General features: G+C 58.0%; 53 protein-coding genes (1 of these 53 only partly in view). 31 read left to right on the top strand and 22 right to left on the bottom strand.

Going from position 1 to position 56853, the window contains the following annotated elements; genetic code table 11:
• From HBA26_RS00265 to HBA26_RS00255, 3 genes are all read left to right on the top strand, one after another.
• Positions 1–1552 carry the 3' portion of a glycoside hydrolase family 2 TIM barrel-domain containing protein gene (locus HBA26_RS00265; RefSeq protein ID WP_126345525.1) on the top strand. The gene continues 623 nt to the left of window position 1, outside the view, so 1552 of the gene's 2175 nt are visible here — the last part of the coding sequence; its start codon lies beyond the left edge, outside the window; its stop codon occupies positions 1550–1552.
• 94 nt (positions 1553–1646) lie between these two features.
• Positions 1647–1934 (top strand): VF530 family protein, encoded by a 288-nt coding sequence (locus HBA26_RS00260; RefSeq protein WP_041909918.1) that lies wholly within the window; start codon positions 1647–1649, stop codon positions 1932–1934.
• Between the two features lie 7 nt (positions 1935–1941).
• Entirely contained in the window at positions 1942–3234 is a 1293-nt protein-coding gene (locus HBA26_RS00255; RefSeq protein ID WP_126345524.1) for a glycoside hydrolase family 10 protein, read from the top strand.
• Between the two features lie 39 nt (positions 3235–3273).
• Here the strand turns inward: HBA26_RS00255 and dsbG are convergent, their stop codons facing one another.
• The 14 genes from dsbG to HBA26_RS00185 form a co-directional block, all read right to left on the bottom strand.
• Positions 3274–4032: a thiol:disulfide interchange protein DsbG gene (gene dsbG, locus HBA26_RS00250; RefSeq protein WP_126345523.1), complete on the bottom strand. Its 759-nt coding sequence runs from the start codon at positions 4030–4032 to the stop codon at positions 3274–3276.
• A 41-nt stretch (positions 4033–4073) separates the two neighbouring features.
• Entirely contained in the window at positions 4074–4685 is a 612-nt protein-coding gene (locus HBA26_RS00245) for a DsbA family protein (RefSeq protein WP_126345522.1), read from the bottom strand.
• Positions 4686–4691: 6 nt separating this feature from the next.
• Complete coding sequence (locus tag HBA26_RS00240; RefSeq protein WP_126345521.1) at positions 4692–6716, bottom strand: protein-disulfide reductase DsbD domain-containing protein; 2025 nt, start codon at positions 6714–6716, stop codon at positions 4692–4694.
• Between the two features lie 48 nt (positions 6717–6764).
• Positions 6765–7133, bottom strand: a complete 369-nt coding sequence (locus tag HBA26_RS00235; protein ID WP_028013210.1) for a hypothetical protein — start codon at positions 7131–7133, stop codon at positions 6765–6767.
• Positions 7134–7220: 87 nt separating this feature from the next.
• The gene (locus tag HBA26_RS00230; protein WP_083264082.1) at positions 7221–7781 is read right to left on the bottom strand and encodes an RNA polymerase sigma factor; all 561 of its coding nucleotides are present in this window, start codon (positions 7779–7781) and stop codon (positions 7221–7223) included.
• Positions 7782–7786: 5 nt separating this feature from the next.
• The gene (locus HBA26_RS00225; protein ID WP_126345520.1) at positions 7787–8206 is read right to left on the bottom strand and encodes a hypothetical protein; all 420 of its coding nucleotides are present in this window, start codon (positions 8204–8206) and stop codon (positions 7787–7789) included.
• Positions 8207–8408: 202 nt separating this feature from the next.
• A complete protein-coding gene (locus HBA26_RS00220) occupies positions 8409–9959 on the bottom strand; it encodes a methyl-accepting chemotaxis protein (protein WP_126345519.1) in 1551 nt (516 codons plus the stop codon).
• An 89-nt stretch (positions 9960–10048) separates the two neighbouring features.
• Positions 10049–11065, bottom strand: coding sequence for a LacI family DNA-binding transcriptional regulator (locus HBA26_RS00215; protein WP_126345518.1), 1017 nt, complete (start codon positions 11063–11065; stop codon positions 10049–10051).
• Positions 11066–11093: 28 nt separating this feature from the next.
• A complete protein-coding gene (locus HBA26_RS00210; RefSeq protein ID WP_126345517.1) occupies positions 11094–12500 on the bottom strand; it encodes a sucrose-6-phosphate hydrolase in 1407 nt (468 codons plus the stop codon).
• Positions 12500–13870, bottom strand: coding sequence for a sucrose-specific PTS transporter subunit IIBC (locus tag HBA26_RS00205; protein ID WP_028013216.1), 1371 nt, complete (start codon positions 13868–13870; stop codon positions 12500–12502). Before HBA26_RS00205 ends, HBA26_RS00210 begins: the two co-directional genes overlap by 1 nt.
• 66 nt (positions 13871–13936) lie before the next feature.
• On the bottom strand, positions 13937–15454 hold the full coding sequence (locus tag HBA26_RS00200) for a carbohydrate porin (RefSeq protein ID WP_028013217.1): 1518 nt from the start codon (positions 15452–15454) through the stop codon (positions 13937–13939).
• A 172-nt stretch (positions 15455–15626) separates the two neighbouring features.
• On the bottom strand, positions 15627–16517 hold the full coding sequence (locus HBA26_RS00195) for an aminoimidazole riboside kinase (protein ID WP_126345516.1): 891 nt from the start codon (positions 16515–16517) through the stop codon (positions 15627–15629).
• Positions 16518–16605: 88 nt separating this feature from the next.
• Positions 16606–17817: a diguanylate phosphodiesterase gene (locus tag HBA26_RS00190; RefSeq protein WP_126345515.1), complete on the bottom strand. Its 1212-nt coding sequence runs from the start codon at positions 17815–17817 to the stop codon at positions 16606–16608.
• A gap of 95 nt (positions 17818–17912) precedes the next feature.
• The gene (locus HBA26_RS00185) at positions 17913–19394 is read right to left on the bottom strand and encodes an alpha/beta hydrolase (protein WP_126345514.1); all 1482 of its coding nucleotides are present in this window, start codon (positions 19392–19394) and stop codon (positions 17913–17915) included.
• Between the two features lie 266 nt (positions 19395–19660).
• On the opposite strand from HBA26_RS00185, the gene HBA26_RS00180 reads away from it, so the two are divergent.
• From HBA26_RS00180 to HBA26_RS00150, 7 genes are read left to right on the top strand one after another with little or no spacing between them, the layout of a single operon-like run.
• Positions 19661–20515: a MurR/RpiR family transcriptional regulator gene (locus tag HBA26_RS00180; protein WP_126345513.1), complete on the top strand. Its 855-nt coding sequence runs from the start codon at positions 19661–19663 to the stop codon at positions 20513–20515.
• 12 nt (positions 20516–20527) lie between these two features.
• Positions 20528–21103 (top strand): D-alanyl-D-alanine dipeptidase, encoded by a 576-nt coding sequence (gene ddpX / locus HBA26_RS00175; RefSeq protein ID WP_126345512.1) that lies wholly within the window; start codon positions 20528–20530, stop codon positions 21101–21103.
• Positions 21104–21117: 14 nt separating this feature from the next.
• Positions 21118–22650 (top strand): ABC transporter substrate-binding protein, encoded by a 1533-nt coding sequence (locus HBA26_RS00170; RefSeq protein WP_041909887.1) that lies wholly within the window; start codon positions 21118–21120, stop codon positions 22648–22650.
• Positions 22651–22673: 23 nt separating this feature from the next.
• Positions 22674–23696 (top strand): ABC transporter permease, encoded by a 1023-nt coding sequence (locus tag HBA26_RS00165; protein ID WP_041909885.1) that lies wholly within the window; start codon positions 22674–22676, stop codon positions 23694–23696.
• Positions 23693–24586, top strand: coding sequence for a D,D-dipeptide ABC transporter permease (gene ddpC / locus HBA26_RS00160; RefSeq protein ID WP_041909883.1), 894 nt, complete (start codon positions 23693–23695; stop codon positions 24584–24586). The genes HBA26_RS00165 and ddpC overlap by 4 nt, the downstream gene beginning before the upstream one ends.
• On the top strand, positions 24586–25572 hold the full coding sequence (locus HBA26_RS00155; protein ID WP_041909881.1) for an ABC transporter ATP-binding protein: 987 nt from the start codon (positions 24586–24588) through the stop codon (positions 25570–25572). The genes ddpC and HBA26_RS00155 overlap by 1 nt, the downstream gene beginning before the upstream one ends.
• Positions 25565–26494: an ABC transporter ATP-binding protein gene (locus HBA26_RS00150; protein ID WP_047368600.1), complete on the top strand. Its 930-nt coding sequence runs from the start codon at positions 25565–25567 to the stop codon at positions 26492–26494. Before HBA26_RS00155 ends, HBA26_RS00150 begins: the two co-directional genes overlap by 8 nt.
• Here HBA26_RS00150 and HBA26_RS00145 read toward each other — a convergent pair.
• Positions 26491–27240: an SDR family oxidoreductase gene (locus HBA26_RS00145; protein ID WP_063154160.1), complete on the bottom strand. Its 750-nt coding sequence runs from the start codon at positions 27238–27240 to the stop codon at positions 26491–26493. The genes HBA26_RS00150 and HBA26_RS00145 overlap by 4 nt on opposite strands.
• A gap of 112 nt (positions 27241–27352) precedes the next feature.
• Between HBA26_RS00145 and HBA26_RS00140 the strand changes: the two genes are divergently transcribed.
• The gene (locus tag HBA26_RS00140; protein ID WP_063154162.1) at positions 27353–28258 is read left to right on the top strand and encodes a LysR family transcriptional regulator; all 906 of its coding nucleotides are present in this window, start codon (positions 27353–27355) and stop codon (positions 28256–28258) included.
• Positions 28259–28281: 23 nt separating this feature from the next.
• Here HBA26_RS00140 and HBA26_RS00135 read toward each other — a convergent pair whose 3' ends face one another.
• Complete coding sequence (locus tag HBA26_RS00135) at positions 28282–28710, bottom strand: OsmC family protein (RefSeq protein WP_028013230.1); 429 nt, start codon at positions 28708–28710, stop codon at positions 28282–28284.
• 115 nt (positions 28711–28825) lie between these two features.
• On the opposite strand from HBA26_RS00135, the gene HBA26_RS00130 reads away from it, so the two are divergent.
• Positions 28826–29785, top strand: coding sequence for a hypothetical protein (locus HBA26_RS00130; RefSeq protein WP_048958278.1), 960 nt, complete (start codon positions 28826–28828; stop codon positions 29783–29785).
• Between the two features lie 7 nt (positions 29786–29792).
• Here HBA26_RS00130 and HBA26_RS00125 read toward each other — a convergent pair whose 3' ends face one another.
• Positions 29793–30668, bottom strand: a complete 876-nt coding sequence (locus tag HBA26_RS00125) for a LysR family transcriptional regulator (protein WP_047365094.1) — start codon at positions 30666–30668, stop codon at positions 29793–29795.
• Positions 30669–30778: 110 nt separating this feature from the next.
• Between HBA26_RS00125 and HBA26_RS00120 the strand changes: the two genes are divergently transcribed.
• The 8 genes from HBA26_RS00120 to adhP all read left to right on the top strand — a co-directional run bounded on the left by HBA26_RS00120 (position 30779) and on the right by adhP (position 38841).
• Positions 30779–31630 (top strand): Vmh family MBL fold metallo-hydrolase, encoded by an 852-nt coding sequence (locus HBA26_RS00120; RefSeq protein ID WP_063154164.1) that lies wholly within the window; start codon positions 30779–30781, stop codon positions 31628–31630.
• 232 nt (positions 31631–31862) lie between these two features.
• Positions 31863–32078, top strand: coding sequence for a biofilm-dependent modulation protein (gene bdm / locus HBA26_RS00115; protein WP_023335793.1), 216 nt, complete (start codon positions 31863–31865; stop codon positions 32076–32078).
• A 95-nt stretch (positions 32079–32173) separates the two neighbouring features.
• Positions 32174–32311: a stationary-phase-induced ribosome-associated protein gene (gene sra / locus HBA26_RS00110; protein WP_008501714.1), complete on the top strand. Its 138-nt coding sequence runs from the start codon at positions 32174–32176 to the stop codon at positions 32309–32311.
• A gap of 176 nt (positions 32312–32487) precedes the next feature.
• Positions 32488–34185: an NAD-dependent malic enzyme gene (locus HBA26_RS00105; protein WP_028013235.1), complete on the top strand. Its 1698-nt coding sequence runs from the start codon at positions 32488–32490 to the stop codon at positions 34183–34185.
• Positions 34186–34433: 248 nt separating this feature from the next.
• Positions 34434–34919, top strand: coding sequence for an Hcp family type VI secretion system effector (locus HBA26_RS00100; protein ID WP_041909869.1), 486 nt, complete (start codon positions 34434–34436; stop codon positions 34917–34919).
• Positions 34916–35398 (top strand): DUF2778 domain-containing protein, encoded by a 483-nt coding sequence (locus HBA26_RS00095; RefSeq protein WP_071993720.1) that lies wholly within the window; start codon positions 34916–34918, stop codon positions 35396–35398. The genes HBA26_RS00100 and HBA26_RS00095 overlap by 4 nt, the downstream gene beginning before the upstream one ends.
• A 523-nt stretch (positions 35399–35921) precedes the next feature.
• Entirely contained in the window at positions 35922–37634 is a 1713-nt protein-coding gene (locus HBA26_RS00090; RefSeq protein WP_126345511.1) for an ABC-F family ATP-binding cassette domain-containing protein, read from the top strand.
• A 196-nt stretch (positions 37635–37830) separates the two neighbouring features.
• Positions 37831–38841 (top strand): alcohol dehydrogenase AdhP, encoded by a 1011-nt coding sequence (adhP, locus tag HBA26_RS00085; protein ID WP_063154169.1) that lies wholly within the window; start codon positions 37831–37833, stop codon positions 38839–38841.
• 43 nt (positions 38842–38884) lie between these two features.
• Here adhP and HBA26_RS00080 read toward each other — a convergent pair whose 3' ends face one another.
• Complete coding sequence (locus HBA26_RS00080) at positions 38885–39391, bottom strand: Rrf2 family transcriptional regulator (RefSeq protein WP_028013240.1); 507 nt, start codon at positions 39389–39391, stop codon at positions 38885–38887.
• Between the two features lie 130 nt (positions 39392–39521).
• On the opposite strand from HBA26_RS00080, the gene HBA26_RS00075 reads away from it, so the two are divergent.
• From HBA26_RS00075 to HBA26_RS00045, 7 genes are all read left to right on the top strand, one after another.
• Positions 39522–40724: an NAD(P)/FAD-dependent oxidoreductase gene (locus HBA26_RS00075; RefSeq protein ID WP_166720721.1), complete on the top strand. Its 1203-nt coding sequence runs from the start codon at positions 39522–39524 to the stop codon at positions 40722–40724.
• Between the two features lie 140 nt (positions 40725–40864).
• Positions 40865–42484, top strand: coding sequence for a TIGR04028 family ABC transporter substrate-binding protein (locus HBA26_RS00070; RefSeq protein ID WP_041909862.1), 1620 nt, complete (start codon positions 40865–40867; stop codon positions 42482–42484).
• A gap of 10 nt (positions 42485–42494) precedes the next feature.
• Positions 42495–43439 (top strand): ABC transporter permease, encoded by a 945-nt coding sequence (locus HBA26_RS00065; RefSeq protein WP_045260582.1) that lies wholly within the window; start codon positions 42495–42497, stop codon positions 43437–43439.
• Complete coding sequence (locus HBA26_RS00060; RefSeq protein ID WP_126345509.1) at positions 43436–44287, top strand: ABC transporter permease; 852 nt, start codon at positions 43436–43438, stop codon at positions 44285–44287. The genes HBA26_RS00065 and HBA26_RS00060 overlap by 4 nt, the downstream gene beginning before the upstream one ends.
• Positions 44284–45891 (top strand): ABC transporter ATP-binding protein, encoded by a 1608-nt coding sequence (locus HBA26_RS00055; protein WP_126345508.1) that lies wholly within the window; start codon positions 44284–44286, stop codon positions 45889–45891. Before HBA26_RS00060 ends, HBA26_RS00055 begins: the two co-directional genes overlap by 4 nt.
• Complete coding sequence (locus HBA26_RS00050) at positions 45888–46877, top strand: putative FMN-dependent luciferase-like monooxygenase (RefSeq protein ID WP_126345507.1); 990 nt, start codon at positions 45888–45890, stop codon at positions 46875–46877. The genes HBA26_RS00055 and HBA26_RS00050 overlap by 4 nt, the downstream gene beginning before the upstream one ends.
• Before the next feature lie 10 nt (positions 46878–46887).
• Positions 46888–47979, top strand: a complete 1092-nt coding sequence (locus HBA26_RS00045; protein WP_126345506.1) for an alkylhydroperoxidase domain protein — start codon at positions 46888–46890, stop codon at positions 47977–47979.
• Positions 47980–47985: 6 nt separating this feature from the next.
• Here the strand turns inward: HBA26_RS00045 and araJ are convergent, their stop codons facing one another.
• Positions 47986–49161, bottom strand: a complete 1176-nt coding sequence (gene araJ / locus HBA26_RS00040) for an MFS transporter AraJ (RefSeq protein ID WP_126345505.1) — start codon at positions 49159–49161, stop codon at positions 47986–47988.
• Between the two features lie 164 nt (positions 49162–49325).
• Between araJ and ppk2 the strand changes: the two genes are divergently transcribed.
• The 3 genes from ppk2 to HBA26_RS00025 all read left to right on the top strand — a co-directional run bounded on the left by ppk2 (position 49326) and on the right by HBA26_RS00025 (position 50758).
• Entirely contained in the window at positions 49326–50144 is an 819-nt protein-coding gene (gene ppk2 / locus HBA26_RS00035; protein WP_088205485.1) for a polyphosphate kinase 2, read from the top strand.
• Positions 50145–50246: 102 nt separating this feature from the next.
• The gene (locus HBA26_RS00030; RefSeq protein ID WP_045260590.1) at positions 50247–50435 is read left to right on the top strand and encodes a type II toxin-antitoxin system CcdA family antitoxin; all 189 of its coding nucleotides are present in this window, start codon (positions 50247–50249) and stop codon (positions 50433–50435) included.
• The gene (locus HBA26_RS00025; protein ID WP_047368614.1) at positions 50435–50758 is read left to right on the top strand and encodes a CcdB family protein; all 324 of its coding nucleotides are present in this window, start codon (positions 50435–50437) and stop codon (positions 50756–50758) included. Before HBA26_RS00030 ends, HBA26_RS00025 begins: the two co-directional genes overlap by 1 nt.
• 48 nt (positions 50759–50806) lie before the next feature.
• On the opposite strand, the gene fdnI is transcribed toward HBA26_RS00025, so the two are convergent.
• The 3 genes from fdnI to fdnG are packed head-to-tail and all read right to left on the bottom strand — an operon-like array spanning position 50807 to position 55399.
• Positions 50807–51463, bottom strand: a complete 657-nt coding sequence (gene fdnI / locus HBA26_RS00020; protein ID WP_028013252.1) for a formate dehydrogenase-N subunit gamma — start codon at positions 51461–51463, stop codon at positions 50807–50809.
• Positions 51456–52340 carry a formate dehydrogenase subunit beta gene (gene fdxH, locus HBA26_RS00015; protein ID WP_126345503.1) on the bottom strand — a complete coding sequence of 295 codons (885 nt, stop codon included), beginning with the start codon at positions 52338–52340 and terminating at the stop codon, positions 51456–51458. The genes fdnI and fdxH overlap by 8 nt, the downstream gene beginning before the upstream one ends.
• A gap of 11 nt (positions 52341–52351) precedes the next feature.
• Positions 52352–55399: a formate dehydrogenase-N subunit alpha gene (gene fdnG, locus HBA26_RS00010; RefSeq protein WP_164558227.1), complete on the bottom strand. Its 3048-nt coding sequence runs from the start codon at positions 55397–55399 to the stop codon at positions 52352–52354.
• A 221-nt stretch (positions 55400–55620) separates the two neighbouring features.
• Here fdnG and yddG point away from each other — a divergent pair, with 221 nt between their 5' ends.
• Positions 55621–56499 (top strand): aromatic amino acid DMT transporter YddG, encoded by an 879-nt coding sequence (gene yddG, locus HBA26_RS00005; RefSeq protein ID WP_126345501.1) that lies wholly within the window; start codon positions 55621–55623, stop codon positions 56497–56499.
• Positions 56500–56853: the final 354 nt, after the last annotated feature.

Here is a 56853-nt window from a genome sequence, read left to right as displayed (position 1 = left end):
GACGCTAAAAGCGGAGATTCGCTATCGCGCGCTCGATCAGGGCCCGGCGACCGTGCGGCTCACCGCCACACCCGCCAACTTCAGCGGCAGGCTCTATCAGGCTGACTTTCCGGTTACTCTCGAAAGCGGTGCCCATTCCGTGCAGGTGACGCTGCCCATGCCGAAGGCAAAGCTGTGGTGGCCGATCGGCACGGGGAAACCCCACCTGTATACCGTTCGCGTGGCGTTGCGAGATGCAAACGGCTTAATGGACACGGCGGTAACCCGCACCGGGCTGCGCAAAATCGTCGAGCAGCCCGACAATAAGGGCTGGCTCATAAACGACAGGCGTCTTTTTATTAAGGGCAGTAATTACATCGGTTCCCCCTGGCTCGGCACCATGACGCGGAAAAAATACCGACGCGACCTTCGTCTGGTGGAAGCCATGAACGCCAACGCCATACGCGTGCACGGACACGTTGCCGGACGTGCGTTGTATGACGTGGCCGATGAGATGGGCATGATGATCTGGCAGGATGTTCCGCTGCAGTGGGGCTACAACAACAGTGCGGCTTTCACGGAAAATGCGGTTCGACAGACGCGGGAGATGATCGAACAGTTTGGCAATTCGCCTGCCATCATCGTCTGGGGCGGGCATAACGAACCGCCGTGGAATTCGCCGTGGATGGAAAAACGCTTCCCGGACTGGAATAAAGATCTGAATCGCGAGCTCACGCAAAAGGTGGCGGATACGCTTGCCGAAGATACCTCCCGCATCGTGCACCGCTTCTCCGCCGTTGAGGAGCATTACTGGGCGGGCTGGTACTTCGGCACCGTGCGCGACCTGCTTGCCCCAGCCAAAACGGGGATCATTACCGAGTTCGGCGCGCAGGCGCTTCCCCGCCTGTCAACGCTAAAAACCATCATCCCGGCGGCGTCACTCTGGCCAAAAACGACCGCCGCCGACGATCCCGGCTGGACCGTCTGGAAATACCATAATTTTCAGCCCTTCCAGACCTTTAAGTTCGCCGGTATTTCGCGCGGGAAGAATATTCAGGCGATGATTCGCAATACCCAGGCGTACCAGTCTCAGCTGGTGGCCACGGCGGCCGAAAGCTATCGCCGACAGCGATACCAGCCGGTGACGGCCCTGTTCCACTTTATGTTTGTGGAAACCTGGCCCTCCATCAACTGGGGCGTAGTGGACTATCTGCGTAAACCTAAAGCCGGGTTTTACGCGCTCCAGCGCGCGTACCAGCCTGTTTTGCCGTCCATCGAACCGGTCACCGCGCAGTGGCAATCCGGCGCGGCGGCGACCGTGCGCCTCTGGGCCATCAACGACACCTGGAAACCGTGCAGCGAATGCCGCCTGACCTGGCGTATCACGCAGCGCGACAAGGTGCTGGCTAAAGGCACAACGACGATGACGATCGCAGCAGACTCGGGAACGATGGTCAAAACGCTGACGGCTACGCCCGTGGGCCAGGACGACGTGTCGATTCGGTTTACGATTGAAAACAGCGCGGGAAAAATTGTCGGTGAAAATCAGCGCACGGAGTCCGTCATAAAGTGAGCGAGGGGAAAAGGAAAATTGCCGCTTCCCCTGCTTTCTTGTACCCTTTCAGCGTTTAACCCAATCCCCAAAAAATCGAGACATCCGGACGCCTATGACTGCACACATTTCCAAAGATCCTTTACATGGCGTAACGCTGGAGATGATGGTCAACGCCCTGGTGGCGAAGTATGGCTGGAGCGAATTGGGCGACCGCATCAAAATTAACTGTTTCAGAAAAGATCCCAGCGTTAAATCGAGCCTGAAATTCCTGCGCCGCACCCCGTGGGCGCGCGCGGAAGTTGAAGCCCTGTATCTGGATTCCCTCAACGATGAGGAAAGCGCAGAACAGGCGGCGCCCGCCTTTAATCCCTGGGCTAACAGTCGGATTATCAAGAGCTAATACGCAAATGACGCGACACGTAAAACGGATCGGTGCGCTGGCTGCCTGCGCGCTTTTACTTGTAAGCTGCTCCTCAAAACCACCTAAATCACTGGTTACCCCTCTTCCCACCGCCAGCAAACCGACGCAGCAGGCAAACGAGCCGATGCGCGGGGTCTGGCTGGCGACCGTCTCTCGTCTCGACTGGCCGCCGGTGGCCTCGGTGAATGGCCGCAGCGCCGACCAGCGCATCACCATGCAAAAGCAGGCGCTGATCGGCAAGCTCGACAACCTTAAGCGCCTCGGCATCAATACGGTATTTTTCCAGGTGAAGCCGGACAGCACCGCGCTCTGGTCATCAAAAATTCTACCGTGGTCAGATATGCTGACAGGCAACATCGGCGAATATCCGGGTTACGACCCGCTGCAGTTTATGCTGGATGAAGCGCACAAGCGCGGCATGAAGGTTCATGCCTGGTTCAACCCTTACCGCGTGTCGACCAATACTAAGCCCTCAACCATCGCCGCCCTGAACCGGACTTCATATCTGACCCCGTCCAGCGTCTATGTTCAGCACCCGGAATGGGTACGCATCTCCGGCGATCGTTTTGTTCTCGACCCGGGCATTCCCGAAGTGCGTGACTGGATAACCAAAGTGGTGACCGAAGTGGTGGCGAACTACCCGGTAGACGGCGTGCAGTTTGATGATTACTTTTACGCCGAGTCGCCGGGATCCGCGCTCAACGACGCGCAAACCTGGCGGCAGTACGGCCAGGGATTTACCTCAAAAGCCGACTGGCGCAGACACAATACGCAGCAGCTGATCGTACAGGTCTCCCGCGTGATAAAGCAGACCAGGCCCAACGTGGAGTTTGGCGTCAGCCCGGCGGGCGTGTGGCGAAACCGCTCCTTTGACCCGGCGGGTTCGGACACGCGCGGCGCCGCGGCCTACGATGAATCCTACGCCGATACGCGTCAGTGGGTGCAGCAGGGCCTGCTGGACTACATTGCCCCGCAGATATACTGGCCCTTCGCCCGTGATGCCGCGCGCTACGACGTGCTGACCAAATGGTGGGCCGACGTCGTCAAGCCGACCCACACCCGCCTGTATATCGGCATTGCGTTCTACAAGGTGGGCGAACCGTCGAAGAATGAGCCGGACTGGACGGTACAGGGCGGCGTGCCGGAGCTGAAAAAGCAGCTCGATCTCAACGATTCGCTGCCCAACGTCAACGGCACTATCCTGTTCCGCGAAGATTACCTGAACCAGCCGCAGACGCAGCAGGCGGTAAACTACCTCCGTGGACGCTGGGGTAGCTGAGTGACGACCAGGCAGAAACGGCCGTTTCTGCCTGTGTTTTTACGGCTTCGGCCCGAACATCGCCTCAAGCTGCCGCGCATCCGGCATCCCCACTACCTGCTGCAGCTCATTTTCCGCATTCAGATAGTAAATGGCCGGCGTGGCGTTTGCGCCCAGGCTGTCCATCAGCGCCTGGTGTTTCTGCAGGATCGCTACCGTTTCGCGGGAAGCGTCCCCTTCAGGTTTTGGCAATTTTTTCCCACCGGAAAGCTCGTATTCGCGCCAGGCCGAAACCGGATCTTTCGCATTCAGGATCGCAGAGGCGTTACGCCCGCTGTTGGGGTTAAGAAACGCCACCAGCAGCGTGTTGAGCTGAACCTTGCCTGCCTTCACCCACGGCTGCGCTTCGGCCCAGAACTGCTTGCAGTATGGGCAGAACGGATCGGCGAAGACGAAGACCTTACGCGGGGCGTTATCTGCCCCTTCCTTCAGGGGATGCGCCGCGTTGAGGTTCTTCCACATCTCGCGCCCCATCGGAGCGTAGATCTCTTTCTGGAAATAGCCTTCGCTGAGGTTTTTTCCTTTGTCATCGTACAGATAGCCCGAAATAACGTGCTTGCCGTCCGGCGTTAAAAACAGCGTCACGCCCATGTCCTGATATTGCCCCAGCCAGGCCGGTGCGCCGCCGGGGGCATCCAGTTTCTTAATGATTTTGATCTGCTGCTGCTCGCTGAACTGCTTCACCACATCCGGTATGGCATCAGCGGCCTGGGCCAGCCCTGAGGTCACCAGCGCCGAAAGTAACAGTAATTTTTTCATTTCCCTCTCCGGTTTGTCGGGGGCATTCCGCCCCCTTCAGGTTAGCGGTTTTTCAGTGCGTCACTGACCATTTCGTCGAACTGTTCAAAAGGAACCCAGCCGGGCAGCAGCCCTTCGCCGATAAGCGTGGCGGGCGTGCCCTGAATTCCCATTTTTTCCGCGACGATCAGGCTGCGTTTAATCGACACCATGCTCTCATCATCCGGCGCGGTGACGCTCACCCCCGCGCGCTTTTGCGCCTCCTGAATGCTGGCGTCATCGTGGTATCCCTTTTTGGCCATCAGGGTATGGTTAAATTTCATAAACTGCTCGGGATGCGCGCGCCAGACGGTTAACGCGTCGCGCGCGGCTGTCAGCGAACTTTCCGAGCGGAAAGGTAAAAACTTAAAGACCACCGCCACATCAGGGTGTTTTTCGACGATCTTCTCCAGGTAAGGATCGAATTTCTTACAGTACGGGCAGTTATAGTCGGTAAACACCACCAGGGTGAGCTTTGGATTTTTCGCGCCGATGCGCGGGGAGTTCGGATCGTTAAACAGGAAATCAGCGATCATCTTCTGCGCGCGCTGCTCCTGGTCCGGCGTCAGCGGCTGGGCTGCCATGACCTGAGCCGAGGTCAGCAGGAGCATAAGCGTAATAAAGAATTTTTTCATAATGCATTAGCCTTTTGCGTTGTTCAGGGTGGTGACCAGGGTGCGCTTGTCCAGCAGCGGCGAGAGGATGTCCCCCTCAGGCGTGCCGGGGCCATAGACCTCATTAAACGGAATGGCGTAGCGGTTTCGCTTCGCGAGAAACTCCGCGATAAGCGCGGAGGGCTGGCTCCAGTCTCCGCGCAGGGCCACCACGTCCGGCTGACTCAGCGCGGCAATAACGTCCGGCTGACGCAGTACCCGGTGCTCGTTAACTTTGCAGGTCACGCACCAGTCCGCCGAGATATCCACAAACACCCGTTTCCCCTGCGTCAGCGCCTGCTCAATGGCCTCCTCGCTGAGCGGCTGCCACGGGATGGTCTGTGCGACGCTTTGCGTGGTGGCGTCAGACGGTGAGTTGAGCAACCCGCGCAGCTGATACCCGCCGAACACCGACAGCGCGATGATCACGACCCAGAACAACGGCGAGGAGGTTTGCCCCTTCTTCGCGAACAGCGCCAGCGCGATAACGATCAGCACCAACATCACGACCTGGCTGACCGCCTCGCCCAGATGCAGGTTCAGCAGCGTAACCAGCCAGAGGCTGGAGGCCAGCATCATCAGGCCCAGGATCGTTTTGAGCGTGTTCATCCAGCGGCCGGGTTTTGGCAGCAGCATGGCCGTTTTCGGCACCAGGGCCACAAACAGCCACGGCAGGCTCATGCCCACGCCCAGCATCAGGAAGATAAGCCACAGGGCGTACAGCGGCGCGCCAAGGGCAAAGGCAACCGCCGTGCCGAGGAACGGCGCGGAGCACGGCGTGGCAAGCAGCGTGGCGAACATCCCTTCGCAGAAACTGCCGCCAAGCCCTCTGCCCCCTGCCGTTGCCAGCCGCCCGGCGGCGGCAGAAGGGAGCAGCATCTCAAACGCCTCAAACAGGTTCAGCGCAAACAGGAAGGTGACGGCGACCATCAGGCCGATAAACCACGGGTTCTGGAACTGAATGCCCCACCCCAGCGACGCCCCGGTCAGCTTAAGCGCGGTCACCATCGCGGCCAGCAGCGCAAAGGAGGTGAGGATCCCGGCGCTGGTGGCCAGGAAGCGTAGCCTGATGGCGCGCCTGTCCGATCCCGCCTGCAGGATGCTGTTAAGCTTCATGCCCATTACCGGCAGCACGCAGGGCATCAGGTTCAGGATCAATCCGCCCAGCAGGGCAAAAAGCACCATTTTACCCGTTCCTTCAGGCGCGGAAGACTCTGCGGGAGTTGCCCCAACGGTCATGGTGGTTTGCTGCGCGTTACCGCCATTGGTCAGCACAAATGACAGCCTCTTGCCTTCCAGCGAGGCGGGTTTATCGCCCCATTCGTCGGTCACGGGTACCGTCACCCGAAGCGTGTTGCCGTCGTGCTTAATGGCCGGCTCGCCTGGCAGAATGTCACCCTCCAGCGGGTCAAAGTAGATCCCCGGATTGTCCCACTTCCCGTCCGTCGTGCCGGTAATCACCAGCTTGTCACCAGAGAGCCATGCGGAAAGATCTGCGGATACGCCTGACGTACCGGGCACGGCGCGCATCGCTTGTTCGAACTCGCTACGGAAGCCCTCATCCACCGGCTGGGTAAAATCGAGATGCAGCGGGTAGTCCGTCAGCAGGCAGACGTTGCTGCAGGTGGAGAGCGTGAGCGTTCCGTCGAGCGCTGCGCCCTTCACCCCGTCGAGCGTAATCGGGATCGTCACCTTATCGTGATATCCCTGCGTGGTCATGCCGGAGATATCGAAACGCGACGGTGCCGGCCAAGACCAACTGTCCGTTACGCCGTCCGGCCAGCTGATTTTTGGCGCGACGCCGCCCTCGCCCGGCGATCGCCAGTAGGTTTTCCAGCCGGGCTTTAGCTCAACGGTGAGCAGGCCTTTAACGTGCGTTTGTTCCCTCTCCGCCTGAAAGCGGATGCGGGCGTGATCGTTTTGTGGGGAGACCAGCCAGCCGGTGTCTGCCGCATGGGCAACGCCGATGCAGGACAGCCACAGGAGGACGAATCCCCTGAAGAGGTTAACCATGTATTACTCCGTGAACAGTGAAAAATTATCGTGTGGTGACGATGATTTTCATTCACGGAAAACGCAGTTTTTAAGGTGTATTCGGGGAGGCGGTGCCTGAACCGGCTGTTCCGCGGGAGCGAATGCCCGCCCTTGCGTCAGCAGCTGTAACAGCGCGAAGAAGATAATGATAGCCGGCAGCGCGCCGTCGAAGAACAGCGGCTGGGCACAAAGAAGCGACTGGGCGCCCAGCTGGCAGGGCGATGGCCCGGACTGCTCGGTGCTGCTTTGCGTTGGGGCATCTGCACTCAGTGAAATCTGCGGATCCAGTCCCTGTAAAAAATGGTTGAGCATCACCGCACGCTGCACGAGGCAAATCGCCATCGCGAGACAGGTGATGATCAAAAGCCATTTTCCGAGGAGCTGACGGTTGCGCATAATATTCCAGAGTAACAAGACGCCCCGATCATAAACGATAGTGATGAATCTACAAGTGCCGGAAGTGTAAGGTTTTGTCTGTCGCCGCTATTCCCCCGTCAGCGCGTCGTAGATATCCCGCAGACGCGTGCGCAGAAACAGCACCGCCTTGTGCTTGCGGGATAACAGCGCCTGCTCGCTGGCCCCCGTCTCCTCTGCCAGCATTTTAATGCTGTAGCCGTGCAGCTCGGTCTTTTCAAACACCTCCCGCTGCGGTGGCGGGAGTTCAGACAGCGCCTGCCCCAGCTCTTCCCACAGCAGCGTTTTGAGATACTCCTCCTCCGGCGTTTGCGGTACGCCGAACAAGGTTTCGGCCAGCTCGTCTTCCGGAAAACCCTCGTCATCTTCGCCCGTAAAATAGCCGGAGAGCGACACCTCGCGCTTTTTGCGCGCCCGGTCTGTCATCTCGTTACGCGCCGCGCGGAACAGCCAGGCGGCGACGTTTTCGACCGGTTGCTCCACTTTCATCAGCTGATACGTGACTTCCTGCAAAATGTCGTCGGCATCATCGCGAACGGACGTCCGTCCGCGAATGAAGGCTTTCAGCCGGGCGCGGCAGGCGTTGAGCGCCGACATCAGCATGGATCCGCCCGCCTCCCCGGCTTTCATTTCGCTCACTCTGCTTCCGGGGTTTTGGGCGCGGCGTCATCGCGCTTATCGTCACGATGGCCGTGCCAGCCGCAGTGACCGCGACCGTGACGACCAAAACCTTCGCGACGCTGCTGAATAAACGCCTCGCGCTGCTCGGGCGTCATGTTCATCCAGCGCTCGTGCATCCGCCGGTGCGCGCCAAACATCCCCGGGCGGAAACCTAATCCGCCAAACAGAATGCGGCTCAGCACCAGAATCCCTAGCGCCTGCCAGAAACCAATGGCCTTCACGCCGAGGATCGCCGGAAGCAAGGCATTCCACAGGGACATCACCAGCAGGCCGAGCACGATGAAAATCACCGCGCCGATGACTAATCCCTTGCCCATACGGTGGCGCCCGAATCCGCGCCCGTGACCTCTGCCTTGCAGTTCAAAATCTCTCATGGTGTTTACCTCGTGTGCAGTAACTGATTATGGCTTGTGATGAGGTAGACGGATGAGGGAGGGAAATATTGCTGGGGTGAATGAAATAATTACTCTGGCCGCACATTCGCGGTTATTGCCCGGCGGCGCGCTGACGCTTGCACGGGCCTACAGGTTTCGTAGGCCGGGTAAGCGTCAGCGCCACCCGGCACGTGTCAAAGACTTACGCCTGCACCGGCAACCTAAAACTCGCAATACTCCGCGAAAGCTGCTGCGCCTGCTCTTCCAGCGAGGCCGCTGCCGCCGCGGACTGCTGCACCAGCGCGGCGTTCTGCTGGGTCACGCCATCCATCTCGGTTACCGCCTGCCCGACCTGGCCGATCCCGCGGCTCTGCTCCTCAGAGGCGATGGAGATCTGCTCCATCAGCGTATTCACCTTATTCACCGACGAAATAATCGAATCAATCACCTCGCCCGAGCGGCTCACCAGCTCCGCACCGTTTTTGACGCTGGAGACCGACTGCGCAATCAGGCTCTCGATGTCTTTAGCCGCCACCGCGCTTTTCTGCGCGAGAGTGCGCACTTCGCTGGCCACCACTGCAAAACCGCGGCCCTGCGTACCGGCGCGCGCCGCTTCAACCGCCGCGTTAAGTGCCAGAATGTTGGTCTGGAAGGCGATGCTGTTGATCACGCTGGTAATGTCTTCGATGCGCTTCGAGTTCGCCGCGATGGTGTTCATCGTGTCGATGACTTCGCGGGTCACCGCTTCACCGGTGTGGGCATTTTTCACCGCGTCCTGCACCAGTTTTCCGGCCTGATAGACATTATCGGTATTATTCGCCACCGTCGCGCTCAGCTCTTCCATGCTCGCCGCCGTCTGGGTCAACGCGGAAGCCTGCTGCTCGGTACGCGAAGCCAGATCGATATTCCCGGAGGCAATCTCCTGGGCTGCGTGCGTTACGGTATGGCTCGCATCGCGCACCTGGGCGATGGTCGCCAGCAGTGCCTGACGCATCTGCTCCATCGAACCCATCAGGTGGTCGATTTCGTTGCTTGAACTCCCCTTCACCGGCACCGGAATGTCCAGCTTGCCCGCCGCAATCTGGCTGCAGTGCTCGCGCGCCAGGTTTACCGGGGCAAAGACAAAGCGCTTCATGAAGATGCTGACTGCAACGATCACCACCACAAACAGGCAGGCAATAACGGCAATCATCACCAGGCCGGAGACGAAATTGCTGCTCGCATCCTCGTTCAGGCTTTTAGCGTATTTCTGGTGGACCGAAAGCACCTGGTCGAGCACGATTTCGTACTGACGATCGAGACGGGAAACTTCCGGGATCAGCGCGTCAAATTTGGCGACATCGTGCGCCGCAGCGGCATCGATCAGCGGCGCCAGCCCCTGGTTGCGGTAGTTTTGCCAGGCGTCCTGATAGGCACTCACCAGCGGCGCTTCATCCGTCAGACGCGGCGAAGCCATAAACGCCGCAAAGGCATTGTCCGCTTTGGTCAGCGCCTCTTTCACTGCGGTAAGCTTTGCAGCGCCGTCCGCCGCGTTGCCCGCTTCCACCATCTTCACGTACTCCATCACCCGCACGCGCAGCGTACGGCTGTGGTTGATGGGGTCAATAATCGACAGTACCACCTGGATCTCTTTGTTGACGTTATCCAGCGAGTTATTACTTTTAATGATGAGGCCAACGCTCGTCACGGTGCTGACGATAAAGAACAAAAGCAGCGAGAACAGGACAATCAGGGACGACTTTTTCAACGACATAAACCAATACCTCAAGGAGAATTATTCCTTATGGTTATCGGCGCTTCCAAAACTTAAATTAATTAAAGTTATTGATGTATCGAACGACGCTATACCCCTGACTTATAGCGCCGCTGCAGGGTGGCATCCAGCTTGCGCTGCAATGGCTGCGGCGTCTCCCCTTCGATCAATTTGCCAATCAGATCAAAGCAGTGCCACGCCAGCTGACGGTTATCCTGGCGAATGGTATCCACCGGGATCGTCAGTGAATCGTAGAGATAGTGATCGTCAAAGCTGGCTAATCTGATATCGCTATGCAACAGGTTATGCTGGCCCATATAGCGCAGCACCCCTTCCAGCAGCCCGCAGGCGGCGGTGAAAAGCGCTTTTGGCGGACGCCCCAGGCGGGCGCAGAGTTCGGCAAACATCTCGTATCCGGAGCTCGGGTGATAGTTGCCGTGAATGATCCACTCGGGGCGAAGCTCAACGCCGGCCTCTCGCAGACCTTGCTTAAAACCGTCCAGACGGTCGCGCGTCGGAGACAGGCGCGGCTGGCCGCCGAGGAAGTAGAATTCATTCGGATGCTGGCGCGCAATGTCCGCTACCAGCGCCGCTGTCGGGGAAATGGAGTCGGTGATCACCAGCGGCAGTGCGCTGTCGTTCATGTGCCGGTCAAAAAGCACCACGGGCAGCTGCTCGCTGAGCTTCAGGTAGTCCGCATCGTTCAGCATGCTGGAGGCCACAATCAGCCCGTCCACCTGACGCGCTACCATATTGTTCACCACCACCGTCTCCTGCCCTGGGTTTTCATCGCTGCAGGAGATAAGCAGCTGAACGCCGGCCTCGCGGCACAGCGTCTCCAGCTCGTGAGAAAAGACGGCGAAACCGTAGTTGGTAATTTCAGGAACGACAAGACCAATGGTGTGGCTGCGGTTATCGCGCAGCGAGCGGGCGTGAATGCTGGGCTGATAGTGGTGCTCTTTTGCAATCGCCAGCACGCGCTCGCGCGTCTCTTCCGCCACGCGAAGCTCTTTGCTGCGCCCGTTCAGGACGAGGCTGGCGGTGGCTTTTGACACACCCGCCAGCTCCGCGATGTCTTTTATGGTGACGCGTTTTGTTTTTCTCACAACGACTTAGATCCGGCTGCCAAAACCCTCATTCTATCATGCAGGCGCGCAGCGACCAGTAGCGTAATGTGATGTCGGACGCACCTTCGAATCGCACCCGGGCCGGATGGTCAGGAAAATAGCGGCTGCTCATCACCCCTTCACCGTGATTGATGAAAATTTCAACGCTTGAGCAGTCGCACAGAACGCGTAAATGACGAACCTCACCCTGCCAGTAGCGGGTCAATGTTTCACCGGTTTTCAGGCTCGCGCGTTCAAGGCGTAAACCCTGCTCATCGACCGTGAGGCGCAGCGCGCCTGCGAAATCGACATTCACCTGCGATGCGCCCAGCTCAAACTCCAGGCGCGTCGCGTCCAGTTCCGGCGCCTCGCTGGTGCGCCCCTGCCAGCGCTGCTCTTCTTCGCGCAGCGCCGCCAGCTCGCGCGCCGGAGTCTGCCAGAGCCTGCCGTCGCGGAAGCGTAATTCACGCGGGCAGGTCATCTGGTGCATCCAGCCGTGCGTCCGCGTCGGCTGAAGCATCTCTTCCCCGTCCGGTACGCCCATCCAGCCGATCAGAATACGTCGCCCGTCCTCCGCCAGCGTCGTTTGCGGAGCGTAAAATTCAAAGCCCGCGTCCAGCTCGTGCAGATCGCCGTGATCGAATGCGGCGCTGGCATAGTCAAACGCCCCGCTCATCCAGGTGGCCGGATAGGTATTGAGGTAGCGATGCGGCTCGCGCGCCAGCCCCTGCGGGCAGCAGATCAGGACGTGCGTTCCGTCGAGGGCGAACAGGTCCGGGCACTCCCACATATACCCCGCTTCCGTCAGGCCGTTGACGCCGTGACCAGCGATCTCCCCGCAGGACGTCCAGGCATGCAAATCGGCTGATTTAAACAGCAGCACCTTGCCGCGCTTTTGCACATCCTGCGCACCCAGCACCTTGTACCACTCCCCGTCGTGCTGCCATACCTTCGGGTCACGCACGTGGCCGGTGTAGCCTTCCGGCAGCGCCAGCACCGGCCCCAGCTTCGTAAAGGTTCCGTCCGGCTGCTCCACGGCGAGGCACTGCCAGGCGGTGCGGCTACCGTCATCAAACTTAACGTTGCCGGTGTAGCACAGTGTGAGGACACCGTGGTTGTCCACGGCGCTACCGGAGTAGCAGCCGTTGCGGTCATACTCCTCGTCGGGCATCAGCGCCAGCGGCTCATGCTGCCAGTGTACCAGGTCTGCAGAGCTCCAGTGCCCCCAGCATTTAAAGCGATGCTCGCAGGCCAGCGGGTTCCACTGATAAAACAGATGGTAGCGTCCTGCAAACCAGATAAACCCGTTCGGGTCGTTCATCAGCCCCGTCACCGGCGCGGGGTGCCACTGCGGGTAATGGCTATCCGCCAGCGCCCGCGGCTGCCCTTTCATAACGGCCTGCAGGATCGCAGGCCAGCGGGAAAGTTGCGTCATTATTCAGAGTCCGTTTTATATTTCAGCAGCAGCGAGACGGTAAACGCCACGCCGAAGGCAATCACCATGCCGATAATATAGTTAAGGAGCGAGCTGGCCTGAACGATAGCCATGCCCGGAATAGCGGTCAGCCCGACGGCGGTCATGTAGACATGCACTGACACCACCCAGGCTCCGCCCGCCGCGCCGCCGATCAGCGCCGCGATAAACGGCTTCACGAAGCGCAGGTTGATACCAAAAATGGCCGCTTCGGTAATGCCCAGCATCGCAGAAAACGCCGACGGTAAGGTAATGGCTTTGATTTTGGCGTCTTTGGTTTTGAACCACACCGCCAGACAGGCGCCGCCCTGCGCCACGTTCGCCATGGCCCAGATCGGCAGCAGGAAGTTTACGCCAATGGACGGGTTACCCAGCAGCCCGGCTTCAATCGCGTGGAAGCTGTGGTGAATACCGGTGATCACAATCACTGAATACAGCCCGCCGAACAGCAGCCCGGCCAGCCAGCCCGCGTGTTCAATCAGCGTGCTCAGAATAAAGGAGATGCCGTCGCCCAGCGCGCGCCCTGCCGGGCCGATAATCAGCAAGGCGATGAAGCCAGAGATAACGACGGTGAGGAACGGCGTCAAAATCAAATCCAGCGCGTCCGGGATCGCGCGGCGCAGGTTTTTCTCGACGATGCTCATAAACCAGACGGCCAGCAGCACCGGGAATACCGTGCCCTGGTAGCCAATCATCGCGATCTCAAGGCCGAAGAAGTTCATGGTGTGGAAGCCGGAGGCCACGCCCCAGGCGTTGGTCAGTGCCGGGTGGGTCAGAATACCGCCCAGCGTCGCGCCCAGATACGGGTTCCCGCCAAATTCCCGCGCCGCGGTAAAGCCGATCAGGATTGGCAGAATGATAAACGCCGCCGAGCTGCACATGTCCAGCATGATGTAGAGGGCGTTATCCGCATTGACCCAGCCGTAGGTTTTCACCATGCCGAGAAGGCCCATCAGCAGGCCGGACGCCACAATGGCGGGAATGATCGGGACAAAGATATTTGAGAGCAGACGCGCAATGCGCTGGAACGGGTTCAGCTTGCGCGCGGCGATATCCGCCGCTTCAGACTTGCTGGACTCGCTAATCCCCGCCGCCTGAATAAACGCGGCGTAGACCTTATTCACCACGCCCGTGCCGAAAATGACCTGCATCTGCCCGGCGTTATGAAAACAGCCCTTCACGCCCTCGACCTTGCCAATCGCCTGCCGATCGGCAAGCGCGTCGTCGACCAGCACCAGACGAAGACGCGTAGCGCAGTGCGCAGCGCTGGCGATATTTTCCTTGCCGCCCAGCAGCGGAATAAGCTCGCGGGCGATTTGATTAACATCCATAGATACCTCTGCCTGACTTCTTTTTATGATGTGCGAAACGCTCCCGCCGTGCGGGAGCGTGATGGGTTAAAACCAGGTTTCCATCTGGACCCCAAAGTTCCATTCCCCGCCGGCGTTGAAGCCGCTGCTGCCAAAGGCATCATCGCTGGCGTAATTATCCAGTTTGCTGCTCCAGTCCATCCAGGTGGCAAACAGGCGCAGCTCCGGGCGGCTGAAGAAATCGCCGATTTTGCTCGCTTTTAACGTTGGCGCAAAGGTCAGCTTGTAGAAACTGCCATTAACGGCGTTCCGGTCCTTATAGCCTTCCGGATGTAAATCCATGTACTGATAGCTTCCCTCAAACGCCAGCGCGAAGTTCTGGGTCACCTCTTTAATCAGGCGGGTGTTGAGCGTCACCCACTCATAGCTGTCGCCCTTGACGTAGCGATCTTTGCTGCTCTGCGCCAGCACGGCAGGCGCGATACTCCAGCCACCTCCAACAGGCGTGACACCGTAACTTGCGAAGCGCCAGGTATCGGCATCAGACAGCAGCGCCCCGTCGGAACCGATGCTCTTAACTTCTGCACCCAGGCCGTGACCGTACAGCAGCGCCGTTTTGGCACTCCCTTCCCGCAGGCCATAGAAGCTCTCGTTGTGCAGCCCCACCAGGGCATGAACGCCGTTATTGGCCGCGTCGGTTTTGATGAGATCGCCGTTAGCGTCCTTACGATCGTCGTTATCCTTCGCCCGCAGGCCGCTCACCATTACCTGCAGCGGCCCGGCAAAGTGGTTCATGCTGAGGATGTAGTTCTGAACGTTGTTGTCGGTCTGCTCCACGCTGCCGAAGTTGCGGCCGTAGATCGAGAAGTTGCTGCGCAGCGAGTCGTTCCACTTCACGTCGTAGACGCCGCCGCCGGTACCGGCCAGGAACACCACGTCGGAATCCAGCCAGTGAATATCAAAGTTGTCGCGGTCGAAGCGTTTACCCGCCCAAAAGGTGCTGCCCTTCAGCGCGCCGGTAAAATCAGGCAGGTTGCCCAGCTCCGCAAAGGCCTGGCGAATATTGAGATCGCTGGTATCGGCTGACCAGTCGTTATAGGTTCGCTGACCGTCGGCCAGCATCGCCTTGAAGCGCGTGGTCGCCCCGTTATCCAGGGTTTGCTTGTGCTCCAGGTTCAGCTCGACGTAGGTGTCGGCTTCGTTACCCAGACGCCCTACCGCACCGCCGGTTTCCCCGGCTGGCGTAAGGTACGGGCCGCTTTTGCTGCTGGAGGCCGCGTCGTTCATCAGCAGGCCGGAACGGGCGTAGCCGTGGAACTCAAATCCGCTGCTCTGATCCGCTTTTTTCTCCAGCGCGGCGGTACGCTGCGCCACCGCCTGAGTTGTGGTTTGCGTCTGCTGCTGGGCGGCGACCAGCTGCTGCGTTTTTTGTTCGGCTTCGGTGGCGCGTTTTTCAGCGACCTGCGCACGCGCTTCAGCAGCCTGAAGGCGCTGCTCCATCGCGGCAAGGCGCGCTTCGATACTTGTCATATCCGTCTGGGCAAAAACAGAGGTACTGCCGGCCAGCATGCCTATCATCACGGCAAGTCTGCGTTTTTTATACATTTTGTCGCATCCCTAAAAGTATTAATCGAACGTGCTAAATTGCTAAACCGGTTTAGGCTGCTGATACTAAACCCGGGAATTTTGGATCGGCAATCTTTTTTGCTAAACCGATTTAGTAAGTGTGATCGAGGCGACAATTCAGGCCGCCGGACGGCGGCCAGTGAAGGAAGGATTACAGGTCGTGCTGCCAGGGCAACGCGGTCATCGCCCCCTTTGCCGTGGTGGCTAACGCGCCACAGCGCTGGGCTAAGGCGATTGCCGGGACCAGCTCCTGACCGGCGGCCAGCCCGTAGAGCAGCCCGGCGACGAAGGCATCGCCCGCGCCAGTGGTATCGACACATTGCACAGGGGTAGCCGGATAGTGTTTCACCGCGCCCTGATGCCAGGCGATAACGCCCTCTTTTCCCTGGGTGACCAGCACCAGGCGCGCCGGGCAGCGCTGCATCAGTGTGTTCAGACCTTCTCTTACATCCGCATCGCCGGTTAAAAATGCCAGTTCCTCAACGGAGAGCTTGACCACGTCGGCGCTCTGCAGGGCCTGTTCCAGGCAGCGACGCAGCGCGTTCTCATCCGGCCAGAGATCCGGGCGAATATTGGGGTCGAAGCTCACGTTACCGCCCGCCTTCCGGATGGCGTCCATCGCCTGAAAGGTCGCCGAGCGGCTCGGCTCTGCGCTTAGCGCGATGGAACAGACGTGCAGCCACTCGCCCGCGCTGAACGTCGGCAGGTCAGCGGGTTCAAGAAACAGATCGGCGCTCGGGCGCACCATGAAGGTGAACGAGCGTTCGCCGTGGTCGTCCAGATCCACCACCACCGTAGAGGTGCGGTGCGCCGGGTCAAGGTGCATATGCTTCACGTCGACCCGCTCGTCAGCGAGCGTTTTCGCCATAAAGCGCCCGAAAGGATCGTCGCCAACCCTGCCGATAAACGCGCTTTTGCCCCCCAGCCGGGCAATGCCCACCGCGACGTTTGCCGGTGCGCCACCGGGGCACTGCAGTAATTTCCCTTCGCCATCGGGCAATAAATCCACCACCGCATCGCCAAGTACCCAGATTTTTTCCATGTGATCCTCTCAGCTAAACTATGTTAAACCGTTTTAGCTATTTAAGCACAGGCAGGGAAAAGGGGAAATAACGCGGGAGGAAAATTGCCTAACGCTTCAGATGCGGCCAGCGAATATCGCCAACGCCGTTAAGCTGCGGACGGGCAAACAGGAAGCCCTGGAAGCGGCGGATCCCGGCAGATTCTAGCCAGCACCACTCCTCGATTTTCTCGATCCCTTCGGCCACCAGGGTAATTTCAAGATCGGAGCAGCAACTGATGATGGATCGCACAATCGCCTGCTTCGGGCCGCTGAGGTGGATATCGCTGATGATTTCGCGGTCGATTTTGATTTTATCCGGCTGGAAGCGGGTCAACAGCGAAAGCCCGGCATAGCCCGAGCCAAAATCATCGATCGCCAGGCCTACCCCTTCACCGCGAAGCCGCTTGATGGCGCTGTTAAACTGGTTGAACCCGGAGATCATCTCGTTTTCAGTAACTTCAATGACCACCTGCTCCGGCTGAAGGCCATGCTTTTTAATCTCATCGACCAGAAATTCCACCGCGCCAGGGACATTCACCAGCGACATGGGCAGCAGGTTTACCGCGATTTTATGGCTCCCAATGCCCAGCTTTTCCGCCAGCGCGAAGGCATACGCTTTCGTCTGGAGATCGACTTCATAGATTTTCGCCGGATCCAGGGAGCTGAAGAAATGTTCCGGGCTGCCGCCGTCATTGCTACGGATAAGCGCCTCAAGGGAGCTGATTTTCCCTTCCGAGGGCTCGACAATTGGCTGCAGCGCAAACTGACAGGTTTGCCCGGCAATCAGGCCCAGATGTTCGCCAAAGGGTAGCGCTTCGGTCGAGAGCGTCCATTTGTCCGAGGTGTAACGCGTCCCCGACGGGGCCGGACGTTTACCGGTTATAAAGGTCTGAATAAATTTGAACACCCGGTCATCAGATGTCAGATAGCTGTCCAGCTTGCTGTAGCGCAGCACCGACTGCAGCACCTCTTTCGGCGACTGCGTTTGCAGGTCGAACAGCAGCATACCGACGTTTTCGAAGCGTCTGCGCGGACCGTAATCCCGCAGCAGTTCAACCACCCCGCTGTGACGCTTGTCCTCACGGATGGTGTGGAACAGTTTGACCACACTCTCTTCCGAACCTTCGAGGATCTGCAGAACGTCATTCCCTTTTGCCAGGAGGACGCCGGTAATATCCAGTTTTGTGTTGCGGCCCCTGGCGCGCTCCACCAGCTCCCGCAGTTCGGTGGACGGGCGGGATAAATTCAACTGGCTTTGGTAGATCAGCGTCGTCAGCACAAAAAGGGGTTCCAATGATAAAGAGAGGTGCCTTGAAGCTACTATGTAACATACTTAATCAATGCGACCTAACATATTCACGCCACAAGGGAACGTTACTTTTCCCCATCGCCAATCCTGCTGTCGATCCTCTCCTGCATATAGTCGTAAAACGGGTTCGAGGTGACACGCATCAGCGCCTCTTTACCGACGCTCAATACGGACGTTTCTCCCCACAGCGCAATCGTCCCCAGGCTTATCCCGTAGCGGTTTTTCACCCCAGGCTCACGGCCATAGAGATCGTCATCCGGCGGGAACGGCACGGCGATATGCGACAAGGAATAGACATCCTGCGGCCAGGTCTGCACAAGCGGCACAACCGTCTCCCGCGTGCTGCCTGCTGGCGTTGTTTTCGCCACCGTCGAGAAGCTGTGTGCGTCCGCATTGGTAATAATCGTGACACCGTAACTTCTCTGCGCAACCGGCAGCAGCGCCGAGGTTGCCGTCCACGAGGACGGTTTGAACAGCGGACGGAAGCTGGCCGCCTGATTGATATCAAACACCACCAGCTCGCTGCCGTTTTCCGGAAGCTGGTCAAACAGGCCGGTCACCACCGCGCGGGTGCTGACCGTAGAATCCATCACCGACTGGAACGCCAGGATCGGCGGCAAATTCGCCAGCCTGTTCTCCCGCGCCTCGCGGCCAATCTGCTCCTGCAGGGCCTTCGTCAGCAGCCACGACTGGCGGGCGGCGTTCACCGGGAACGAGTTGTATTTATACGGATTATATTCCGGAGAGATATTCAGCCACGCCGCTTTGGCAAACGGCGGCAGCAGCGCCGGTAGCCCCGCAAAACCGGCAAAGCGCGCAAAGGCCGTCACGCCGATCATTGGTGAGAGCAGGATTACCTGCTGCGGTCGACGAAGCGCAGAGGAATCCAGCGCATCGAGAGCATATTTCATCGCCAGCGCCCCGCCGTTGGAGTACCCCACCAGATGCAGCGGCACGTTATCCCCCGTCAGGCGCGTGGCTTCCCGCACGGCAAGACGCGTCGCCGCGAGCCACATCTCCCAGTCAACGTCGGTCAGCGCGCCGGGCGCGGTGCCGTGTCCGGGCAGGCGCGGAACCACGGCCACGAAGCCATGCTGTTGATAATTTTCGGCAAGGTGCCTGACGCTATAAGGCGAGTCCGTCAGTCCGTGCAGCAATACCACCGCGCCACGGGGTTTTCCTGCTGGCATCAGCACAAACGAACGGTTGGCATCGGGCGTGAACTGTCCCGGCCAAACCAGGCTCTGGCGATAATAGCGGTTTAGCGGCGTTTGTTCCTCGCCCGCTGTTTTCGCCGTCACCGCCCTATCAAGCTCGGCGAAAATGGCGTTTTCCCGGGCAACATACCCGGCAAAGTTGGTGTTATCGAGTTCACGCACGGACATCTCGTCCGCCCGCCAGGTGTGCCAGAGGTGCAGGTCCGGCCCCTGCTGCGAGAGATAGACCCGCACCGCCAACAGGACGACCAGGACGATCCCCACGACCATCCCTGTTTTCTTTGCCAGCGCCGCCAGGCGCACGCTGATTCGCCAGGGCAAATTCGCCATGCCGGGATCCCTTTTATGTTCACTGTCCTTTTATCTTATCAAAAATGTGAACGGACTGACGTATTCATCAAATTCATACCTGCCGCGTCAGCCGCTGCACCAAAAGTGAACTACGCTGCACAAATGTTGATCATTGGTTAACTAAATATTGCGTGAAATTAACAGCACGGCGGGTTTTTACCTCACCGTGAACATGGCACGCGTCGTGCATTGTTAACCCGGTAACACAAATCCAGCTTTTGACAGCCAGTTAACAGCGAGGCGGTATGACGACGAAACCCGAGATGTTGAGCCGTATCGAAGCGACGTTCAGCCAGCTCACTCCCAGCGAAAAGCGGGTCGGGAGCTGGCTGCTGGCGCACGCCGCGCAAATCCCGTTTGAGACCGCGGAAAGCGTCGGTCTGGCGAGCGGGACCAGCGGGATCACCGTCGGACGCTTCCTGCGCAAGCTGGGGTATCGCAACCTGGAAGATGTCAAAAAGAGCCTGCGCGATCCGTATCAGCCCTGGGGCATGAACGAGCGGCTGGACTCCTGGCAGCAGCAGCGTCCCCTCCCCAACCGCCTTCAGCATGCCCTCTCGCTGGAGGTGGACGCCATTACGCAGGTGTATCAGCTGGCGCAAACGGACGCCTTCCGTCAGGTGGTGCACAACCTGGCCCACGCCGACGCGGTGTTTGTGCTGGGGATCCAGTCCACGCGCGGGATCGCCAACGCCTTCTTCAGCCACCTCGAGTACCTTCGCCCGCGCGTGAGCTATTCCGAAGGCGCGTCCGGCAGCTGGGTGGAATCACTCAACTCCGGGTTTTCGCACCCTTACGTTGTGCTGACCGATACGCGCACCTACTCCACGATGGCCCGCCAGTACTGCCGCGTGGCGAGCGAAAAAGGGATCCCGCTGGCCTTAATCACCGACATCTGGTGCCCGTGGGCACGAGATTACCCGATGGATTTACTGCAGGTGAAAACCGATACCGGTCATTTCTGGGATTCGCTTGCCCCCGTGAGCTGTCTGTTCAACCTGCTGCTGTCGGGCGTGGTGGAAGTGCTGGGTGATACGCTCCCGGCGCGTCTGGCGGTAAACCGACAATTACAACAAGAGTTTGGTCAATTCGAACGCTAAAGGAGCGGAGCTATGCCCGATGAGAGTGAACTGATTAACGTGGCGAAGACGTTTCCCTCGCTGCATATCGATCTGAAGTACGCCACCGCCGACAACATCACCGGCAGGCCGATCTATCAGGAGGCGCTGTGCCTGCTGCATACCGACGCCGCCACCGCGCTGGCAAAAGCCATCAGCATTGCCGCCCTGGCCGGGCTGAAGCTGGTGGTGTATGACGCCTACCGGCCGCAGCAGGCGCAGGCCCAGCTGTGGGACGCCTGCCCGAACCCGGAGTATGTGGTCGACGTGGCAATTGGCTCCAATCACAGCCGCGGTACGGCCATCGACGTCACGCTGATGGACGAGCATAACAGCGTGCTGGATATGGGCGCCGGTTTTGACGAAATGCATGACCGTTCGCATCCCTATCACCCTTCCGTACCCCCGCACGCCCAGCGTAACCGTCTGCTGCTGAACGCCATCATGTTCGGCGGCGGTTTCGTGGGGATTAGCAGCGAATGGTGGCACTTCGAACTGCCGAACGCCGCCAGCTACCCGCTGCTTGATGACCGTTTTGCCTGTTTTCCCCTGACGCACACCTCTCTTTAACCTGGAGCACTGCCATGAAAACATCGCTTCTCACGACTCTGATTGCCGCCACGCTGGCGTTGAGCGCCCCGCTGGCGCTGGCCGCCGTCCCGAAAGACATGCTGGCGATCGGTAAAGCCGCCGACCCGCAAACGCTCGACCCTGCCATCACCATCGATAACAACGACTGGACCGTCACCTATCCGTCCTACCAGCGTCTGGTCAAGTACAAGCCCGGCTCAACCGAGGTGGAGGGCGATCTGTCGACGGGCTGGAAGGCGTCCGACGACCAGAAAGAGTGGACCTTTACCCTGGCGGATAACGCCAAATTCTCCGACGGCACGCCGGTCACCGCCGAAGCGGTCAAACTCTCCTTTGAGCGCCTGCTGAAGCTCGGCCAGGGGCCGTCTGAAGCCTTTCCGAAAGATCTGAAAATTGATGCCGTCGATGACCACACGGTGAAATTCACCCTCAGCCAGCCGTTCGCGCCTTTCCTCTACACGCTGGCAAACGACGGGGCGTCCATCATTAACCCGGCGGTGCTGAAGGCCAATGCCGCGGACGACGCGCGCGGTTTTCTGGCGCAAAACACCGCCGGTTCCGGGCCGTTTATGCTGAAGAGCTGGCAGAAAGGCCAGCAGCTGATCCTGGTGCCGAACCCTCACTGGCCGGGCGACAAGCCGCACTTTAAGCGCGTCTCGGTGAAAATTATCGGCGAGAGCGCTTCGCGCCGACTGCAGCTTTCCCGCGGCGATCTGGACATTGCCGACTCCCTGCCGGTCGATCAGCTTGCGGCCCTGAAGCAGGAAGGCAAAGTCGCCGTCGCGGAATACCCCTCCCTGCGCGTGACCTATCTCTATCTCAACAATAGCAAAGCGCCGCTCAATCAGGTGGATTTACGCCGGGCCATCTCCTGGGCGACGGACTATCAGGGAATGGTAAAAGGCATCCTGAGCGGCAACGGCAAGCAGATGCGCGGCCCGATCCCGGAAGGCATGTGGGGCTTTGACGCCGCGGCAATGCAGTACAGCTTCGACGAGGCCAAAGCCAAAGCGGCGCTGGAGAAGGTCAAAGACAAACCCGCCAGCCTGACCTTCCTTTACTCGGACAACGATCCGAACTGGGAGCCTATCGCCCTCTCCACTCAGGCGAGCCTTGGCAAGATCGGCATTAACGTCAAGCTGGAAAAACTGGCCAATGCCACCATGCGCGACCGCGTCGGCAAAGGCGATTACGACATTGCCATCGGCAACTGGAGCCCGGACTTTGCCGACCCGTACATGTTCATGAACTACTGGTTCGAATCGGACAAAAAAGGGCTGCCGGGCAACCGCTCGTTCTATGAGAACAAAGAGGTGGATTCGCTGCTGCAGGCCGCGCTGAAAACCACCGACCAGGCGGAACGCACCAAAGATTACCAGCAGGCGCAAAAGGTGGTGATTGACGAAGCGGCCTACGTCTATCTGTTCCAGAAGAACTACCAGCTGGCGATGAACAAAGAGGTCAAAGGCTTCACCTTTAATCCGATGCTCGAGCAGGTGTTCAACATCGCCACCATGAGTAAATAACGGTTCTCGCCGGGGGAAAGCGTATGACGTTCTGGAGCATCGTGCGCCAGCGCTGCTGGGGGTTACTCCTGGTGGTGGCCGGTGTCTGTATTATTACCTTTATTATTTCACACATGATCCCCGGCGACCCGGCGCGTTTGCTGGCGGGCGATCGCGCCAGCGACGAAATCGTGCAGAACATTCGCCAGCAGCTGGGGCTGGATCGGCCGCTGTATGTGCAGTTTGGCCGCTACGTGGACGCCCTGGCCCACGGTGATTTAGGCACATCCATCCGTACCGGACGCCCGGTTGCGGAAGACCTGAAGGCCTTTTTCCCCGCCACGCTGGAGCTGGCCTTTTGTTCTTTGCTGCTGGCGCTGGTTATCGGCGTGCCGCTGGGGATTTTGTCGGCGGTGTACCGCAACCGCTGGCTGGATCACCTGGTGCGTTTAATGGCGATGACCGGGATTTCCACGCCTGCATTCTGGCTTGGGCTGGGCGTGATTGTCCTGTTCTACGGGCATCTGCAGATTCTGCCGGGCGGCGGCAGGCTGGACGACTGGCTCGATCCGCCGACGCACGTCACCGGGTTTTATCTGCTGGACGCCCTGCTGGAAGGCAACGGTGAAGTCTTTTTCAACGCGCTGCAGCACCTGATTTTACCCTCGCTGACGCTGGCGTTTGTTCACCTGGGCATCGTGGCGCGCCAGGTGCGCTCGGCGATGCTGGAGCAGCTTAGCGAGGACTACATCCGCACCGCACGCGCCAGCGGGCTGCCCGGCTGGTACATCGTCCTGCGCTACGCCCTGCCGAATGCGATGATCCCGTCCATTACCGTGCTCGGACTGGCGCTGGGCGACCTGCTTTACGGCGCCGTCCTGACCGAAACCGTCTTTGCCTGGCCGGGTATGGGCGCCTGGGTGGTGACGTCCATTCAGGCTCTGGACTTCCCGGCGGTGATGGGCTTTGCCGTCGTCGTTTCGCTGGCCTACGTGCTGGTTAATCTGGTGGTCGATCTGCTTTACCTGTGGATTGACCCGCGAATCGGGCGCGGAGGTGCCGAATGATGTTAACGCAGGAAACACCCGTCCCGGTGAAAACCGCCAGACAACGCATCAACTGGGCAAAGCTGTTCTGGATGCTGCGCCAAAGCCCGCTCACGATTGTCGGCGGCGTCATTATGATCGCGATGCTTTTGCTGATGGTGACCTCGCCGTGGATAGTGCCGCATGACCCGAACGCGCTGGATCTCACCGCCCGCCTGCAGGCCCCTTCTGCGCAACACTGGTTTGGCACCGATGAGGTGGGACGCGACCTGTTCAGCCGCGTGCTGACGGGCAGCCAGCAGTCGATTACCGCCGGGCTGGCGGTGGTGGTGATTGCGGGCGGCATTGGCTCGCTCCTGGGCTGTTTGTCCGGCGTCCTGGGCGGGCGCGGCGACGCCGTCATCATGCGGGTGATGGACATTATGCTCTCCATTCCTTCTCTGGTGCTGACCATGGCGCTGGCCGCCGCGCTCGGTCCGAGCCTGTTTAACGCCATGCTGGCGATTGCGATTGTCCGCATACCGTTCTACGTGCGGCTGGCGCGCGGGCAAACCCTGGTGGTGCGTCAGTTCACCTACGTGCAGGCTGCCCGCACCTTTGGCGCCTCCCGCTGGCATTTGATCCGCTGGCATATCCTGCGCAACGCCCTGCCGCCGCTGATCGTGCAGGCATCGCTGGATATCGGCAGCGCCATTCTGATGGCCGCCACGCTGGGGTTTATTGGCCTTGGCGCGCAGCAGCCCACCGCCGAATGGGGCGCGATGGTGGCCGTGGGCCGTAACTACGTCCTGGACCAGTGGTGGTACTGCGCCTTTCCCGGTGCGGCAATTTTGATTACCGCCGTGGGCTTTAATCTGTTTGGCGACGGTATCCGCGATCTGCTGGATCCGAAGTCAGGAGGCAAACAGTAATGACCGAACCGGTACTCAATATTGAAGACCTGCATCTGAGCTTCCCGGTTTTTCGCGGGGAGGTTCATGCGCTGAACCACGTTTCGCTTGAGATCGGCAGGGGCGAAATTGTCGGCGTGGTGGGCGAATCAGGGTCGGGCAAATCCGTTACCGCCATGCTCGCCATGCGCCTGCTGCCAGAGGGCAGCTACCGTATTCATCACGGTCAGGTGAGATTACTCGGTGAAAACGTCCTGACGGCGTCCGAGAAACAGCTTCGCCAGTGGCGCGGCGCTAAAGTGGCGATGATTTTTCAGGAGCCCATGACCGCCCTCAACCCGACGCGGCGGATTGGTAAACAGATGGTGGAGGTGATCCGCCAGCATCAGCCGCTTTCCCGGCGCGAGGCGCAGCAGAAGGCGATCGCCCTGCTGGAAGAGATGCAAATTCCGGACGCGAAGGAGGTCATGGCGCGTTATCCGTTTGAACTCTCCGGCGGCATGCGCCAGCGGGTGATGATCGCCCTTGCCTTCTCCTGCGAGCCGGAGCTGATCATCGCCGACGAGCCGACCACCGCGCTGGACGTGACCGTCCAGCTCCAGGTGCTGCGCTTACTGAAGCATAAGGCGAAGGCCAGCGGCACCTCGGTGCTGTTTATCAGCCATGATATGGCCGTAGTGTCCCAGCTCTGCGACAGAATGTACGTAATGTACGCGGGCAGCGTGATAGAAAGCGGTGCCACGCAAACGCTGATCCACCGCCCTGTGCATCCCTATTCTATCGGCCTGCTGCGGTGCGCGCCGGAAAACGGCCAGCCGCGCGACCTGCTTCCCGCCATTCCCGGAACGGTGCCTAACCTCAGCCAGCTTCCGCAGGGGTGCGCGTTCCGCGAGCGCTGCTTTGCCGCGGGGGCAAAATGCAGCGAAACGCCGCGCCTGCAGCCGCATGGCGCAGAGGGCCAACTGGCTGCCTGCTGGTATCCACAACGGGAGAAACACCATGTCTGATGTACTGCTGGAACTGGATAGCGTGCACGTGAACTTTGCGGCGCGCAAAAACTGGCTGGGCCGCGTGACGGAACGGGTCCATGCGCTCAACGGGCTGGATCTCCAGATCCGTCGGGGCGAAACGCTGGGCGTTGTCGGGGAATCCGGCTGTGGGAAAAGCACGCTGGCGCAGCTGTTGATGGGGATGCTTAAACCCAGCACCGGCGCATGCCAGCGTGCCCACCATGCCGGCGGCATGCAGATGGTGTTTCAGGATCCGCTCTCCTCGCTCGACCCGCGATTGCCGGTCTGGCGCATCATTACCGAGCCGGTGTGGGTGCAAAAACGCAGCAGCGAGCGCGAACGCCGCCAGCTGGCGGCGGATCTGGCGCTGCAGGTGGGCATTCGCCCGGAATATCTTGACCGCCTTCCACACGCCTTCTCCGGTGGGCAGCGCCAGCGCATTGCCATCGCCCGGGCGCTTTCGTCCGACCCGGATATCATCGTGCTTGATGAACCCACCAGCGCGCTGGATATCTCCGTGCAGGCGCAAATCCTCAACCTGCTGGTGACGCTACAGCAGCAGCGTAATCTGACATACGTACTGATCTCGCATAACGTCTCGGTAGTCAGACACATGAGCGACCGCGTGGCGGTGATGTATCTCGGACAGATTGTGGAGCTGGGCAGCGCCGCGCAGGTACTTGGCGAACCGCGCCACCCCTATACCCGCCTGCTGCTCGATTCGGTTCCCCGCACCGGAGAGCCGCTGGATGAAACGCTGGCGTTACGCAAAACGGAGCTTCCCGGCAACCGTCACCTGCCAGAAGGCTGTTTTTTCCGCGACCGCTGTCCGATGGCCGCGCAGGGGTGCGAACGTCCTCAGCCGCTACAGCCCTCTCGCGAGGGCCGTCACGTTCGCTGCTGGCGCAGCCTGGGTTAAATTTGCGCCATCCCGCCGTCCACAAACAGCTCGGTGGCGTTGATAAAGCTGGCCGCGTCGGAGGCCAGAAACGCCACCGCTTTACCCACCTCGCCCGGCGCACCTAAACGTCCGAGCGGCACCTGCGCGGCCAGCGCGTCGTACAGCCCCTGGCGGTGTTCTTCGGGCACCAGATCCCCTAAACCAGGCGTTTTGATCGGACCCGGGCTGACGACATTGACGCGGATCCCACGGCCCTGCAAATCCAGCGCCCAGGAGCGGGCAAAGTTACGCACCGCGGCCTTACTGGCGCTGTAGACGCTGAAGTTGGCCGTCCCCTTAATCGACACCGTCGAGCCGGTCAGAACGATCGACGAGCCGGTTGATAACAGCGGCAGCGCCTTCTGCACCGTGAACAGCACCCCGCGAACGTTGGTGCCAAAAATCCGGTCAAACTGTTCTTCGGTGATCGCGCCCAGCGGCAGCATATCGCCGCCACCCGCATTGGCGAACAGAATATCGAGACGGCCTTCTTCTTTTGCTATCCGGGCATAAACCGCATCCAGGTCGGCAAGCTTAGAGACGTCCGCGCGAATGCCCACTGCGTCAGAAGTAATCACTGCCACCGCGGCGTCAAGTTCGGCCTGACGACGCCCGGTGATGTATACCTTCGCGCCCTGTGCCGCCAGCTCCTGCGCCGTGGCAAGACCAATACCGGTGCTGCCGCCGGTGACCAGTGCAATTTTTCCTGAGAGAGTCGTGTTCATGTCATTTACCTTTTTGTGTTTGCGTTGGACAGACTTTATCCCTTGCGACATTTATGAAAAATGGGCAAAAATGAAAATGACTATTCACCTATGGAAATAATCAGAGGTCATCATGGATCAGCTAATGGCGATGCGCGCCTTCACGCGGGTGGTGGAATCCGGCAGTTTTACCCGCGCGGCGGACTCGCTGAATATGCCGATCGCCACGCTGAGCAAACTGGTTAAATCCCTTGAGGCGCACCTGGCGATACGTCTCCTTCACCGGACGACTCGTCGGGTGGTCACGACGCCTGAAGGGCTGGAATACTATGAAAAAGCGCGCCGGGTGCTGATTGATATCGAAGATATCGACACCTCGTTTCGCGTTTCCCGCGCGACGCCCAAGGGACATTTGCGGGTTGACGTGGGCGGTTCCACCGCACGGGACGTGCTCATCCCCCTGCTGCCGGATTTTATGCAGCGCTACCCGGATATCCGTATCGATCTTGGCGTGGCCGATCGTCCGGTCGATCTTATCAGCGGTAACGTAGACTGCGTGATCCGCGGCGGCCCGCTGAACGATTCAACGCTTATCGCCCGTCATCTCGGTGACGCTCAGATGGCCACCTGCGCGACGCCGGGTTACCTTAAAAACCACGGCGTTCCGGCTTATCCGCAGGAGCTGCGCAACGGCCACAAGCTTGTTAGTTATCTCTCTCCCGTCACCGGGCGGCCGTTTCCGTTTCGCTTCCGGCAGAACGGCGAGGCGCTGGAAATCACTCTTCCGCACTATCTCGGCGTCAATGAAAGTAACGCTCATCTGGCGGCTGCCGCGGCGGGTCTGGGGATCGTTCAAACCTTTGAGTATTCAGCAAAGACCTATTTGCAGACGGGAGCGCTGGTGGCGATTCTGGGTGACTGGCAGCCTGCCGCGTACCCGTTTCACGTGGTCTACCCGCAGAACCGGCATTTAACGCACAGACTGAAGGTGTTTATCGCCTGGCTGGCGGAGGTGTTCCCCGCCGCGCTGAAGGGATAGCCGGGCGCAAACCCGGCGGGAAGTTAATTTAGCTTATAGTCCAGGGTGATCTCGGCTTTCAGAAGCTGTGACACCGGACAGCCCGCTTTGGCTTTCTGAATAATGCCGTCAAACTGCTGTGGCGCAATGCCCGGAACGGTGACCTTACTTTGCAGCGCAACCTTAGTGATGGCAAAGCCGCCGTCGGTTTTATCCAGAGAGACGTCCGCGGTCGTATCAATCGAATCAGCGGTATAGCCCGCTTCACCCAGCATCAGCGACAGGGCCATGGAAAAACAAGCCGCATGTGCCGCGCCGATCAGCTCTTCCGGGTTGGTCCCCTTTTCACCCTCAAAGCGGGTGTTAAAGCCGTAAGGCTGTTGGTTGAGAACGCCGCTCTCGGTGGAAACCGTTCCTTTCCCGCGCTTAATGTCGCCAGACCAGTGTGCCGAACCGTGCTTATGAATCGTCATTCTTGCTCTCCTTTTGGCTTACAAAGGGTTAAGTATAGACTACGCATCTGACACGCCCTGGAACACAGACGATTCCGTGTCTTTCACCTGCTGTACCGACAACAAGGATAATGATATGACGCTAAAAATCAGGATGGCCGTCGCGGTAGCCACGCTGGCTCTCTCTCTTTCTTCACTGGCCAAAACGCCGGAAAACTTTATCTATACCAGCTCAGGCGATCTCGACGCGGCGCTCCCGCTGGTTGCGCGTGGCGACATCGGCGGCGTGCAGATCGTGTACAACTGGCGCCAGCTTGAACCCGAGAAGGACAGCTATGACTTCTCGCGGATTGAGCAGGATCTGGCGCGTCTTAAGGCCGCCCGGAAAAAACTCTTTATTCAGATCCAGGATCGTTTCTTTGAGCCGGACGCCCGCTACGTCCCGGACTATCTGATGCACGATAAGCAATACAGCGGCGGAATTGCGCCGCAGTTTGATAACCCCGGCGAGGGCAAGCCTGTCGGCGCGGGATGGGTAGCGCGTCAGTGGGACCCCACGGTGCGCCAGCGCTACCAGGCACTGCTGGCAGCGCTCGCAAAACGCTTTGATGGCGAGGTGTATGGCGTAAACCTGCCTGAAACCGCGATTGATATTGACGAGAAAAATCCGCCAGCGGGCTTCACCTGCGATAGCTATTTCGCGGGTGAGATGGAAAATCTGGCCTTTGCGCGCAAGGTTTTTCAGAAATCACATGTGGTGCAGTACGTGAACTTCTGGCCGTGCGAGTGGGATAACGACCACAACTATATGGGACGTCTTTTTGCGTATGCCAGCGCCAACAATATCGGCCTGGGCGGGCCGGACATTGTGCCCAACCGCAAGGCGCACATGAAGAATGCCTATCCCTTCTTCCATAAAAATAAACAGGCGCTGCCGCTCATCGCCATGGCGGTTCAGGAGCCGACTCTGACCTATAAGGATCCTCAGACCGGAAAACCGTTCACCAAAGCCGAGTTTGTCCGCTTCGGCGAAAATTATCTCGGAGCCGATATTATTTTCTGGAGCACGGCCTCTCCCTGGCTAAAGGCAAAATAATCGCCCCTCAGGCAAGGTGGCGGGACAGTTCGTCAAGAAACACGCGCAGCGCGGCAGGCTGGTATTCCCGTGACTGATAAATGCCGTGGATGGCAAGCGGTTTCGGCTCCAGCGACGCCAGTACCGGCACCAGTAATCCCTGCTCAAGCGCGGCGCGCGCTTCGCGCTCCGGCAGCATGGCGATGCCGCAGTGCTCGATCGCCGCGTTCATTAGCAGTGAAGAGATACTGGCGCTCAGGTTGCCGCTGACGGCCACGCTCAGGCTTTCGCCTTCCGGCGTCAGGAAGTGCCAGGACTGCCCCGCAAAAAAGCTGTAGTGCAGGCAGTTATGCTGCGCCAGCTCTTCGGGGCTGACGGGCGTGCCGTGCTGTGCCAGATACGCCGGCGAGGCGCAGAGCACCGATCGACACTCCCCCAGCCGGCGGGCGATCATGCCGGGCTCCGGGTTATCGGTAATGCGCACCGCGACGTCAATGCGCTCTCCCACCAGGCTGACCGGATGGTTGTTCACGTCCAGCTCGATGCGCAGCTGCGGATAGCGCGAGAGCAGGCCGGGCAGGACCGGCGCAATCAGGTGCATGGCGGTAAAGTGCGCGCAGGCTACCCGCAGCGTGCCGGACGGCAGATCTTTTTCCGACTGACCTTCGATTTCCTGCGAGATCTGCGAGAGCGTCCGCGTTTTTTGCAGCACCTTTTCCCCTGCCGCCGTCAGCGTCAGCTTGCGCGTGGAGCGGTTTACCAGCCGCGTCCCCGCCCACTTCTCCATTTGTTCAAGGTAACGGCTCACCATCGGCCGGGAAATGCCCAGCGCGCGGGCCGCCGCGCTCAGGCTTCCCAGCTCGCATATCCGGTTATAGACCTGAGCGGCAATAACGCGATCCATATAAGCTCCATCTGCTCGATTTATGAAACTAAGCATGTCTTGTTTCAGGAATTCTGGCAAATGAGAATATCCGTACAATAGAGACATTCCTGAACAACAGAGACAACAGCATGAAACTCACTCATATTGCCCTGCTTTCCACTCTTTTCGCTCCGGCCGTTTTTGCCGCGCCGTTGACGATTGATACCTATAACCCGCAGGATAAAGGCATTTTCGCGGTCTCCTCCACGCTCGTTTCCGGCCCGAAAGAGGCGGTGCTGTTTGACGCGCAGTTCAGCGTGAAGGATGGCGAAGCGCTGGTAGAGAAAATTCGCCGCAGCGGTAAAACGCTGAATAAGATTGTGATCACCTCCGGCGATCCGGATTTCTATTTTGGCCTGCAGCCGCTGGTGAAGGCCTTCCCGAATGCCAAAGTGGTGGCCACGCAGCAGGTGGTTGACCATATTAAGGCCACCAAAGACGCCAAGCTCGCCTTCTGGGGCCCGCAGATGAAAGACGGCGCGCCAACGGAACTGGTGGTGCCGCAGGTGCTCGCCTCCACCACCTTTATGATTGACGGGGAAAAGGTCGATATCGAGCAGCCGGACAGCTATGCGGCCTACGTGTGGATCCCGTCCGAGAAAACAATCCTCGGCGGCACCGGGGTCTCCTGGGGGATTCACGTTTGGACGGCTGATACCCAGACGCCGGCTCGCCGTCAGCAGTGGCAGCAGACCCTGGACAACATGGCCGCGCACAAGCCGGAACGCGTGATACCGGGCCACTACCTGGGCACGCCACCGTCCGGAACCGGGGCTATTGATTTTACCCGTGGCTATCTGCAGCATTTTGAACAGGCGTTGTCAGCACATAAAAACTCTGCGGGCGTCATCGGTGCACTGAAAAAACAGTATCCGGGTCTGGCAGAAGAGAGCTCTCTGGAATTAAGCGCCAAAGTGAATACTGGCGAAATGAAGTGGTAATTTAAAAACGGCTCCTGCTATATTCCCGCGATAGCAGGAGCACCGCCATAATATCCGCACTGCCTCACGCCAATATATCCCTCCGTTTTAAAAGCACATAAAAGCATGCACTTATGTCATTTTTATTTCTAAGATGAATCTGAGACACAACTGGGGAAATATTTGCCATTCTGTTTATGAATTAAATTTTTTGCGAGCCGTACCATTAAACTGACAACGACACGGAGGCAGCATGTTTACTTATTACCCGGCTAATACCACAGCAGCACAACCTGAACTCGTTAACGCGATTGCGCAGGGTCTTCACGCCGAGCACGGTGCTGTGACTGAAGATGACATTTTAATGGAACTGACCAAGTGGGTGGAATCCACGGATAATGACATCCTCAGTGACATCTACCAGCAGACCATTAACTACGTCGTCAGCGGGCAAAACGCACCTTTGTAAAAACCTGCTAAGCTGGATCTGCAACCTAAGGGGTTACATTTCGTTTGCGTAAGCAAACTGGTCCTTAAAACTATCAACAGGATTGAGGAGTTAATATGAAATCGAACCGTCAGGCACGCCATATTCTGGGACTGAACTACAAGCTTTCAAATCAGCGCAAAGTGGTGATTGAAGGCGACCATGAAACGCAAGTCACTCACGCCACCGGCAGAAAACGCCACGCAGGCAAGTAAGTTCCAGACTGAGATCCAGAACACCATCGGTAATCCCGATGGTGTTTTTATTTATGTGTTGCGGTAATTCATATTTAGCTCCTTTATAATACCGCCGGACCGCACCCCATCGCACAGGCCAGAAAGATGACAAACAGCAGTGTCAGGGACGGATCTTCATAAAAAGAGTGAGTGACATGGACAACAAACTGAAAAAACATCGTTCTTTATACATCCCATACGCCGGACCGGTTTTACTCGAATTCCCCCTGCTCAACAAAGGCAGCGCCTTCAGCATGGAAGAGCGCAGCAGCTTTAACCTGCTTGGCCTGCTGCCGGAAGTGGTTGAAACCATTGAAGAGCAGGCAGAGCGCGCGTGGATCCAGTATCAGGGCTTCAAAACTGAGATCGACAAACACATCTACCTGCGCAACATCCAGGACACCAACGAAACCCTCTTCTATCGCCTGGTGCAAAACCATCTCGAAGAGATGATGCCGGTGATCTACACCCCAACGGTGGGTGCGGCGTGCGAACGCTTCTCTGAAATCTACCGTCGCTCACGCGGCGTCTTTATCTCTTATCAGAACCGTCACAACATGGACGACATTCTGCAGAACGTGCCGAACCACAATATTAAAGTGATTGTGGTGACAGACGGGGAACGTATTCTTGGCCTCGGCGACCAGGGCATTGGCGGGATGGGGATCCCAATCGGTAAACTCTCTCTCTACACCGCCTGCGGCGGCATCAGCCCGGCGTACACCCTGCCGGTGGTACTGGATGTCGGCACCAACAACCAGCAACTGTTGAACGATCCGCTGTACATGGGCTGGCGTCATCCGCGCATTACCGACGACGAGTACTATCAGTTTGTCGACGATTTCATTCAGGCCGTGAAGCACCGCTGGCCGGACGTTCTGCTGCAGTTTGAAGACTTTGCGCAGAAAAACGCGATGCCGCTGCTGAACCGCTATCGCGATGAGATCTGCTCCTTTAACGACGACATCCAGGGCACCGCAGCGGTGACCGTGGGCACGCTTATCGCCGCCAGCCGCGCGGCCGGCAGCCAGCTGAGCTACCAGAAAATCGTCTTCCTGGGCGCAGGCTCTGCGGGCTGCGGCATCGCCGAGCAGATTATTGCCCAGACGCAGCGCGAAGGCTTAAGCGAAGAGCTGGCCCGCTCCCGCGTCTTTATGGTTGACCGTTTCGGCCTGCTGACCGACGGTATGCCGAACCTGCTGCCGTTCCAGACCAAGCTGGTGCAGAAGCGCGAGAACCTGAAGAACTGGGACACCGACAACGAAGTGCTCTCCCTGCTGGACGTGGTGCGCAACGTGAAGCCGGATATTCTGATCGGTGTTTCCGGGCAAACAGGTCTCTTCACCGAAGAGATTATTCGCGAGATGCACAAGCATTGCGAGCGCCCTATCGTGATGCCGCTGTCTAACCCGACTTCCCGCGTGGAAGCGACGCCGCAGGACATCATCGCCTGGACCGAAGGTAACGCACTGGTTGCCACCGGCAGCCCGTTCGATCCGGTGGTGTGGAAGGATAAAACCTATCCGATCGCCCAGTGCAACAACTCCTATATCTTCCCGGGCATTGGTCTGGGCGTGATCGCCTCCGGCGCGTCCCGCATTACCGATGAGATGCTGATGTCAGCGAGCGAAACCCTTGCGGGCTATTCGCCGCTGGTCAACAACGGAGAAGGGCTGGTGCTGCCGGAACTGAAGGACATTCACAAGGTGTCGCGCGCTATCGCGTTTGCGGTGGGTAAAATGGCGCAGCAGCAGGGCGTGGCGGTGAAAACCTCTGCCGACGCACTGCAGCAGGCTATTGATGATAACTTCTGGATGCCTGAATACCGCAGCTATCGCCGTACCTCGATTTAATTAGCTCCGACCCTTCCCTCTCCTCAAAAGGGAGAGGGAACGTGAACACCCTCCTCCCTTTATTTTCTTTGCCACTTCTACAGTATTCCCCTGACCATTATTTAAAAAATCAATATTCCGACAACAATTCATATCTCATTGAAATATAAATATTTTGCATAACATTTTTTGCCTATTAAACAGTTTCTTTTAAAGGTTTAGTAACGTTCCGCATCACTAAATTCATTAATTGAAAAAGGAGTTTTGAAATGGCAATTCCGGCTTACCTTTGGCTTAAAGATGACGGCGGCGCAGATATCAAAGGCGCTGTTGATGTACAAGATCGCGAGGGAAGTATCGAGATATTAGGGTTCGGTCATGGACTGTATCTGCCAACAGATAACATGACAGGAAAAATAACGGGTACGCGCGTTCATAGTGCGCTGGTATTTGAAAAGGAGTTTGACAGTTCTAGCCCTTACTTATACAAGGCCGTGGCAAAAGGCCAAACGCTGAAAAGTGCCGAGTTTAAGTGGTACAAGATCGACGACGCGGGTCAGGAAGTCGAATACTTCAACATGTACCTTGAGAACGTAAAAGTTGTCTCAATATGCCCCTTGATGCATGACGTAAAAAACTCGGCAATGGAAAAACATAATCATCTAGAAAATGTTTCCCTGCGTTATGAGAAAATCACGTGGCAACATTGCGACGGTAATATCATCTTTGCAGACTCATGGAATGACCGTTCATGAATCTCCTGCAATGCTATTTCCACCTCAACGGCGGTAAGTACGCAACACTGTCTGTGCCCGGAGTGGGTTTTTTCCCAGCATTTTCGGGGAATGGCAATGCAACAAATCGTCCCGAAAGCGCGTCTTTACCCGACATAGGCCCTCTCCCTCCGGGCCGATATTACATACTATTACGTGGATTAGGTGGTTGGTATACTCAAACAAAGGACAGTGTAAATGCATTTTTCACGGGTTCCAATCGGAGCGAGTGGTTTGCTTTATATCGCGATGACGGATTGATAAATGATGAGACTTTTGTGAACGGTATAAGGCGAGGAGAATTCAGATTGCACCCTATCGGACCATCTGGATTAAGTAAGGGATGTATCACGCTTTACAGTCAGAGCGATTTTAAGGTTCTGGCATCAGCCTTGCTACGAACGGGAGGGCTGCAACTGGGAAACTATATGATTGCTCATGGCGTTGTGCAGGTTTATTAATGAAAGTGATACTACTGGCACTGCTATGGTGTACGGCAGTGTTTCTTTCGTTACTCACACTATATAAAGTTATTCCACCGGAAGTGCAGTACTCTTTTGCGGAGCATTTTAAAATATATGGCGACGAATTGATCATGGATTTCGTTCTGTACCTTTTTTTAGGTGTTTCCGCATTCAGTGCGTCAGTTCTCACACTAGCCCTGTATGTTCTTATACGGAAAAAATAATTCTGGGCAGCACTGCTGCCCCTCTGTTTGGTATATGCAGGAAAACGTTGTATAGTGATAGTCACCTACAAACTCATAACATATAAGGAGGCTAATTATGCTGTATCGTGAAATTTTCAATGTTTCACATACATTTGGTGATCGCACCAGCTCAAGCGTTATCGGTATCGTGCTGCGATAACTTCTGCTTGAGCGAAGACACCAACCCCTGAAATCCCTTCTCTCGGGCTTACTGAGTTATCGTCAGCGATGTTTGACGAGGCATAAACATGCCTGTAACTCTTGGGTAAGCAACAATGAGCACTTTACTCACTGCACAATCTTTACGCGTTGATACGGCGTTTGGCACGCTCTTCGACTCACTCTCCTTTACGCTGAAAAAAGGCGACCGCATCGGCCTGCTGGGCGACAACGGCTGCGGCAAAAGTACGCTTTTAAAGGTGCTGGACGGAACAGATATCCCAGCCGCCGGAACGGTAGCGCTGGCCGGACACTGCCTGATGGCGCGCGTGGAGCAACATCTCCCGGACGCCATTTTCCCGCTGACCATGCTGGATGCCGTACTCGCGCAACTGCCTTTAGCTGAGCACGACAGCCTGCGCTGGAAAGCTGAAACGCTGCTGGCGAGCATGGGCTTCACGCCGCAGGATATGACGCTGCAATCGGCCACCCTGAGCGGCGGACAGCACACCCGCCTGCTGCTGGCGCGGGCGTTGATTCACGAGCCGGATCTGCTCCTGCTGGATGAACCCAGCAACCACCTCGATTTGCCGACCATGCTCTGGCTGGAACACTTTTTACAGAACTGGTCAGGCAGCTTCGTGCTGGTTTCGCACGACAGGCAGCTGCTGGATGCCGTCACAAACGGCAGCTGGATCCTGCGTGATAAGACGCTGCACTACTTTGCCCTTCCCTGCACGGCGGCACGTCAGGCACTGGACGCAAAAGATGAAAGCGATGCGCAGCGCCACAAGGCGGAGCAAAAGGAGATCGACCGCGTGACCGCCAGCGCAAAGCGGCTGGCGACCTGGGGTAAGGTTTACGACAACGAAGACCTGGCCCGCAAAGCCAAGCAGATGGAAAAACAGGTCGAACGACTCAAAGATAGCCAGACCGCGCTCACGGCGGGCAGTCCATGGACGCTAACCCTGCGCGGCGACGCGCTGCGGGCGGACCGTCTGCTGGAGATGGAAAACCTAAGCGTCCCGCCTGCGCCCGGGCTACCGCCGCTGTTTAACATCGAAACGGCGCGGCTGAAAAGCGGCGATCGCGTGGCAATTGTCGGTCGTAACGGCTGTGGTAAATCGTCGCTGATGAAGCTTATCTGGCGACATTTTGTGGATGAACCGACGGACAGCGGGCTGAAAATCCATCCGCGCGTCTCGCCGGGCTACTACGACCAGACGCTGCATCAGCTGCCGGATGAGGCCACGCTGCTCGACGCGCTGGAACCTTTCGCCCCCGATCCGCAGCACAGGAAGATGGCGCTCATCAGCGCCGGGTTCCCGTGGGCGAGACACGGGCAAAAAGTCAGCACGCTCAGCGGCGGCGAGCGCTCTCGCCTGCTGTTCGTCGGGCTGACGCTTGCCCGCTACAGCCTGCTGATGCTGGATGAGCCCACCAACCATCTCGACATGGAAGGCAAAGAGGCACTGGCGGAAACGCTGCAACAGTTCGAAGGCGGCGTGCTGCTGGTCAGCCACGATCGCCAGTTAATTAGCCAAAGCTGTAACCGTTTCTGGCTGATTGAGGACGGCTGGCTGAGCGAGTGGCACGATGCTGAAGCCGTGTTTGAGCGGCTGCGTGAAAGCGCGGGGCTGGGGACATCAGCCGCGCCTGTCGTCACCGCTGGCGAGGTTCAACCCTCGCCGTACGACGATCTGCTGGAGCGGCTGATCGCGCTGGAAACGCTGCTGGAAGACGATCTGGCGCGTAAGCCGAAACATCAGAAGCCGCAGCTGCAGGCGCAATGGCGTAGAGAAATTGAGGAGATTGAAGCCCAGCTGTAAATCTGCGCCCGGCGAGCGCCTCGCCGGGCCAGCATTTTCCCCCTTAATTATTAGAGGATCGCCGTATTCTTAATCTTAAATCGAATCAAATGATGACATTATGTTGCCGCAGCCTTGCATTACCAGGCTAATGTATTAATCCTTAAGGGGTACTACACCTGCTATGCAGATTCTTATCATGAACAAGGAGATACACATGAAGGCTGCTGTTGTTACTCAGGATCATCAGGTCAATGTCACTGAAAAAACCTTACGCCCGCTTAAGCATGGGGAAGCCCTGCTGAAAATGGAGTGCTGTGGTGTATGCCATACCGACCTCCACGTGAAGAACGGTGATTTTGGCGATAAAACCGGGGTAATCCTGGGCCATGAAGGAATTGGTATCGTGAAAGAAGTCGGCCCTGGCGTGACGTCGCTGAAAGTTGGCGACCGCGCAAGCGTGGCCTGGTTCTTTGAAGGCTGCGGACACTGCGAATACTGTAATTCCGGCAACGAAACCCTGTGCCGTGACGTGAAAAACGCCGGTTACTCCGTTGACGGCGGCATGGCGGAAGAGTGCATCGTCACCGCGGATTACGCGGTAAAAGTGCCGGACGGTCTGGATTCGGCGGCGGCCAGCAGCATTACCTGCGCTGGCGTGACCACCTACAAAGCGGTGAAGGTGTCGGGTATTAAGCCGGGCCAGTGGATTGCGATTTACGGTCTGGGCGGGCTGGGCAACCTTGCGCTGCAGTACGCCAAAAACGTGTTTAATGCCAAAGTCATCGCTCTGGACGTTAACGATGAACAGCTGAAGCTGGCCGCGAGCATGGGTGCGGACTTAACCATCAACTCACGCAGCGAAGATGCCGCTAAGATTGTGCAGGAAAAAACCGGCGGCGCGCATGCCGCAGTCGTCACCGCCGTCGCAAAAGCGGCCTTCAACTCGGCGGTAGATGCCGTGCGTGCCGGTGGCCGCGTGGTCGCCGTTGGCCTGCCGCCGGAAGCGATGAGCCTGGACATTCCGCGCCTGGTGCTGGACGGTATTCAGGTGGTAGGTTCGCTGGTTGGCACCCGTCAGGATCTGCAGGAGGCCTTCCAGTTTGCGGCCGAGGGCAAAGTAGTACCGAAAGTGACGATGCGTCCTATCGAGGACATCAACGCCATCTTTAAAGAGATGGAACAGGGCCAGATCCGTGGCCGTATGGTGATCGACTTACGCTCGTAAACACCTTTTGCCGGGTAGTGGCTACGCCTTACCCGGCTCATTGCTACGACGAACGACGAACTGAAATCCACTCCTGAACCTCAATCTGGAAGGTGTCCGGCGCTTTTCGGTACATTTTACGCGCCAGGTCGAGAATAGTATGACGCGCGAGCTCCTCTTCCATCCGCTGCTGCGCGCTATCCATGACTGAACGTACTCCGCACGGGCCGTCGCAGACCCAGGCAGGCGGTGCTTCATCAAACACGGCCAGCCGCTGGCGCACTTCACGACATTCGAACATGTTTTTCTCGCCGTCAATGGCATGCGCCACATCCAGCACGCTGATCAGCTCCGCCGGACGCGCCAGCTTAAAGCCCCCGCCCTTGCCTTCCGTACTGATGACCAGCCCGGCACGTGACAGGCGTGTGAAGATTTTGCCGAGGTAGTCATACGGCACGCCCTGCAAGGCAGCCATCTCCCGGACGCTCATCTCACGCTCGTTGCCCTTCGCATCCACCATACACATCAGGCTGTGAATGCCGTATTCCACACCGGAACTGTAAAACGCCATGGTTAACTCCGAATTAGTGTTCGGAGCATTATAACGATTTTTAACTCAGAAAGAAGTTGTCGGAGTTAACTCCGACAAGTATAGTGGCAGTTATGTCAGGCATGAAGCCTGGCGGGAGAAAGGATCGAATATGAAAAAGCAGATTTTAATCGTAGGCAGTGGTTTTGCGGGTATGTGGGAAGCCGTGAGCGCGGCACGTCTCTCTGAGCAGCAGGGTAATAACAGTCTGGAAATTGCGGTTCTGGCCCCCTTACCCGAACTACGCGTTCGGCCACGCTTCTATGAGGAGAAGGTGTCAACGCTGGTTGCCCCGTTGACTGACCTGTTTGCCGAGCTTGATATCACATTCATTGCCGGACACGCGGAACAAATTGATACCACGGCGAAAACCGTTTTATACCGGATGTCCAATGGCGCGCATGCTACGGCTTCCTACGATAGGCTGATCCTCGCCACGGGCAGCCAGACCAAACGCCCACCGATTGCCGGCCTGGCTGACTACGCCTTTGACATCGACCAGCTGGAATCCGCACAGGTATTTGAGCGTCACCTTGATTCACTGGCGTTACGTCCCTCCACGCCCGAGCGCAACACCGTGGTAGTATGCGGAGGCGGCTTTACCGGCATCGAGCTGGCAACGGAGCTACCTGCCCGACTGCGTGCCCGTTTTGGCGACAATACGGAGATTAAAATAGTCGTAGTTGAAAGAGGGCCAGTCATTGGCTGCCGTTATAGCGACGCATTGCGTAAAACAATTGCAGAGGCGAGTGAGGCGCTGGGCGTTGAATGGCGGCTGAAGAGTGAAGTTGAAGCCATTGATGCTCACGGCGTAACGCTGAAAAAGGGTGAACGTATTGCTGCTGCGACCGTCGTCTGGACCGCAGGCGTCGAGGCAAATCCTCTCAGCCTGCAGATAGACGGTGAACGCGATAGCCAGGGCCGCCTGGTTGTGACAGAGACGTTGCAGGTCCCCGCACATCCTGACGTCTATGCCACCGGCGATATGGCTCACGCCAAAACAGACGATGCGGGCAACACGGCGCTGATGACCTGCCAGCACGCGATCCAGCTAGGGAAATTTGCCGGTCATAACGCTGCCGCCAGCCTGCTGAACGTTACTCCTTACCCTTATCGTCAGGTGAACTATGTTACCTGCCTGGATTTAGGCGCGTGGGGCGCGGTCTATACCGAGGGCTGGGAACAGGCCGTCAAATCCGTCCGCGACGAGGCGAAGAAGATCAAAATCGCCATCACGAATGAGCTGATCTATCCGCCATTAGCAGACAAAACGGTCGCCTTTGCCGCCGCCGACCCGCTGGCGAAATTCGTTTAGGTCCCCGCCATCGCCCCGCTAACGGGGCGGTTTTATTTTCAGTTTCCGGCAATCCTTATCTTAATTCCTTTGTTCCCTTGTTTTCCCCCGCGCCCGATGATGAATCCGACGCTAACAAGAAGATAACAAAGGAATTCACCATGCAAACCCCATTTCGTCTGCCGCTGCTGACGGCGCTGATTCTGACGACAACCGCAGCCTGGTCCGCCGATGCGCCGGTCAAAGGCGGCACGCTGATTTATCTGGAGCAACAGGCGCACACCAACCTCTATCCGCCTGCCGGCGGCTTCTATCCGAACGGCGGCATTCTGAACCAGATCACCGACAAACTGACGTGGCAAAACCCAAAGACGCTGCAGGTCGAACCGTGGGTGGCCGAAAGCTGGACGACCAACGCCGATAAAACCGAATACACCTTCAAAATTCGCCCGGGGATCACTTTCTCCGACGGCACGCCACTGGACGCCAACGCCGTAGCAAAAAACTTTGACACCTACGGTTTGGGCAACAAGGCGCAGCGCCTGCCGGTGTCAGAAGTGATCAATAACTACGATCGCAGCGAAGTGGTCGACCCGCTGACCGTGAAGTTTTACTTCAAAAAACCGTCGCCGGGGTTCCTGCAGGGCACCGCCACGATTGGGTCGGGTCTGGTCTCGCTCAGCACGCTGAAGCGCAACTTTGAAGAGCTGGGAGACGCCCGGCATATCATCGGCTCCGGCCCGTTTGTGGTGAAGGACGAGAAGCTCGGCCGCGAAGTGACGCTCGAGGCCCGTAAGGACTACCAGTGGGGACCCAAAAATCTGGCGCAACAGGGTCCAGCCAATCTGGATGGTATCAAGTTTATCGTCACCCAGGAGGACAGCGTGCGCGTCGGCGCCCTGCTGGCCGGTCAGGCCGACTTTATTCGCCAGGTGCAGGCGTATGACGAAAAGCAGGCGACAGACCAGGGCTATAAAATCTACGCCGCTCCAACGCGCGGGGTGAACGACAGCATTAGCTTCCGCCCGGATAACCCGCTGGTCTCCGATATTCGCGTGCGCCAGGCGCTGCTGCATGCCACGAATGCAAAGCAGGTGGTCGAGACCCTCTTCTCGGCCAACTATCCGCAGGCGAAGTCGGTGATTGCCGATTCCGCCGCAGGCTTTGTCGATCTCAGCGACAAATTGACCTTTGATCCGGCAAAAGCCAACCAGCTGCTGGACGAGGCGGGCTGGAAAGCGGGCAGCGACGGGATCCGCGCCAAAGACGGCCAGCGGCTGGCGCTGACGGTATATGAATCCCTGCCGCAGCCGCAAAACAAAGAGGTGCTGCAGCTGGTTGCCCAGCAGTGGCGACAGGTGGGCGTAGTGCTGAACGTAAAAGCCGGTGACGCTGGCAGCCGCACGCTGGATAACCTTGATCCACAGAAAACCCCGTTAACCGTCTCCGAAGTGGGCCGCGCCGATCCGGACGTGGTGAAAAGCATGTTCTACCCGGCTAACCGCGACGCGCTGCTGCAAAAAGGCGGCTCCAGCGACAAGGTCAAAAGCTTCCGCGACGACAAGCTGAATGCGCTGCTGGTAAATATCTCCTCAGAGGTCGATCCGCAAAAACGCCTGCAGCTGACCGGCGATGCCCAGCGCTACCTGCTGGATAACGCCTACGTTATTCCGATTTTCGAGGAGCCGCAGGTCTTTGCCGGTGCGCCGTGGCTAAAAGGCGTCAATTTTGAAGCGGTCGGCCGCCCGTCGTTCTACGGCGCGTGGATTGAGAAACACTGAGGAGCTGACGATGCGCCACGCACTTCTTCAACGTCTTGGGCACGGGCTGCTGGTGCTGTGGGCCGCCTTTACCCTCTCGTTCGTGTTGCTCCAGGTGCTGCCTGGCGACGCGGTGCTGATTAAATTTCAGAACCCGGACCTGGGCCTAAGCCCGGCGCAAATCGAGGAGATGCGCGTGGCCTATGGCGCGGACAGCCCGCTGTGGCAGCAATACGGCCACACGCTGCTGGCGATGCTGCGCGGAGATTTCGGCTACTCGTTACAGGCAGGGGTGCCGGTCAGCGAGCTGATTGCCAGCAATCTGCCGGATACCCTGAGCCTCGCCCTGCCCGCCTTTGTACTCGCGGTCCTGCTGGCGTTTGCGCTGGCCTTTGCATCGCGTCTGCCGGGTTTGCGCTGGCTGAGTAATACCCTCCAGTCTCTGCCGGTCCTGTTTATCTCCTTACCCACGTTCTGGCTGGGGATTGCCCTTATCCAGCTCTTTTCTTTCCAGCTGCGGCTGATCCCGGTGATTAACCCGACGCCGCTGCAGGGGCTGATCCTGCCGATCGTGACCGTCGCGATCCCGATCTCCGCCCCGCTGGCGCAAATTCTGATGCGCAGCCTGGACCAGGTGGCGACGCAGCCGTTTGTCGCCGTTGCCCGCGCCAAAGGACTGAGTGAAACCGCCGTCCTGTGGCGCCACGTCACCGGCAACGCGCTGCTGCCGGTACTCAATATTGCCGGGCTGCTGCTGGGCGAACTGATTGCCGGAGCGCTGATCACCGAAACCGTATTTGGCCGCAGCGGGCTCGGGCAGCTGACCCAGCAGGCGGTGAACAACCAGGACATCGCCGTGCTTCAGGCGGTGGTCATGATTTCCGCTCTCGGCTTTGTCCTGATCAATCTGCTGGTGGACCTGCTGATGCCGCTGCTGGATCCCCGTCTGCAAACCGTTACCGGAGGTGCATCATGAGCCTGGTCGATTACGCTGCCGCCGCGCGAAAACGCGTTCCCGGCTGGCAGGGCGTCGCGTGGCAGCCGGGACTGTGGCTGGCGTGGGCGGTGATTATTCTCGCGATTTTTGCTGCCGTAGCCCCCGGCCTGTTAACCTACTACAGCCCGATTGAGGGCATCGCCGGAGCGCAACGTCTGGCACCGCAGGCGGGCCACTGGCTCGGCACCGATCAGCTTGGCCGCGATGTTTACACCCGCATTGTGTATGGTGCGTCCCACTCCCTGAGCGCAGCGCTCGCTGCCGTCACGATGGGGCTGGTGGTGGGCACCGGTCTGGGGGTGATCGCCGGCGCGTTCGCCGGACGCGTCGAATCTTTCCTGATGCGTTTTGTCGACGTGCTCTTGTCCATTCCGTCTCTGCTGCTCTCGCTGACGGTCATTATTCTGCTCGGGTTTGGCACCGTTAACGCCGCCATTGCCGTCGGCGTGGCCTCCATCGCCAGCTTCGCCCGCCTCGCGCGGGGTGAAGTGGTGCGCATCCGCCATACGGATTATGTCGAGGCGGCGTTTGGCAGCGGCGGGACGTTCCTGGCGGTCCTGTGGCGACACATCCTGCCCAACGCCTTAACCGCCGTCCTCGCCTTTGCCACGCTGCAGTTTGGTCAGGCCATTCTGGCGCTTTCCACGCTGAGCTTTCTCGGCTACGGCACCCCGCCGCCCGTACCGGAATGGGGCTTATTGATTGCCGAAGGCCGTAACTATCTCTCTACCGCCTGGTGGTTAACCACCTTCCCCGGCGTGGTCGTCATCGCCGTCGTGCTTGCCACCAACCGTATCAGCCAGCAGTTCAGCGGAGGCCTGAAATGACCGTACTCTCGGTAGAAAACCTGACCATCAGCTACCGTACCGCGCGCCAGTGGCGCGAGGTGGTGCATAACGTCAGCTTCACCCTCCGGCGGGGGGAAATGCTGGCCTTTGTCGGCGAATCCGGCTCCGGCAAAACAACCACGGCACAGGCGATCATCGGTCTGCTGACGGATAACGCCCGACGCGATGCCGGGAAAATCGTGCTCAACGGCGAGGAGATTAGCCGGTGGTCAGCGAAGCGTCTCGATACCCTGCGCGGCGCGCGAATCAGCCTGGTTCCGCAGGATCCGGGTAATTCACTCAACCCGGTGAAGACGATCGGCGTACAGGTCGGGGAAATTATTCAGCAGCACCAAAAGGTAACGGCACTCCAGCGCGACGAGCAGGTGCTCGCCCTGCTGACAAAGGTCGGCCTGAGCCATCCCGAACAGCGCATGAAGCAGTATCCGCATCAGCTCTCCGGCGGGATGAAACAGCGCGTGCTGATTGCCATCGCCATTGCCCTGCGCCCGGACGTGATCGTTGCCGATGAGCCCACCAGCGCGCTGGACGTGACGGTGCAAAAACGCATTCTCGATCTGCTGGATATCCTGCGTCGGGAATCGGGTACTGCGGTTCTGTTTGTCACCCACGATCTGGCGCTGGCTGCCCAGCGCGCGGACAGGCTGCTGGTGTTTCGCAACGGTGAGGTTCAGGAGCACGGCGACACCGCCGACATTGTCCGCACGCCGCAGCACGCCTATACCCGTCAGCTACTGAGCGATCTCCAGGGCCAGCGCCTGACCATCGCCCCGGTAGCTGGCCTTCCGCTGGCGTCACCGGCCATTCGCGCCCGCGCCATCAGCAAACGGTTCTCGCTGGGCAAAGGTCATCACCTTCAGGCGCTGGATCGGGTGACGTTTGACGTCAGGCGCGGCAGCACGCATGCGCTGGTCGGTGAATCCGGCTCAGGGAAAACCACCCTCGCCCGTATTTTGCTGGGTTTTGAACAGGCCGACAGCGGACAGGTCATTATTGATGATATTGATGCAACCGACCTCAGCCGCGAGGCCCGCCGCCAGCTGCGCCAGAAGATCCAGTTTGTCTACCAGAACCCGTTCGCCTCTCTCGACCCGCGTCAAACCCTGTTTGACATCATCGAAGAGCCGCTGAAGAACTTTGCTCGCCTCAGCAAGGCGGAGCGCAAGCTCCGGGTGGAGACCGTGGCGCAGCGGGTTGCCCTGCCCGTTGAACTCCTGACCCGCACCGCAAGGGAGCTTTCAGGCGGGCAGCGCCAGCGCGTAGCCATCGCCCGGGCGCTGATCCTGGAGCCGACTATTCTGGTGCTGGACGAGGCCACCTCCGCGCTGGACGTCACCGTACAGGCGCAGATTCTGGCACTGCTTCAGCAGCTGCAGCAGCAACTGGGATTGACCTACCTCTTTATCACGCACGATCTCTCTACCGTCCGCCGGATCGCCCACAGCGTCACGGTGCTGCGCAGCGGTCAGGTGGTCGAACACGGTGACGTCGAGACCTTATTCACGTCACCACAGAACGACTATACCCGCGAGCTGATTGCCGCCATTCCCCATTTTTCACCCGCTACGGAGGAGTTCGCATGACGCGAAAACGACTGGGATTTTTCACCCGCCTGCTTGACAACGCCACGCCAAAGGAGCGCTATCGTCTGGCAACCGAACAGATCCGCCACGCCGAACGCCACGGTTTTGACAGCGCCTGGATCGCGCAGCACCACTTCCACGAAAGTGAAGGCGGCCTGCCGTCGCCGCTGCTGTTTCTGGCCCACGTTGCGGCGCATACCGAAACCATCCGCCTGGGGACGGCCATCATTACCCTGCCGATGGAAAACCCGCTGCGCGTGGCGGAAGATGCGGCGGTGCTGGATTTACTCGCCGATGGACGTCTCGAAGTCGGTTTTGGTTCGGGCGGCACGCCGACCTCTTTCCTGCCGTTCGGACTGACGTTTGAACAGCGCGGCGCGGCCTTTGCTGACCATTTGCATGTGATTCAGAGCGCCTGGCGCGGGGATTCGCTCACCCATCCGGATAATCACCTTTACCCGCCAGCGCCACAGCTGGCTGAACGGATCTGGATTGCCACCTTTTCCGTCGACGGTGCCGTTCGCGCCGCGCGGGCCGGACACGGTTTGATGCTCTCCCGCACGCAGCCGCGCCCGGCAGACCAGTTGGATTTGACGCTCGACGCGATCCAGAACCCGATTGTGGATGCCTACCTTGAGGCACTGCCTGCGGGCATTGCGCCGCGTATTCTGGCCTCCCGCACGGCGTTCGTCGCCGACAGCGATGACTACGCGCTGAAGGTCGCCACGCCGGGTCTTACCAGGCAGGCCCAGCAGCATCGCGCTGCCGGACACGCGGTCAAAGGTGACACTGTCACAGATTTTCGTCGCCAGTTCGACGCCCATATCGGCTCGCCAGAGACGGTGCTGCATTCGCTGCAGGCTGATTCCGTTCTCCGGCGCGCCACGGACATCTCATTCCAGGTCCATTCGGTTGAGCCTACCCATCGCGACACGCTGCGATCCATCGAACTGATCGCCGAACATATTGCCCCCCACATCCTTTGAGGAGACACCTATGTCATTAAGTCAGGACATTCTCGCCGAGCTGGCGGAAATTAAACCCGGTTCCCCTCTGGCAGAGGCGCGCACCACGCGGGACGCCGCCACGCGCCACGCACAGGGCAGCTACGAAATCTTATTTACCCAGCAGGATAGCGATTTTGCGCTGGACGAGCGCTTCGCCGTCGCGGCAAAAGTCGCCAGGTGGCACAACGCAGAGGCGCTGGCCGCGCACTATGCGGGGTTTGGCCTGGCCGACCCGACCTCAGACCGTCTGACCCCGGCGCTGAATTTCGCGCGTCTGCTGACCTTCTCACCCGTTGAAGCCACGCCGACATCGTTAAAGGCGCTGATCCAGGCGGGTTGGAGCAAGGAAGGCATCGTGACTCTGGCGCAGCTTATCGCCTTTGTCAGCTTCCAGAGCCGACTGATTACCGGGCTGCGACTGCTGAACGACAAACCCGTCGCCAAAAGCGATGCGCCGGTGGCGGCAGGCATCTGGCATACAACCGCAACCACGGTCTCCGGGAAGACGGCTCCCGTCGCGTTCACCCAGCAGGAGCTGGGCTGGGAGCCGTGGATCGACGCCAAACCGCTGGCAGACTTCCGTGATGACGAAGTTGCCGTTCTGGCGAAATTTGGCCATACCGATTCCGACTACTTCCGCCTGCTGGGGCGCAACCTACCGGTGCTTGAACAGCGCACGCTAACGGATAAAGGAATTTTTTATACGCCGGGGGGATTGCCGCGCGCCGAGCGCGAGCTGGCCGCAACGGTAACCAGTAAAATTAACGGCTGCATCTACTGCGCCTCTGTCCATGCGCGCAAAGCCAGCCAGCTGTCAAAGGATGACGCGGCGGTAGAGGCCCTGCTGGCCGTGCGTCCGGGACGCTCCCTGAGCGAGGGGCAATCTGCGCGCTGGCAGGCGGAAATTAATTTTGCGGCGGCGCTGTCGGTTACCCCGCCTGCCGCCACGCCACTGCACCTCGCCGCTCTGGAAAAAGAGGGGCTGGACACCTTAGCCCAGCTGGACCTGGTGCAGTCCGCTGCGTTCTTCGCCTGGGCCAACCGCCTGATGCTGACCCTGGGTGAGCCCTGGCTTGCCTGAATGCAATCAGGCTAACGCGCGAGCGTTAGCCTGAGCCTGTCTGGCCCGCAGGTAACCGTAGATCAACAGCGCGCTCATGGCCGAGAACGAGAGGAGCGCCGCAGGCAGCGTGACGTAGCGCCAGCTAAAGCCGAGGGTAATCATCATCCCACCAAAGTACGCCCCGATCGCGCTGCCGAGATTAAACGCCATCTGCCCTCCGGCCGCCCCCAGCATCTCACCGCCCTTCGCATTTTGCAGAAGCAAAATTTGCAGCGGTGCAGAGAGCGCAAACAGCCCGGCACAGCAGATAAAGCCCATCACCAGCGAGGCCGTTTTCAGTTCGCCCAGGGCGAAAAGCAGCAGCAGCGAGGCGACAATCACCATATCGGTGATGGCCGCAATGCGCAGCGGGCTAAAGCGCCCCGAGAGTTTGCCACTCATCAGATTGCCCAACACCATGCCAAGGCCCATCAGCATCATGATGGCCGTCATCATCCCTTCGGAAAAGCCAGAAACGTTGACCATAAACGGCTTAACGAAGCTGAACCACGCGAACACGCCAGCATTACCAAACATGGTGGCGGCAAAAATCAGCCAGGGTTCCGGTTTCTTCAGGAACTGAAACTGCTCGGACAATTTGATTTCTGATTTGTCATGGATGTCCGGTACCCAGAGCAGAACCGAGAGGATAACCAGCGCGTCGAACGCAGCAATCAGAAAAAAGGTATAGCGCCAGTTAAATGCGTGCCCCAGCCAGGTGCCGAGCGGGACGCCCACCAGGTTGGCCACGGTCATCCCGGCGATCATCCCGGCCACCGCGACCGTCACCTTCCCGGGTGGCGCAATTTTAGAGAGGATAATCGCCCCGACGCCAAAAATGGCCCCGTGCGGAAAACCGGAGATCAAACGCCCCAGCGCCAGCCAGAAATACGACGTAGAAAACGTAAACAGGGCATTTCCGACTGCGCACATGGCAACCAGAAACAGCAGCGTCGTTTTTAACGAGAACTTGCCGGAGAACAGCGCCACAATCGGCGCGCCAATCACCACGCCGAACGCATAAAACGAGATCATATTCCCGGCGGAGGGAATCGAAATGCCGGTGTCGTGCGCCAGCTCGGTTAACACCCCCATAATGCCAAATTCAGCCATACCCAGGCCAAATGTGCCAAGCGCCAACGAAAATATTGTCTTTTTCATGCCTCAACCACAGGTTAATCAATCGCGAGGGCATTATTAAATAATCTTGTATGGTGAGCCAGTTCAAATCAGCTGGCTGACACGTTAATCCATTAATTCAGGTGGATTACACTTCATAGTGCGGCCTCGCTTTTTCCACGCTGGACAACCTGAGGATGACAATCATGGGAAGCAAAAAGAAAACCCCTGTCGCTGTTGATGTCGCATCGAATGCCCCCCTTAAGACCAAAGAGTATGAAAAAGAGCTCCGCCGCCTGCACGTCGAACTGGTTAAGCTCCAGCAGTGGGTCGTCGCCAAAGGGTTAAAAGTGTGTATTGTTTTTGAAGGACGCGATGGTGCCGGCAAAGGCGGCACCATTAAAGCGATCACCGAGCGCGTCAGCCCCCGCGTGTTTCGCGTTGTTGCGCTTCCTGCCCCAACGGATAAAGAGAAAAGCCAGCTCTACTTCCAGCGCTATGTGCCTCACCTGCCCTCGGCGGGTGAAATCGTGATCTTCGATCGCAGCTGGTACAACCGCGCGGGCGTGGAGCGGGTGATGGGGTTCTGCACGGAGGAACAGGCGGAGAAATTTTTGGACGGCGCGCCGGTTATGGAAAAAGCGATGGTTGATGCCGGGATTATCTTGCTGAAGTACTGGCTGGAGGTGACGCCGAAAGAGCAGGAGCGGCGCCTGCGCGACCGCATTAACGATGGGCGTAAGATCTGGAAGCTGTCGCCGATGGATATTAAATCCTTTAACCTCTGGGACGAGTACACCCGCGCGCGCGACGCCATGTTTGAAGCCACTGACACCGCCTGGGCACCGTGGTTTGTCGCGCGTTCTGAAGATAAAAAACGCGTGCGTCTGAATATTATTTCGCATCTGCTTTCGCAGATCCCGTATAAAGAAATTCACGTCGACAAGGTGGATTTACCGAAGCGCAAAATCGGCAAAGTTAAACCCACAAAATACCCGTTCCGGTATGTAGAGGAGCGATTCTGATATAATTGGAAGGCGGCTCGCAGAATATAGATTACCAGGGGATACAGTATTGTTTTTTGTTGGCGGCGGTTGATAATGACCGCACCAACAAAGGAGATAACGATGAAACATACCACAGAAGCAGAGCTGGGCCAGAACATCACATCGCGTAAGCCCTTGTGTCATGCAGAACAAAACTCAACCAGGCGGCGGCAGCCATCAGAAGAGGATCGTGCATTTATACGGGCAATGAATGATTTTGTGGAGAAACACGGAACCATCACTGATGATGAGTTTTTCAGGGTGCTTTAATGCTGAGACAATTTAATGTTTACCGTAATACATCTGCGGCTACACGGGACAAACTTCCCTATTATATGCTCATTCAGGATGATTGTTATGATGATCTTGCCACACGCGTAATTGTACCGCTCGCGAGAAATAATAAGTTGCCGTTATGGCAAAGCCATCTGGCTCCGGGGATAAATATCGACTTTGAAACGTTTCTGATTTATTCACCGATGATAACAAACATTAACAACAATAAAATCAACCCTAAAGACTTTGTTTGTAATTTACGCAACGCACGTCATGACGTTATAGCGGCAATTGATCGTTTATTGACTAACACATGAAGGCCCGCGCAAGCGCAGCGCCGCCGGGCAGAGCCGACGGCGCAGGTCTTACTTCATCCCTTCCGTACTTTCCTGTTTCGCCTCCAGCCGTTCCACATCACGATACCAGCGCGGGTGATGTTTCTGCGCCCAGCGGCGGCTCACCTTCCCTTCAATCATCCCTTTGATCGACCCTTTTACCCAGAACGCCATATACATATGGATCAGGATGGCATGAATCAGGATGATGGCAGACGTCGCGTGAATTAGCAGCGCGTAACGCACCACCTGGATCGGGAAGTACTGTGCAAAATACGGACGCCAGATCATCACGCCGGTCACCAGCAGCACAAAAATCATGCTCATGATGGTCCAGAACATCATCTTCTGTCCGGCATTGTATTTTCCCACCTTCGCGACTTTATGCTCGTTGCCCTTCAGGACTTCGACAATCCCTTTCACCCACGGAATGTCCTGCTTGTCCGGAATATTGTGATGGACAAAGCGCACGAACATAAACATCAGCACCACGAAAATCAGCACGCCGAAGAACGGATGCAGAATGCGCCCCATCTGCGGCGTCCCGAAGGTTTCCGTAAGCCACTGTAGCGTCGGGAAAAAGAACGAAATGCCGGATACCGCCACCAGGAAGAAGCAAATGACCACCGTCCAGTGACAGGCGCGATCGACAAATTTGGTGCGCACTATCATTTTCGACTTACTCATGTTGCTCCTCCTCGTCGTCATCCACCTCTTTATTCGGGCCGATACCGATGTAGTGATAAATCAACCCCGCAAAGGTGGCGATAAAGCCCGCCGCAGAGAGCGGTTTAAGCGCCCCTTTCCACAGGTTAATGGAGGTATCGATCGCCGGATCTTTCGGCAGGTTGTGATACAGCTCCGGCTGGTCGTTGTGATGCAGCACATACATCACGTGCGTGCCACCCACGCCCTGCGGGTTGTAAATGCCCGCCTTGTCGTAGCCGCGCGCTTTCAGCTTATCCACGCGCTCTTGCGCCACGTCGAGCATCTCTTTTTTGGTGCCGAAGTGGATCGCCCCGGTCGGACAGGTCTTCACGCACGCAGGCTCCTGCCCGACGCTGACGCGGTCCACGCACAGCGTGCATTTGTATACCCGGTTATCCTCTTTATTGAGGCGCGGGATATTAAATGGACAGCCCGCGATGCAGTAGCCGCAGCCGATGCAGTTATCCTGCTGGAAGTCGACGATCCCGTTGGCGTACTGAATTATCGCACCGGCAGACGGACACGCCTTCAGGCAACCCGGATCTTCACAGTGCATACAGCCGTCCTTGCGGATCAGCCACTCCAGCCTGCCGTTCTGGTCGGTTTCGCTAAAGCGCATCACCGTCCAGGATTTGGCGCTCAGATCCGCCGGGTTATCGTAAACCCCGACGCAGTGCCCCACCTCGTCGCGGATGTCGTTCCACTCTGAGCAGGCCACCTGGCAGGCCTTACAGCCCACGCAGGAGGAGACGTCGATAAGCTTGGCGACTTCTGCCTTGTAGTCCCGCGCGCGAGGCGCGGGGGTAATCGGGTTAGTCGCGGAGCGTTTAATAATGTCTTGTGTTTCCATCGCCATTCAATCGCTCCTTACGCTTTCTCGATGTTGACCAGAAACGCTTTGTACTCCGGCGTTTGCGAGTTGGAATCGCCGACGTTTGGCGTCAGGGTGTTGGCGATATAGCCTTTCTGCGCCACCCCTTCAAAGCCCCAGTGCAGCGGAATACCGACGGTTTCCACCTGCTGGCCGTGCACGTTCAGACTTTGCAAACGACGGGTCACCACCGCCACGGCGCGAATAAAGCCGCGCTTGCTGCTCACCTTGACGCGATCGCCGTTGGCAATGCCTTTCGCCTTCGCCAGCGTTTCGCTTATCTCCACAAACTGTTCCGGCTGCGCGATGGCATTAAGCCGCGCGTGCTTGGTCCAGGTGTGGAAATGCTCGGTCAGGCGGTAGGTCGTCCCCACGTACGGGAATTTGTCCTTTTTGCCTAAGCGCAGCACGTCCTCTTCGTAGATGCGCACCACCGGGCTTGAGACCACGTTCGGGTGCAGCGGGTTGGTCCCCAGCGGCGTTTCCATCGGCTCGTAGTGTTCCGGGAACGGCCCTTCTGCCAGCTTGTTGAGAGCGAACAGGCGCCCCAGCCCTTCCGGCTGCATGATGAATGGTCCGGTGTTGCTGCCCGGCGCGGCGGTGTTGTAATCCGGAATGTCGTTCCCCGTCCACTTCGCCCCGTTCCACTGGATCAGCATCCGTTTCGGATCCCACGGCTTGCCGTTCACGTCGGCGGACGCGCGGTTGTACAGCACGCGACGGTTCAGCGGCCACGCCCATGCCCAGCCCAGCGTGTTGCCCAGGCCTGACGGGTCAGCGTTATCGCGGTTCGCCATCTGGTTACCCTGCTCCGTCCAGCTGCCGGTGTAGATCCAGCAGGACGATGCCGTGGTACCGTCGTCACGCAGCAACGCAAAGCTGTTCAGCAGCTGGCCTTTCTTCGCCACCAGGCTGCCGTTGGCGTCGTAGAGATCCGCCAGCGCCACGCCGTTGTTCTCTTTCGCGACTTCCTCAGACTCAGGACGATCCGGCTGCTTGTAGTGCCAGCTCATCTTCAGCAGCGGCTCAGCGCCTTTGCCGCCTTCGGTGCGGTACATTTCGCGCAGACGATGATAAATGCCGGCCAGGATTTCGCCGTCGTTACGCGCTTCGCCCGGTGCGTCCTGCCCTTTCCAGTGCCATTGCAGCCAGCGGCCGGAGTTGGCAATAGAGCCGTCCTCTTCCGCAAAGCAGGTGGACGGCAGGCGGAACACTTCGGTCTGAATCGACGCCGGATCGACATCGTTGGATTCCCCGTGGTTCTGCCAGAAGGTGGAGGTCTCGGTCACCAGCGGATCGATAACCACCATGTACTTCAGCTTGCTGAGGCTGCGAACGACTTTGTTTTTATCCGGGAATGACGCCACCGGGTTAAAGCCCTGGCAGATATAACCGGTGACGTCGCCCTTATCCATCATGTTGAAATACTTAATGACGTCGTAAGCCTGGTCCCACTTGGGCAGCCACTCAAAGCCCCAGTCGTTCTCCTTCTGCGCCGCGTCGCCGTAGAAGGATTTCATCAGGCTGACGTAGAACTTCGGATAGTTGCTCCAGTAGTTCACCTGGTCCGGCAGCGTTGCTTTTGGCGTATTAGCTTCAAGATACGCTTGCAGACTGGCCTGCTTTTCCGACGGCAGCGTCAGGTAGCCCGGCAGGCTGGTGGAGAGCAGGCCGAGATCGGTTAAGCCCTGAATGTTAGAGTGTCCGCGAAGGGCGTTCACGCCGCCACCGGCCATCCCCATGTTGCCGAGCAGCAGCTGGATCATCGCCATGGTACGGATGTTCTGCGCGCCCACGGTGTGCTGCGTCCAGCCCAGCGCATACAGGAACGTGGTGGTTCTGTCAGCGGCGCTGGTGGAGGCCAGCACCTCGCACACCTTCAGGAAGTCCGCTTTCGGCGTGCCGCAGATGTTCTCCACCACGTCCGGCGTATAGCGGGAAACGTGCTGCTTCAGCAGGTACCACACGCAGCGCGGATGCGTCAGCGTTTCATCCCGCATCGCATAGCCGTTTTCATCGAACTGATAGTTCCAGGACGTCTTGTCGTACTGACGTTTTTCAGCGTCATAGCCGCTGAACAGCCCGTCATCGAAGGCAAAATCATCCCGCACCAGCAGGTTCGCATTGGTGTAATGCTTAACGTAGTCCGCGTTAATTTTGTTGTTTTCGATCAGGTACAGCAGAACCCCGGAGAGGAACGTAATGTCCGTACCGGAGCGGATCGGCGCATAGATATCCGCCACCGATGCCGTACGCGTAAAGCGTGGATCGACGACGATAAGCGTCGCATCGTTGTTGTTTTTCGCTTCCATCGCCCAGCGGAATCCCACCGGATGGGCTTCAGCGGCGTTACCGCCCATCACCACCACGACGTTGGCGTTTTTAATATCAACCCAGTGGTTGGTCATCGCACCGCGACCAAATGTTGGAGCAAGACTTGCTACCGTTGGTCCGTGTCAGACGCGCGCCTGGTTGTCTACCGCCAGCATGCCGAGAGAGCGCACAAATTTTTGCGTCAGCATGCCGGTTTCATTGCTTGCCGCAGATGCGCACAGCATCCCGGTAGAGAGCCAGCGGTTGACCGTTACGCCCTGCTCGTTCTTTTCAATAAAGTTGGCGTCACGGTCGGCTTTCATCAGTTTTGCAATACGGGAGAACGCCTCATCCCAGGAGATGCGCTGCCATTTGTCGGAGCCCGGCGCGCGATATTCCGGATAGCGGAGGCGGTTTTCGCTGTGGACATAGTCCAGCAGTCCCGCCCCTTTCGGGCACAGCGCCCCACGGCTCACCGGATGATCCGGATCCCCTTCAATATGGTAAATCGCTTCTCTGGCGTTCTTCGCGCCATCGCCCAGGCTATACATCAATAGCCCACAACCCACGGAGCAGTATGTGCAGGTGTTACGGATCTCTTTCGCACGCAGCAGCTTATAGTTGCGTGCTTGAGCCAGCGCCATTTTGGGAGCAAATCCCAGCATTGCGGCTGTGGTTCCGGCCATACCGCCCGCGCAGATTTTGAAAAATTGTCTGCGGCTGACGTCCATTGTTGTCCTCGTTATCTGGTAAGACTTCGCGCCGCAAACTAACATTAAAGCCCCTGTTTTTTTTGCGTCAAATCAAGGTCGCCTGACGTCGCCCCCTTAATAGTCACCGCTGCCGCGTTTGAATACCCCTTAAGGGTTAAACACGTAAGAGAATAATTCGCGACAGGGTCAGAATTAATGCTATACATTTTCCCTTTGATTTTATTAGCGATGAAAACGTAATGGACAGAAAGAGAGCAACGCTCACGGGGCTGGCGGCGATACTGCTATGGAGCACAATGGTGGGCCTGATTCGCAGCGTAAGCGAGGGGCTGGGGCCCGTCGGCGGCGCGGCGATGATTTACACCCTTAGCGGGTTATTGTGCCTGTTAACGGTAGGATTTCCTGATATTAAACGTTTTTCACCCGGGTATCTTATTGCAGGCAGCGTACTGTTTGTCAGTTACGAAATTTGTCTGGCGTTGTCGTTAGGCTATGCCGCCACGCGAGCGCAGGCCATAGAAGTCGGTATGGTTAATTATCTCTGGCCGAGCCTGACGATCGTCTTTGCTATTTTATTCAACGGACAGAAATCAACGCTGTGGGTCGTCCCCGGTTTAGCTATCGCTCTGCTCGGCGTGTGTTGGGTATTAGGAGGTGAGCAAGGATTACACATTGATGAAATAATCCGCAATATCGTCTCTAATCCCCTTAGCTATACGCTTGCTTTTGCCGGAGCATTTATCTGGGCCGCCTACTGCACCGTAACCGCCAAATTTGCCAAAGGGCAAAACGGTATTACCCTCTTTGTTTTGCTCACTGCGCTGAGCCTGTGGGTGAAATATACTATTAGCGATCAGCCAGAAATGGTGTTCAGCTTTCCGGTTATCGTGAAGCTCGTTATGTGCGGCATTGCGCTTGGGTTTGGCTATGCGGCATGGAATATTGGCATTCTGCACGGTAACGTCACGGTGCTGGCTGCCGTATCCTATTTTACTCCCGTGCTCTCCGCCGCGCTTGCAGCCGTGCTGCTAAGCTCACCCCTCTCTTTTTCGTTCTGGCAGGGCGCGCTGATGGTCTGCGCCGGGTCATTGCTCTGCTGGTACGCTACACGAAAATAGGGTTCAGATTTATGCCGGGTTCGATTAAATCCGGCATAAAAATTAACATAAATTTAATATGTGATCACATCGTAATATATTAATCAGAACATTAGTGCATTTGTTGATGTTCTGTTTATATTAGCTTCCTTCGTCAATTCCCCCGACATCAAATTGACATAACCTGACACCGCTGCGTAACTACTTCCCTGCGAATATTACCGCTATTAATAACACGGAATGCAATAATATTCGCCATCATAGTTGCCAAAAAAATAAACTCATTCTGATTAAATAATCGCCACAACATTTTATTCAGCCGTCATTAACCCGATCTCGATCACACTAAATGAAATCTGTCTCTTATACACATCT

It is taken from the genome of Enterobacter sp. 725m/11 (genome assembly GCF_011683705.1).
In the GTDB taxonomy this organism is placed as follows: Bacteria; Pseudomonadota; Gammaproteobacteria; order Enterobacterales; family Enterobacteriaceae; genus Enterobacter; species Enterobacter bugandensis.
Note: the sequence above shows the minus strand (reverse complement) of the source record. Positions and strands in the feature narration are given on the sequence as shown.

Excerpts from the sequence above, each read along its gene's own strand:
- HBA26_RS00260 (WP_041909918.1), top strand. The coding sequence starts at position 1,647 with ATGACTGCACACATTTCCAAAGATCCTTTACATGGCGTAACGCTGGAG.
- HBA26_RS00255 (WP_126345524.1), top strand. The coding sequence starts at position 1,942 with ATGACGCGACACGTAAAACGGATCGGTGCGCTGGCTGCCTGCGCGCTT.
- dsbG (WP_126345523.1), bottom strand. The coding sequence starts at position 4,032 with ATGAAAAAATTACTGTTACTTTCGGCGCTGGTGACCTCAGGGCTGGCC.
- HBA26_RS00245 (WP_126345522.1), bottom strand. The coding sequence starts at position 4,685 with ATGAAAAAATTCTTTATTACGCTTATGCTCCTGCTGACCTCGGCTCAG.
- HBA26_RS00240 (WP_126345521.1), bottom strand. The coding sequence starts at position 6,716 with ATGGTTAACCTCTTCAGGGGATTCGTCCTCCTGTGGCTGTCCTGCATC.
- HBA26_RS00235 (WP_028013210.1), bottom strand. The coding sequence starts at position 7,133 with ATGCGCAACCGTCAGCTCCTCGGAAAATGGCTTTTGATCATCACCTGT.
- HBA26_RS00230 (WP_083264082.1), bottom strand. The coding sequence starts at position 7,781 with ATGAAAGCCGGGGAGGCGGGCGGATCCATGCTGATGTCGGCGCTCAAC.
- HBA26_RS00225 (WP_126345520.1), bottom strand. The coding sequence starts at position 8,206 with ATGAGAGATTTTGAACTGCAAGGCAGAGGTCACGGGCGCGGATTCGGG.
- HBA26_RS00220 (WP_126345519.1), bottom strand. The coding sequence starts at position 9,959 with ATGTCGTTGAAAAAGTCGTCCCTGATTGTCCTGTTCTCGCTGCTTTTG.
- HBA26_RS00210 (WP_126345517.1), bottom strand. The coding sequence starts at position 12,500 with ATGACGCAACTTTCCCGCTGGCCTGCGATCCTGCAGGCCGTTATGAAA.
- HBA26_RS00205 (WP_028013216.1), bottom strand. The coding sequence starts at position 13,870 with ATGGATGTTAATCAAATCGCCCGCGAGCTTATTCCGCTGCTGGGCGGC.
- HBA26_RS00200 (WP_028013217.1), bottom strand. The coding sequence starts at position 15,454 with ATGTATAAAAAACGCAGACTTGCCGTGATGATAGGCATGCTGGCCGGC.
- HBA26_RS00195 (WP_126345516.1), bottom strand. The coding sequence starts at position 16,517 with ATGGAAAAAATCTGGGTACTTGGCGATGCGGTGGTGGATTTATTGCCC.
- HBA26_RS00185 (WP_126345514.1), bottom strand. The coding sequence starts at position 19,394 with ATGGCGAATTTGCCCTGGCGAATCAGCGTGCGCCTGGCGGCGCTGGCA.
- HBA26_RS00180 (WP_126345513.1), top strand. The coding sequence starts at position 19,661 with ATGACGACGAAACCCGAGATGTTGAGCCGTATCGAAGCGACGTTCAGC.
- ddpX (WP_126345512.1), top strand. The coding sequence starts at position 20,528 with ATGCCCGATGAGAGTGAACTGATTAACGTGGCGAAGACGTTTCCCTCG.
- HBA26_RS00170 (WP_041909887.1), top strand. The coding sequence starts at position 21,118 with ATGAAAACATCGCTTCTCACGACTCTGATTGCCGCCACGCTGGCGTTG.
- HBA26_RS00165 (WP_041909885.1), top strand. The coding sequence starts at position 22,674 with ATGACGTTCTGGAGCATCGTGCGCCAGCGCTGCTGGGGGTTACTCCTG.
- ddpC (WP_041909883.1), top strand. The coding sequence starts at position 23,693 with ATGATGTTAACGCAGGAAACACCCGTCCCGGTGAAAACCGCCAGACAA.
- HBA26_RS00155 (WP_041909881.1), top strand. The coding sequence starts at position 24,586 with ATGACCGAACCGGTACTCAATATTGAAGACCTGCATCTGAGCTTCCCG.
- HBA26_RS00150 (WP_047368600.1), top strand. The coding sequence starts at position 25,565 with ATGTCTGATGTACTGCTGGAACTGGATAGCGTGCACGTGAACTTTGCG.
- HBA26_RS00145 (WP_063154160.1), bottom strand. The coding sequence starts at position 27,240 with ATGAACACGACTCTCTCAGGAAAAATTGCACTGGTCACCGGCGGCAGC.
- HBA26_RS00140 (WP_063154162.1), top strand. The coding sequence starts at position 27,353 with ATGGATCAGCTAATGGCGATGCGCGCCTTCACGCGGGTGGTGGAATCC.
- HBA26_RS00135 (WP_028013230.1), bottom strand. The coding sequence starts at position 28,710 with ATGACGATTCATAAGCACGGTTCGGCACACTGGTCTGGCGACATTAAG.
- HBA26_RS00130 (WP_048958278.1), top strand. The coding sequence starts at position 28,826 with ATGACGCTAAAAATCAGGATGGCCGTCGCGGTAGCCACGCTGGCTCTC.
- HBA26_RS00125 (WP_047365094.1), bottom strand. The coding sequence starts at position 30,668 with ATGGATCGCGTTATTGCCGCTCAGGTCTATAACCGGATATGCGAGCTG.
- HBA26_RS00120 (WP_063154164.1), top strand. The coding sequence starts at position 30,779 with ATGAAACTCACTCATATTGCCCTGCTTTCCACTCTTTTCGCTCCGGCC.
- bdm (WP_023335793.1), top strand. The coding sequence starts at position 31,863 with ATGTTTACTTATTACCCGGCTAATACCACAGCAGCACAACCTGAACTC.
- sra (WP_008501714.1), top strand. The coding sequence starts at position 32,174 with ATGAAATCGAACCGTCAGGCACGCCATATTCTGGGACTGAACTACAAG.
- HBA26_RS00105 (WP_028013235.1), top strand. The coding sequence starts at position 32,488 with ATGGACAACAAACTGAAAAAACATCGTTCTTTATACATCCCATACGCC.
- HBA26_RS00100 (WP_041909869.1), top strand. The coding sequence starts at position 34,434 with ATGGCAATTCCGGCTTACCTTTGGCTTAAAGATGACGGCGGCGCAGAT.
- HBA26_RS00095 (WP_071993720.1), top strand. The coding sequence starts at position 34,916 with ATGAATCTCCTGCAATGCTATTTCCACCTCAACGGCGGTAAGTACGCA.
- HBA26_RS00090 (WP_126345511.1), top strand. The coding sequence starts at position 35,922 with ATGAGCACTTTACTCACTGCACAATCTTTACGCGTTGATACGGCGTTT.
- adhP (WP_063154169.1), top strand. The coding sequence starts at position 37,831 with ATGAAGGCTGCTGTTGTTACTCAGGATCATCAGGTCAATGTCACTGAA.
- HBA26_RS00080 (WP_028013240.1), bottom strand. The coding sequence starts at position 39,391 with ATGGCGTTTTACAGTTCCGGTGTGGAATACGGCATTCACAGCCTGATG.
- HBA26_RS00075 (WP_166720721.1), top strand. The coding sequence starts at position 39,522 with ATGAAAAAGCAGATTTTAATCGTAGGCAGTGGTTTTGCGGGTATGTGG.
- HBA26_RS00070 (WP_041909862.1), top strand. The coding sequence starts at position 40,865 with ATGCAAACCCCATTTCGTCTGCCGCTGCTGACGGCGCTGATTCTGACG.
- HBA26_RS00065 (WP_045260582.1), top strand. The coding sequence starts at position 42,495 with ATGCGCCACGCACTTCTTCAACGTCTTGGGCACGGGCTGCTGGTGCTG.
- HBA26_RS00060 (WP_126345509.1), top strand. The coding sequence starts at position 43,436 with ATGAGCCTGGTCGATTACGCTGCCGCCGCGCGAAAACGCGTTCCCGGC.
- HBA26_RS00055 (WP_126345508.1), top strand. The coding sequence starts at position 44,284 with ATGACCGTACTCTCGGTAGAAAACCTGACCATCAGCTACCGTACCGCG.
- HBA26_RS00050 (WP_126345507.1), top strand. The coding sequence starts at position 45,888 with ATGACGCGAAAACGACTGGGATTTTTCACCCGCCTGCTTGACAACGCC.
- HBA26_RS00045 (WP_126345506.1), top strand. The coding sequence starts at position 46,888 with ATGTCATTAAGTCAGGACATTCTCGCCGAGCTGGCGGAAATTAAACCC.
- araJ (WP_126345505.1), bottom strand. The coding sequence starts at position 49,161 with ATGAAAAAGACAATATTTTCGTTGGCGCTTGGCACATTTGGCCTGGGT.
- ppk2 (WP_088205485.1), top strand. The coding sequence starts at position 49,326 with ATGGGAAGCAAAAAGAAAACCCCTGTCGCTGTTGATGTCGCATCGAAT.
- HBA26_RS00030 (WP_045260590.1), top strand. The coding sequence starts at position 50,247 with ATGAAACATACCACAGAAGCAGAGCTGGGCCAGAACATCACATCGCGT.
- HBA26_RS00025 (WP_047368614.1), top strand. The coding sequence starts at position 50,435 with ATGCTGAGACAATTTAATGTTTACCGTAATACATCTGCGGCTACACGG.
- fdnI (WP_028013252.1), bottom strand. The coding sequence starts at position 51,463 with ATGAGTAAGTCGAAAATGATAGTGCGCACCAAATTTGTCGATCGCGCC.
- fdxH (WP_126345503.1), bottom strand. The coding sequence starts at position 52,340 with ATGGCGATGGAAACACAAGACATTATTAAACGCTCCGCGACTAACCCG.
- yddG (WP_126345501.1), top strand. The coding sequence starts at position 55,621 with ATGGACAGAAAGAGAGCAACGCTCACGGGGCTGGCGGCGATACTGCTA.